We start from the raw sequence: 56146 nt of genomic DNA on the forward strand, positions 1-56146 counted from the left end.
TTCGTGGGGTTGGTCGGGTTCGTGGGATCCGTGGGGTTGGTCGGATTGGTCGGGTTCGTAGGATTGGTCGGGTTCGTGGGATCCGTGGGATTGGTCGGATTGGTGGGGTTCGTAGGATTGGTGGGGTTCGTAGGGTTGGTCGGGTTCGTCGGATCCGTGGGATTGGTCGGATTCGTAGGATTCGTCGGATTGGTGGGATCCGTCGGATTGGTCGGGTTGGTCGGGTTCGTGGGATTGGTCGGATTCGTGGGATCCGTGGGGTTGGTCGGATTCGTGGGATCGGTCGGCACCGGGGGGGCTGGGTCGTCGTCGTCGTTGCTGGCTGCGGCGATCAGGCCCACGCCGCCCGCGCCGATCAGGCCGGCCAGCAGGAAGTCGCTGAGCACGGAGCCGCCGGCTGCGGCTGCGGCGCTTTCCTTGGTCACGATCAGGCCCACGGCGTCACCGTCACTGGCGGGCGCCACCTGGACGTTGCCAGATGCCAGGTCCAGCACCATGGCGCCTGCGCCATCACCCTCGCGCTGGGCCAGCGTGGCCTGGGTGCCGCCCTCGAAGGTGCCGACCAGGGTCTGGCCGTCCTTGCCCTGGAACAGCGCCTTGGCGCTGCCATCGGCGGGCACGATGATCTTGTCGCCGACCTGCAGGGCACTGCCCGGCTGGGCCATCAGGGTTTCCCCATTGCGCACGATCTGCACGCCCGGGCTGACCTGGGACAGCGTGGCGGGAGGCGTGCCCCGGGGCATGACCGCTGCGGCTGCGCCGGGCTGCATGTTCGACGTATTGAGCTGCGCAAGCACAACGCTGGAGGGCTGCGGGTCACCGAACTGCACGGGGCTGACGGTGGTGTTGCCGGTGGGCTGCATCGATTGGGCGGTCATTTACTCTCTCCAGACAAGGGTTGAGACGACAAGGTCAGACGGTGGCTTGGAAGCCGTGAAAAATCTGTCGAGCCCTTTTGTGCAACATGCATGCCACGTGCACGCTGCAGGTCCGGATGGCCTAGGAATCATCCTAAGATATTGATTTGTATGGATTTATCTATTGATCACAATGTCTCATCAAGGGTCTGTTACGGCACACGTTACGTAACGCTGCCGGGTCTGCTCCGTTACTCGGACGCCGGTGCCGCGCCATGTTTCATGGCCCTTGACTCGCGGGCCCATGCAGCGGGGCAACATGGCTTTCGCCTATAAAATCGCTGGCTTTTGGCTGCAGGCGTGTATCGGCGCATGCAGTAAGCCCAAAAGCGAACAGGCCCGTCTTCCAACTTTCATTGCGTAGAGAGCGCCCATATGCTGATTTCGTCCAGAGTTCCGTCGCGAGTGCCGGGTCGTACCTATTTGCGGATAGCCCGGCCCGTGGCCATTGCCGCCTTCAGTCTGGGGGCGGCTTTGTGCGGGGCGTTTGCCCATGCATCGCAGGAGGCGGTGGACGAGGTCTCACGGCTGCTGGAGCAGGGCAAGGCGCCCCAGGCCGCCAAGCAGGCCGAGGCCTACCTCAAGCAAAACCCGGCCGATGTGCAGATGCGCTTTCTGCAGGGCGTGATCGCCGCGGAGCAGCGCCAGAACGCCCAGGCCATCAAGATCTTCACGGCGTTGACCCGTGACTACCCCAGCCTGCCCGAGCCCTACAACAACCTGGCCGTGCTGTACGCCGCCGAAGGCCAGGAACGCAAGGCCTCGGAAGTGCTGGAGCAGGCCATTCGCACCAACCCCAGCTACGCCACGGCGCATGAGAACCTGGGCGACCTGTATGCGCGCATGGCCAGCGATGCCTATGCCAAGGCCTTGCAGCTGGACGGATCGCGCCAGGCCATCCAGCCCAAGCTGGCCCTGATCACGCAGATCTTCCCCAAGCAAGGTGGCGCCCAGGGCAAGACGGTCCAGGCTGCAGCTGCCTCGACCAAGGTCGCCGATGCCAAGGCGGCCGATGCCAAGGCCCGCGAATCCGACGCCAAGCTGGCCGAGGCCCGCGCCGCCGAGACCAAGGCGGCAGAGGCCAAGGCCGCCGAATTCAAGGCCGCTGAAGTGAAGGCCGCCGATGCCAAGGCAGCGCAGGCCAAGGCCGCAGAAGCCAAGGCCGCAGAAGCCAAGGCAGCAGAGGCCAAGGCCGCAGAGGCCAAGGCAGCGGAGGCCAAGCTGGCCCAGGCCAAGGCAGCGGAAGCCAAGGCCGCCGAGACCAGGCTGGCCCAGGAGAAGGCTGCCCAGGCCGCACAGGACAAGGCGCGCGCTGCCGAGGAAGCCAGGCAGGCTGCGGCCAAGGCCGCCGCCGTGACCACCGCTGCGGCCCCTGCCGCCGCCGCTGTGGCCGCCGCCGAGCCCGCCAAGGCAGCGCCTGCCGTCGACGAGAAGAAGGCGGCCCAGTCGGCCGCAGCGCAGGAAGTGGAGGCCGCCGTCAAGGCCTGGTCCACCGCCTGGGCCGGACAGGACATGGACCGCTACCTGGACGCCTACAGCGACCACTTCTCCCCGGCCGATGGCAGCAGCCTGGCCAAGTGGAAGGAACAGCGCCGCCAGCGCATTGTCGGACGCACCACCATCGTCGTCACCGTGCGCGACCTCAAGGTGACGGTGGACGGCGACAAGGCCACGGCCCAGTTCCGCCAGTACTACGCATCGGGCGCGCTCAAGACCACGACCCGCAAGACCCTGCGCATGCAGCGCGAAAAGGGACAATGGCGCATCACCCACGAAGGAACCGGTTCCTGATGCCTGAAAGAGCGCGCCCCCTGGCACGGTCATCCGCCGGCTTGCTGCGCCTGCATGCGCGGGCCGCTGGCGTGGCCGTGCTGCTGGCCGCTCTGTCCACGATGCCGTTTGGCACGGCGGCCTACGCCAAGCCGGCCAAGGCCTCCAAGACGGCATCCGCCAAGCCTGCAACGGGCAAGACCAGCAAGACCGGCAAGGCCGGCGCAGCCAGGCTGCGCTCGGCGTCGGGCAAGACGGCCGTGGCCGCCGCTGCGGTGGCGGCTACGGCAGGCGGCGTCGCTGCCACGGCAGGCCATGCCAAGGCGGCGGCCGGCTCGCAAAGCCAGGCGGAGGCCCGCCTGCTGGCCATCATCCGCCAGGTGGAGCAGCGGGATCTGGATGGCGCCCTGAAGGCGGCCGCCGATCTCACCGCCGAAGTCCCCAATTTCCGCGCAGCCCAACTGGTGTATGCAGACCTGCTGCGCTTCAAGACCGGCCGTGCCGGCGAGGTGCTGGCGGGCACGCCCGTGGCTGCGTCCGCCGCTCCCAGCCATCCGGGCCAGGGCGTGCTGGTGCGGCACAACCTGTCCGTGGGCAGCGTCACACGGCTGGAGGGTCCGGCCAGTCCCGCGCAGGCGCAGCTGCAGGATCTGCAAAACGAACTCAAGCGCCGCCTGCAGGCGGACAGCGGCGCGCCGCCTGCGGGTTCCGTTCCCGGCGAGTTTTTGATGCTGGGCGCATCCGTGCGGCATGCCATTGCCATCGACGCCAGCAAGTCGCGGCTGTACCTGTTCGCCCATGAGGCAGGCGGTCTGCGGCTGCTGGGGGACTTCTATGTCTCCGTGGGCAAGCTGGGCACCGACAAATGGCAGGAAGGCGACCAGCGCACGCCGCTGGGCATCTACTTCGTGGGCCGCCACATTCCCGGGCCCCGTCTGCCGGAGTTCTATGGCAAGGGTGCGCTCACGGTGAACTTTCCCAATGACTGGGACAAGGCCGTGGGCCGCTCGGGCAGCGGCATCTGGCTGCATGGCTCGCCGCCCGACCAGTTCTCGCGGGCGCCCGAGGCCAGCGATGGCTGCCTGGTGCTGGCCAACCCCGATCTCACCTTGCTCATGCAGACCGTGGACCGGCAGACGCCGGTGCTGATCCGCGAAAAGCTGCAATGGGTGGCCCCCAAGGCCCAGGCCCAGCAGAAGGCGGCAGACGCCTTCGTGCGCGTCATCGACGACTGGAAGAGCGCCTGGAACGGTGCGGACCCGCGCAAGCTGGCCGCCCTCTACGCGCCTGACCTGCTGCAGTCGCCGGCCTCGCGCACATCACAGGAGCGGCTGGCCGCCTACCTCAACCGCCCCGGCGTGACGCTGCAGGACCTGTCCATCTATTCCTGGAAGGACGCCAAGGGCGAGATCCGCGTGGTCAACCTGCGCGCCAGCAGCAAGTCCTTTGCCGAGGGCCTGCCGCTGCGCCAGTACTGGCGCAAGACGGGCGGGCGCTGGCAGCTTTTCTCCGAGGACGTGATGGGCTGAGCCCGGCGCAGCTCAGGTGTTCTCGTTGTGGCGGTTGCTGTCGAAGCGGCGCTCCGCATCGAACAGATGCTGTATCAGCACATGCGAGGTCATGTTCACGCCAATGCCGCCAATCATGGCCGGCAGCAGGTACAGCGCCGTGGACAGCTCGGAGACGAAGAGGGTGTTGTCGGACAGCGAAGGCGTCTCCTTGGCCGCCGAGGCCAGGCTTTGAAGCAGGTAGACATCCACCCCCGCCATGGCCACCAGGGCCAGCCCGAACAGCAGCACCGTGGTGCGCGAGATGCTGCGCTTGGCCAGCAGGGCGGCGTAGATGGCGCAGGGAAGAACGACCGAGAAAACCACCAGGCTCCAGAATCTGGCTTCGGTGAAGACGGTGGTGCTGATGCGCAGGGCATTCATCGGTGCGGTCTTTCGGTGCGGTCCTTCGGTACCTGTGGGTTCCTGCGGTTCCCTGTCGGCCGCCCAATATGCCGCGCTTGCGTAAACGCCCGGTGAACCCGGCGCAAACCGGTGGTTGCACATGCAACCAGGCGCACCGGTCGCAGTCTTGTCCGCTTCGGCCCTGCCTGGCCCGATGCGTCCCTCAGGGGGTCACGACTGCCGCACAAGATAGGCCGGCAGCTGCGCCTCGGGCAGCACGGACAGGACCTTGAGCTGCAGCTGGGCGCGCTTGCGTGCCTGGGCCAGGTAGTCCTGCAGCGCCTGCGCGGCCCGCTCGTACTCACCATCCCACAGGGCGTCGATGACCTGGCGGCAGTTCTCGAGCAGGGGCGGGTTGGGCGACTGCGGGAACATGCGGTCAAAGGTGCTGTGGATCAGCCACGGCATCTGGCACTGCTGCAGCATGCCCACCAGCTTGTGGTTGGGATGCCGTGCCAGCAAGGCGCCGTGCAGGTGCTGCTCCAGCCGCAAAAGCTCCTGCGCTTGCGGTGCGGCGGGGGCGTGCAGGCGGCGGCGCAGGTCTGCGAGCATGTCCCTGTCCAGGCGCGGGCCGCTTTCGCGCAGCGCCGCGGGCGCCAGCAGCGCCAGCAGCTCGAAGTCCTGGTTCACCGCGCGTGCCGTCAACGCCGCCACGCGCCAGGAGGCATAGGTGCTCTTGTCCACCAGTCCCCGGTCCACGAGCCGGCTCAGCACCTCGCGCAGGGCCACGCGGTTCACGTTGAAGTGCTCCATGGCCGCGCTTTCGTCGATCTGGAAGCGCCCGAAAATCATGGCGATGGAGATGGTCTGCTCCAGCTCGTCGTGGATGCGCTCGCTTTCCGAGGGGATGTGGATGGTGGCGTTGCCCTCCTCCAGGCCCAGGGCCCGCGCGTCCAGCGGCAGGCGCTGGGGCTGCACGGCCTGCCCGGGCCGGGCCACCAGGTAGCCGCGTCCTTCGAAGGTGCACAGCAGCCCTTCGGCATGCAGCAGCTCGAAGGCCTTGCGCACGGGTATGCGGCTGGTGCCGAAGACCTTGGCCACCGGCCCCTCCAGCAGCACCAGGCCGGGCTCGATCCGCTGCTCGACGATGGCCCCGCGCAGGCGCTGGCGTATCAGTTCATAGCGCAGCCGGCGTTCGCCGGGATCGCCGGATTCACCGGATTCGCCGGGGCCTGCTTCCTCGTCGCGGGCAAGCTGCGTGGGTGCTGGGGTGGCTCTTGTCATTCCTGCTTCATCTGCATGTACCTGTGCACCGGCCGCCGCAAAGGGGGCCGGTATCCGGCAGGACTATAAGGGGCGGGCGCGGCGCAGCAGCGTGGCCCATTGGCGCACCAGGTAGTTGTGCTCGTCCATGACGGTGTTCCAGACGGCGATGTGGCCCAGGCGCTGCTCGTAGGAGCCGCCGTCGCGCACGCTGCCGCGCGGGATCACGACCTGGCCGTCGGTGCCCCGCAGGTCCTCGGCGGCAGGCAGGCCGGCGTACCAGTAGTCCCATTCGCTGGCGCGCAGGTGCCCGCGGCTGCGCAGCGGGTTGGAGATGTAGTAGCCCTGCCGTGCCATCGCCGCACCAGGCCAGCCGGACTGCCACCAGTTCAGGTAGCGGTAGGCGGCATCCAGCGTTTCGCCCCTGGCCTGGCTGGAGATGCCCAGGCCGCCGTACCAGGCCCGGTAGCCTTCGCGCGGGCAGGCCAGCCGGTAGTCCAGCCCCGCCGCGCGGTAGTGGGCGATGGCCGGCGACCAGTGGCTTTGTATGGCGACGCCGGCATCGATCATCAGCCGCGCCGCATCGGCGTAGTTGCCCCAGAAGCCCCGGAACTGCTCCGACTCCTGCCGCTGCAGCAGCAGGGCCGTCATCTGGTCGATCTCCTCCAGTCCCAGGTTGCTGATGTCGCCAAAACGCATGTCGCCGCCGGCCTGCAGGGCCAGGGCCGCATCCAGCGCGCCGATGGCCGCATCCGCCTGCAGGGCCGCACGGCCACGGCAGGCGGGAGACAGCAGCCAGGACCAGCTCTCTTCGGTCTGCGCGAACAGATCTGGCACGGCGGCGGGCAGGTAGACGAAGCTGTCGGCGTTGTGCGTCAGCGGCAGCATGCTGATGCGCGATGCGGGCGTTCCGCCCAGGGTGCCATCGGCCTGCACGTACAGGCGCATGGCCGGGTTGCAGCCCGCGCCCAGGGCCGCCTGCGGCGTGATGCGCCCGGTCTTGGGCAGGGCGTTGACCTCGTCCCAATGCGCCAGCCTGCCGATGTCTATGGGTTGCAGCGCCCCTGTCGGCCACAGGCAGTCCAGGCTGTGGAACCACTGGTCGTAGAGATCGAAGCTGTCCTGGCGCATGACGGCCTGGCGCTGCGCGTCGAAGCCGTCGAGCACCTCGAAGCGGATGCGCAGGCCCAGGTCCTGCTCGGCGCGGCGGCGCATGGCCTCGGTCAGGGTCACCGAGGTGCCCAGTACCCGCAGTTCAGGCATCTTCTTGCGCATGGGGTGTTCCTTGTCAATGGAAGGCGGCCGGGCCGGGTGCGGCGCCGGGCTGCGCCCCATTGTCCTGCGCGAAGAAACGCTGGAACGACTGCCAGGAGTCGTCCACCTGCTGCCCGTTGAGCCCCGAGGCGATGAAGACCAGGCGCGAGCGGCCGTCGCCACCGGGCCATTCGGCCAGATGCTCGGGCGCATGCATCAGATGGCCCATGCCGTGCAGCACCGTCGGCTGCCCCTGCGGCCATCCTTCGGCGGCCACGGCCACGAGCCCCTTGAGCCGCAGCACCCGCTCGCCATGGCGGTGCAGCAGCCAGGTCAGCCACAGCGTCAGCGCACACCAGTCCACGGGGCCGTCGAGTTCCAGGCAGAAGGCCTGGATGCTGCCGTGCGGCTCCTGGCCCTTGCGGCTGCGAGGCGTGCCTGCAATGGCGCGTGCCAGCCAATTGCTCTCCTGCACGGGCTGCTCCTGCCAGGCCGGCAGCGCCTGGCGGCTGTTGCCGAGCACGGCCAGCGGATTGAGCCTGGCAAGCTGCGCGCGCAGCGCCTCGGCGTCCTGCGGCCGGGCCAGGTCGGTCTTGCTCAGGTACAGCCGGTCGGCGGCGGCGACCTGGGCCTGCCATTCGGGCCGCTGCGCATGCGTGGCCGCGTGCAGGGCATCGACCACGGTGGCGACATGGGCGGGCCTGAAGACCTGGCGCAATTGCGCATCCCCTATGAGGGTGGCGATCACCGGGCCGGGCGCGGCAAGGCCCGTGGTTTCGATCAGCACGCGCTGGAACGCAGGCAGCTCGCCGCGCTCGCGGCGCTGGTGCAGCCGCCACAGCGCCTCCTTGAGTTCGCCGCGGATGGCGCAGCAGATGCAGCCGTTGTCCAGCAGCACCGTGTCGGCGTCGATGCGGCCCACCAGCAGATGGTCCAGCCCCACGGCGCCGAATTCGTTGATCAGCACGGCGGTCTCGGCAGCGGGAGAGTCCTGCAGCCATTGCCTGAGCAGCGTGGTCTTGCCGCTGCCCAGAGAGCCCGTGAGCACACCCACGGGCAGGCGTGCATCGCCGGTCATGGCGCCTGCTCCGGTTGCGGCCAGGGCATGGCCAGCGGATCCAGCTCGCGGGCCAGCAGCCGCTCGGCCGCAGGCCACAACGCACCGAAGTCGGGCACCAGAACGCTGGCGCCCGTAGGCCCCTGCAGCAGGTAGGACTGGCCGTGGAAGTCGCTGAGCCGCAGCCGCCACAGCGCCAGCAGCCGGTTGGCGCGCGCAATCTGAATCAGCCGCTGGCGTCGCCCGGCCGATCCGGCCGGCGCCTGGCTCCAGTGGCCGGAGCCCTGCAGCAAACCGCACATTCCACACATGACTGAAAACCTTTCGGTTGCGAATGGAGCCGCCTGCGAAACTGGCACAGCCAAAGAGCAGAGACACCGAGGAAGGGCCTATGCCGGCCGCGCCGCCCCGCACCGAGGTTGTCGCCGGCTGCCCGTACGCCCCCCTCCGAAGAGAGGGGGAAGGCGCGAAGCGACTCAGGGGGGGGCTTCTTTTCACGGCATGACATCGCCGGAATTGGGCCCCAGCGTCTGCCCCACATACAGATTGCCGCCGGGGTCGGAGGCCAGCAGCACGGCCGTGGGAGCCACCTCGTCGGCGCGGCCGAAGCGGCCCAGCGGCAGGCTGGCCTCCTTGGCGCGCTTCCAGTCCGCGCTGATGCCGTCGACCAGCGGCGTGGCGATGGGGCCGGGGGCAATGGCGTTGACCAGGACATTGTCGGGTGCCACTTCCAGCGCCAGCGACTTGGTGAAGCCGATCACGCCGGCCTTGGCCGCCGCATAGTGGCTCAGCTCCACGCCGCCCTTGATGCCCAGCTGCGAGGCGATGCTGATGATGCGTCCCCAGCGCTGGGCCTGCATGTGCGACACTGCGCGCCGCGCGCACAGGAAGACGCTGCGCAGGTCCACGCGCAACATCTCGTCCCACATCGCGGTGGACATGTCGGCACAGCGCGACTGGGTGAGCATGCCGGCGTTGTTCACCAGGATGTCGATGCCGCCGAAGGCCTGCACGCAGCGGTCGATGATGCGGTGGGCCGTGGACTCGTCGCCCACGTCGCCGATGACGGTCTCGGCCTGCGTGCCCAGCGCGCGGCAGCGCCGGGCCACGTCCTCGGCCCGCGCGGCATCGATGTCGGCCAGCAGCAGCCGCGCGCCGGCCTGCGCATAGGCCAGGGCGATGGCCTCGCCGATGCCGCTGCCGGCGCCTGTCACGACGGCGCGGCGGCCGTCCAGGGGCTTGGAGGTGTTCATGTCGGATGTCCTCAACTGGGCCAGCGCACGGTCAGGCCGCCGTCGGCAATGATGGATTGGCCGGTGATGTAGGAGGCCTCGTCGCTGGTCAGGAAGCGGATCAGGGCGGCGATTTCTCGGGCCTGCCCGACACGCCCCAACGGAATGCTTTTTGCCGCCTGCGCCAGGCCCGCCGGGCCCAGCGAGTTGACCGGGTCCAGCGACTGCGGCGTCTCGATCAGGCCCGGAATCACGGCGTTGCAGCGTATGCCGCGCGGTGCCAGCTCCATGGCCACGGCGCGGCACAGCCCGGGCACGCCTGCCTTGGCGGCCGCATAGTGGGCATGCTGCTCCCAGCCGTAGACGCCGCCTGCAATGGAGGAGACGGCCACCATGGCCCCGCCCGCCGCCATGTGGCGCGCACTGGCCCGGAAGGTGCGCATGACGCCGCCCAGGTCGATGTTGATGACCTCCTGCCACTGCGCATCGCTCATCTCGGCCAGGGCCGCCTGGCGCAGCAAACCTGCATTGGCGACGGCAAAGTCCAGTCGGCCGAAGCGGTCCACGGCGACGCGGGCCAGGTGCTCGACCTGCTCGGCATCGCCCACATCGACCGCCTCCATCACGCACCGCCCGCCCGCGCGCTCGACAAGGTCCCGGGTCTGGCCGGAATCGTGCGGGTCCTGCGGGTAGTAGCTGCCGGCCACGGCAACGCCAGCCTGCGCGTAGGCCACGGCCAGCGCCTGGCCGATGCCGCTGGCAGCGCCGGTGATGAGGGCGACCTTGTTCCTGTCGATCTGCGGGTGCATGGCGGCCTCACTTCACGGTCTCGGGATCGACATGGGGTGCCAGGAACATCAGCAGTCCCGAGGCTGCGCAGGGAATGGCTCCCCAGTACAGCGCCGCCTGTGCCCAGTCCGCCCCCTGCGACAGCGTCCAGGTCACGCCGAAGCCTGCCGCGATGGCGCCCACCTGGCCCATGGCGTTGACGAAGGAGCTGGCCGTGGCGCGGATGTGGCTGGGAAAGCTCTCGCCGATCAGGAAGAGGGCCGCTGCATAGGGGCCGATCAGGAAGAACAGCCCCAGCGAGTACAGCGGCACGATGCGCCAGAAGTCGCCCGAGGGCGCGTTCAGCATGAGCGCGAAGGCCAGGCCACCCAGCATCCAGCCTATGGCCACGGCGTTGCGCCGGCCTATGCGGTCACCGAGCCAGCCATGGAAGACATAGCCCAGGAAGCCCGCGAGATTGGAGATGATGAGCACCTGCAGCGCGCTGGAGAAATCCACGCCCTTGCCCGGCGTGCCACCGGCGCCGCCCAGCACCGAGGTGCCCAGCACCGCGAAGATCACGATGGCGAACCAGTTCAGGAAAAAGCCCAGGGCCAGCGACAGCGTGGGCCGCAGCGAGGCGCCCCGGAACATGGCCGACAGGCCGGTGTGCTGCGCTTGCTGCGGGTGGGCGCCATGGGCCTGGGCCAGGCGTGCGGCCTCTGCCTCGCGTCCGGCACGGCGCAGATCGGCCACGCGCCGCGCGGTCAGGAACTGGGGCGTTTCCACCAGCCTGCGGCCCAGCACGGCAATCACCAGGGCGGGGAACATGGCGAACACGAAGGACAGCACCCAGCCGCCGCCCTGGCCGAACCAGCGCTCGCCCAGCGGATACAGCAGGGCCACCAGCACGGCCGTGAGCACCGCGCCCACGGGCCAGCCGCCTTGCACCAGCGAGTAGATGAAGCCGCGCCGGCGCAGGGAGGCCGGGTCCGTGTAGACCAGGGAGAACAGCTCGCTCAGGTAGGCGGCGTTGATGCTTTGCTCTGCATAGCCCAGGCCTGCCAGCGAGCGCACCACGATCAGCAGCACGAAGCCCAGTCCCGCCGACAGCCCGATCACCCAGCCGGCCAGCGCCGTCAGGCCCGAGCACAGCGCGGCGCCCGCCACGGCGATGATGATGCCCTTGCGCCGGCCCAGCCGGTCGGCGATGGGGCCGATGCCGAAGGCCACGATCACCGTGCCCAGCGTCACCCAGGTGTTCAGCCGCGCCTGCTGCTCGGCGCTCCACTGGAAGTGCTCGCCCAGTTGCGGCAGCAGGGTGCCGAAGAGGATGAAGTCGTAGACGGCAAAGACCCAGGCGAAAAAGCAGACCCAGGTGGCGTAGCTGACCTGCCTGCGCGTCACGGTGGGCGCGGTCCAGGGGGCATCGATCCCGGCCGGGGCCGGATGGCCGGCGCCTGGGGCGTCGGAGGCAATGGCGGAGGTATTCATGGTGTCCTCGCTGAGGTGGGATGCGGCATCAACGCGGCTGGCGGCGCAGGAAGTCGTCGGCGATCTGGTCGCACGTCATGAAGCGCACGCCGTCGTGCGACTGGAAATGCTCGATCAGGCGCTCCAGCATCAGCAGCACCTGGGGGCGGCCGGAGACATCGGGGTGGATGGTGATGGGGAAGACCGCGTAGTCGTGCTCGCGGTAGACCCAGTCGAACTGGTCGCGCCACATCTGCTCTATGTCGCGCGGGTTGACGAAGCCGTGGCTGTTGGGCGACTTCTTGATGAACATCATGGGCGGCAGGTCGTCCAGGTACCAGTTGGCGGGGATCTCGACCAGCCGCGTTTCCTTTCCGCGCACCAGGGGCTTCATCCAGGTGTCGGGATGCTTGCTGTAGTCGATGCGGGTCCACTGGTCGCCCACGCGCACGTAGTACGGGTGGAAGTCGTTGTGCATCAGGCTGTGGTCGTACTTGATGCCTTTCTTGAGCAGCAGCTCGTTGGTGACGGGGCTGAACTCCCACCAGGGCGCCACATAGCCCGTGGGTGCGCGGCCGGCCAGCCGCGTGATGACCTCGATGCTGCGGTCGAGCACCGCTTCCTCCTGCTCGGGCGTCATGGCAATCGGGTTCTCGTGGCTGTAGCCGTGGATGCCGATCTCATGGCCCGCGTCCACCACGGCCTTCATCTGCTCGGGAAAGGTCTCGGCAGAGTGGCCCGGGATGAACCAGGTGGTCTTGAGGCCGTATTTGTCGAACAGCCTGAGCAGCCGCAGCGAGCCGACTTCGCCCGCGAACATGCCGCGCGAGATGTCGTCGGGCGAGTCCTCCCCGCCATAGGAGCCGAGCCAGCCGCCGACGGCATCGACGTCCACGCCAAACGTGATCTGTATGTCCTTGCTCATTGCATGCACTCCTTTTTCACTGGGAACGGTTGAGGGAAGAAAGCGCCTGTTCGACGGCCAGGGCAATGCGCAGCAGCCGGTCGTCATCACCCTGCGGGCGCATCAGCTGCAGGCCGATGGGAAGCCGTTCGGTGCTTGCGCCAGGGCCTTGCAGGCACAGGGCGCCGCAGGGCAGGGCCACGGCCGGCGCATCCAGGAAGCTGCCGGGCATGGTCAGGCGCAGCGTGGCGAGATTGGTCTGGGCAAACAGCGCGTCGTCTTCCAGCAGGGGCTGCAGCAGCGGCGCCGGATGGCCCACCGTGGGCAGCACCAGGGTGGCGCCGCCCAGCTCCTGCGCAAACAGCGCCATCAATGGCTGGCGCCGTGCCAGCAGTTGCAGGTAGCCGCCATGGTCCAGATGCCTTGCGGCCGCCAGCCGGCTGCGCACGCGCGGGTCCATGCGCGCGGCCTGCTCCGGGGCATCCAGGCGCTCGCGGTGCGTGGCCAATGCCTCATGCGCGCCCAGCCAGCCATGGCGCTGCGTCAGCGTCTGCACCGTGTCCAGGCTTTGCAGCCGGCGCCGCTGCACGCGGGCGCCCTGCCGCTGCAGCAGGGCCAGGCCGGCTGCAATCGCGTCGCGCACCTGCGCCTGCACGCGGTCGTCGTCCAGCATGCCGGGGTCGATGACGAACACCTGTCCCTGCAGGCCTATGACAGGGCCTGGGACGGCAGGGCCTGCAGCGGCATCGCCGGCAGGCACGGTGCTGCGCAGCACCTGGTCCAGGGCCATGCAGTCGGCCACGCCCAGGGCCAGCGGCCCCAGCGTGTCCAGGGAAGGTGACAGCGCAAAGACCCCTTGCATGGGATAGCGCCCCCGGCTGGCACGAAAGCCCACCAGCCCGTTGAAGGCTGCGGGAATGCGCACCGATCCTGCCGTGTCCGTTCCCATGGCCAGCGGCCCGCAGCCCTGCACCACGGCCAGGGCCGCGCCGCTGGAGGAGCCGCCAGGCGCCCGTGCGCGCCCACCCAGGCGGGGATTGGCGGGGGTGCCGAAGCCGGGGTTCAGGCCCAGTCCCGAATAGGCGAACTCGCTGAGGTTGGTCTTGCCCAGGCAGACCATGCCGGCCGCCGCGGCCCGCGCCACCACGGGGGCATCGGCAGGGGCTGGCGGGGCAGAGCGAAGCAGGGCCGATGCCGCCGTGGTGGGCGTGCCACGCACATCGAACAGGTCCTTCCAGCTGATGGGCACGCCGTCCAGCGGCCCGAGCGGGCGGCCCGTACGCCAGCGCTGCGTGGATTGCCTGGCCTCTTCCAGCGCGCGCTCCGCCGTGATGCGCGTGAACACGGACGGGCTTTCACAGGCCGCTTGCAGGCAATGCTCGGTGGCTTGCGTGGGCGTCAGCGTGCCGGCCGCATAGGCTGCATGCAGTTTGCAAGCCGAGGCAGGCGCTGTCCGGAGGCCGCTGTTTTTCATTGAATTTGAATGTTGTTGTCAAAGTTCATTTTTGAATTCTAGTGAGCGCCTCCATCCCGTGTCCGGGTGATTACCCGGGGGATGAGGCGCTCTGTGTTGATCTGTGAAGGAGGCCGTTTTGTGCCGCTTGCGCCGCTCTAGCGGTCCTTGTGGTCCGCTTCGCCGCTACTTCCAGTAGCCCTTGGCGCTCAGCTGGCCGGGTGCGATGCCACGGTCCAGGAAATGCCGCTTCAGCGCACGCATGGCGCCGGACTCGCCCGCCATCCACAGATAGCCGTTGCCCGGCGGCAGCGGCCGGTACATCAGCCGCTGGCACAGCCTCTGCCCAGGCTGGCCCGGCGCGGCGGTGATCCACTCGGTGCGCAAGCGGGCAGCGCTGTCCATGGGCTGGCATTCGCCGTCATCGGTGATTTCCACGTAGGCCTTCACCCGGGCGGAGGACGGCAGGCTTGCCGCGATCGATTGCATGGCCGGCAGTGCCGAGCCATCGCCCGCCAGCATGAGCCAATCGGTGCCGGCCGGCGGGGCGAAGCCGCCGCTGCGCGGGCCGGCAATGGCCACCTGCTCGCCCACGCGGGCCTGGGCTGCCCAGAGGGAGGCGGGGCCGTCGCCGCCAGCGGAGGTGTTGTTCTCATGCTTGGCATTGAACGCATCGCCATGCAGTACCAGGTCAATGTCCAGCGTGCCGGCCTGGCGGTCCACGCTGCGCAGCGTGTACGCCCGGCCCTCGCCCGTGGGCAGGAACAGCTTGACCCAGGCGGCGGGCGCATCCACGGCAGGCGCCCGCGAGAAGGCGGCGATCTGCTCGCCACCCAGCGTGATGCGGCGCATGCGCGGCGTGACGGATTGCGCCTTCACCACGGTGCCCAGCGCGCGCTGCGTGCCGGCAGGCATGTGAATCGGCTCAGCCATGGGTGGCTCCCCGGGCTGCGTTCAAGCGCAGCAGCAAGGCCACGGCGATGGACAGCGCCACGCTCACGGCGGCGGCGAAATACACGTCTCCGACGCCCGTAACACTGGCCAGCAGCCCGGCGGCAGGGGCCGTCAGCCCCATCGACAGGTCGAAGAAGGCCACATAGGCGCCCATGGCCGCGCCGCGTGCCTGGGCAGGCGCCCGGCGGACGGCCTCCACGCCGAAGGCCGGGAAGGCCAGCGAGTAGCCGAAGCCGGTGAGCGCGGCGCCTGCATAGGCCCATGGCGCATCGCCCCCGCCCCAGATCAGCAGCAGGCCGGCGGCTTCCAGCGGAATGCTGGCCAGTGCCACCCGCACGCCGCCCAGCTTGTCCGGCAGATGGCCGAAGAGCAGGCGCGCGCCGATGAAGGCCAGGCCGAAGGCCGTGAAGGCCAGCGAGGCCGCTCCCCAGCCCCGCGATGCGAACAGCAGCGCTGCAAAGGTCGTGATCACGCCAAAGCCCACGCTGGACAGGGCCAGCCCCAGGCCGGGAAGCCATACCGTGCCCAGCACCTTGTAGAACGGCGTGCGGCGCTGGGCCGAAGCCGGCGTGGCGCGCAGGCCCCAGACCATGGCCAGGGCGGCCAGCGGCAGCACGATGGTGGCCACGGCAATGCCGGAGTAGCCCCAGGCCGCCTGCACCGCCACGCCGGCCGGCGCGCCCGCCGCATAGGCGCCGTACATGGCAATGCCCACCCAGGCCATGACCTTGCCGGCGTTTTGCGGACCGATCATGCCCACGCCCCAGCTCAAGGCCCCGGTGATGATCAGGCTCTCGGCGCAGCCCAGCAGCACGCGGCCGGCGGCCAGCACCCAGACTGCGGCCGGCCCTCCCTCGAAGGCGCGTGACATCAGGTAGGCCAGGCCCGAAACGGCCGCCAGCGCCATGCCCAGCACCACGGCCTGCCTGGCGCCGCGCGTGTCGGCCAGCGACCCGGCCCAGGCCCGCGACAGCAGGGCGGCCGCGAACTGGCAGCCCATCACCGTGCCCACCCCCAGCGTGCCCAGTCCCAGGGTCTGGCTCAGGTGCAGGGGCAGCACGGGCATGGGCATGCCCAGGCAGAGAAAGCTGACGAAGACCGCCAGCGTCAGCGGCAGCAGCCGCGCGAATGCATTCACCGGCGGCGACGCGGTCGCAGATGGCGAAATTCCGGAAGACATGTGCATTCCCTTTCAAATACGAGTAAAAACTCAGATCACATGTCCAGGAGAATATGAGCCATGGCTCGCATTGAAAACTCGCATTCGCAGGCGGCGCAGCGCCAGCCGCCCCAGCCCCGCAAGCAGCCACGGCAGGCGCGTTCCCTTGCCACGGTCGAGGCCATTCTGGAAGCTGCGGCTCGCGTTCTGGCCGAGCGCGGCTATGCCGCCACCAACACCAATCTGGTGGCCGAGCGCGCAGGCGTGAGCGTGGGTTCGCTCTACCAGTACTTTCCCAACAAGGACTCGCTGATCACGGCCTTGCACGAGCGCCACGCCGCGCAGATGTACGCGGCCATTGCCGCCGTGCTTGCGGCAGAGCGGCCGCAGGGCCTGCAAGGCCATGTGCAGGCCATGGTCCGGGCGCTGCTGGCGGCGCACCGGGTCGAGCCCGATCTGCACCGGGTGCTGGAAAAGGAATTCCCCTTCTTCGACGCGCCGCGCGAGCAAAGCGCGGCCGATGGCGGCATCTTCCGCCAGGTGCGCCAGCTCCTGGAGCTGCACCGCAGTCAGCTCGCCCACCGCGACCTGGACCTGGCCACCTGGATGCTGCTGCAGACCATGGAGTCCCTGGTGCATGCCGCCGTCATCGATCCACCGGCCATGTTCACCCCCCAGGCCCTGGAGGATGGCATCGTGCAGGTGCTGATGGGGTATCTGCGAGCGCCTGCCCTGGGTTGAGGATGCAAGGAGCGATTTGGCCGCCAGGTCCTCAGGGCGCGAAGACCTCCGGATCGAATGGGCCAAGCAGTCGGGCCACTTCGCCGGCGTCATAGGGCTGGCCCAGCATGTCCATGAGTTCTTCGCAAGGGGATTTCATGGGCACGGTGGAGATTCTCAGCACTGGAATCGTGCAATGCCGACAGGCGCGGCCGGCAAGCAGCGTATTCGTTCAGCTTTCGACGCAGTTGCCCGCATCCTCCTGCGGCGGGGTGACACGCCAGTAAAGGGAGGGAAAGCCTTCGCCCACCGGCTGGTGGCCGGGCGGCTGCGATGCCGCCAGCTGCAGATGCAGCACCCCGCAGGCATCCACCATGTGCTGGGAAATCCAGGGGCTGATGTCCATGCGGCCATCGATCAGCACCAGCGGCTTTTCGCGCAGCTTCAGGGCCAGGGCCTTGGCCTCGGCCGTGGGGCCTGAGATCACGCGGATGTCGCCTCCCAGTGCCTCGCGCGCGGGTTCGGCAAGCGCCTGGCTCAAGGCCTTTGAATCGAAGTTTCTCCAGTGCCGGCTGTTAAGCCGCAGTTCACTGCGCGCCGAGGTCATCTGGGCCACGAGCAGCAAGGCCAGTTGAAGCGCCACGAAGCACTTGATGGCGGTGGTGATCGATATGCGCGACGGCTGCAGCCTGGCACCGGCCAGCTCCATGGCGACGGGAACGGCCAGCAGCAGAAAGGGCGTGCCCCAGTGCAGCTGCAGCGACGAGCCCGCAAAGATGCCGATGGCGCAGGTCAGCACGATGGGCGTGAGGCCAAAGCACAGGATCAGCGCGCGCGATGCATCGGCTGTCCCGGGACGCTGCGGTGTGTCCTGCGGCGCAAGGCGGTTGCGGCGGTGCAATGCCATCACCAGTCCCAGCAGCACCCAGGCCAGCAATGCGCGGTTGAGCAGCTGGTCGACCAGCCAGTGCAGCGTATTGAGCAGTCTTGCGCCGCCGCCCAGGCTGGCGCCCAGCGAGGATTCGGTGGCATAGCGGATGGGGCCGAAGTCGTTCAGGAACAGCCAGTACAGGTGCGGCGAGATGATGGCCAGCGAAATGGCAGCGGCCAGTGCCAGGCCGATGACATGGACCCGCTCGCGCCAGGCGCCTGACGCCAGCCAGAACAGGAATACCGCCACGGCGGCCAGGATCATCTGGTACTTGGCCAGTGCGCCCAGGCCCAGGCAGCAGCCCAGGGCCGCCCACCAGTGCAGTTGCCTGCTGCCCACCGCACGCCACACCAGCAGGGCACTGGCCACGAAGAAGGGCATCAGCACCACTTCATGGTTGAAGAAGTGCAGCCGCTCGTTGTAGTAGGTGATGCACAGGGCCGCCAGCAGGGCCAGCGTGGCATGGCGGCTGCCGCGCAAGGTCTGCATCAGCTTCCAGAAGACAAACAGGCCGGCCAGCGTGAAAAGCGCGCCCGTCACATAGCTGGTGCGGGCAGACAGTCCGAACACATTGACCGGCACCGAGAACATCCAGGTCGGCAGCGGTGGATGCTTGTAGTAGCCCCACTCCAGGCTGTGCACCCAGGTCAGCTGCTCGAGGTTGTCCTTGGGTGCCGTGAGGCTGGAGCTGTCGATCTGCAGCAGCCAGACCACCGTAAAGAGAAGGAGGCCGATGAGGACCTTGATGTCCAGGGAAAGCGACGGTGCGGGCATGGCCAGCGGAGCGCTTCGCGTGATCGTGCTCGCTGCTTGTGAGGGGACGGGATGGGTCATAGGAAATGCCAGCGGCGATGACAAGTGCGCTGGCACAGGGGAAATTCCCAGGAAGGCGGTCGAACGGTAGCTTCAGCGTTGGCTACGGACTCTTGGCTTACGCGAGGCGCTATGAGTCCGGCAGAATATGTCTGCCTGGTCAATTCAATGTAAAGATTGTGTGAAGATATTGTGGAGACGCCGGCCGCGGCTCAGGCGCCGGCCGGCTCGCCGAAGTCGTGGACTGCCGCGCGCAGCAGCAGCATCGACAGGCGTTCCGCGGCGGGCGTCAGAGGCAGCGCAGCACGCGTGACCTGCACGATGTCGGGTGCCATCAGGCTCTCGCGCACGGCAATGGGCTCCAGTACACCGTTGAAGAGGGGCGTATCGGCCCACTGGCGCGGCAAGAAGGCGAGGGCGTCGCTGCTGGCCAACAGCGCCAGCAGGGCCATCAACGATTCGGCGACCGTCACCACGCGCGGGCTGCGCAGGCCGAGCGCGGAGAACTGCTCCTCGAATTCTTCCTCGCGGCGCTCGCGCAGGCCGGTGACGATCCAGTCCGCCTCCAGCAACGCCTGCAGGCTGCCGGCGGTGCGCAGCGGATGGCCGCGGCGGGCCAGCACGACACGCTCGTTGCGGTGAACCAGGGCCACCTGGTAGCTGGCGCTCAATTGCCTCTCGGGCCGGGGGCCCAGATAGAAGTCCAGCCGGCCGTCGCGCAGCGCCGGCTCGATGGCCGGGAACAGGCCTTCGACGAAACGCAGGTGCACATCCGGCCAGTCGCGCCGGAACTGGGCATAGGCGCGGGCCAGCAGCGACAGCACGGGGGCGCTGGACAGAGCGACGGCGACATGGCCCTGCATTTCGCCGCGCGCCTGGGCGGCCTCCTCGCTGCCGCGACGCAGTTCCTCGAGCGCGGCCTGCGCGCGCAGCAGGAATCGCTCGCCCGCCACGGTCAGCGATACCCCGCGCGCATGGCGCTGGAACAGCGCCACGCCGAGCTCGGCTTCCAGCTCGCGCACGCTGCGCGTCAGTGCCGGCTGGGTCAGGCCCAGGCTGCGGGCGGCGCTGCGCAGGCTGCGTGCCCGAGCAACGGCGACGAAATTGCGAAGGTGATGAAGTTTGGGCATCGGTCGGAGCGTGTTTATGCCCGTTTCCGAGCGCGCCAAGGCCAGGGGATTTCCCGCAGGGGCCGTGCACGCGGGCTCCGCCGCGCCTGAGCCGCTGCGGAACGCTCCAGTGATAACAGCCATGCATCGCTGAGGCGTTTCTGCCCTCTGCCGCAGCCGGCCTGCCAGACCTAGCATGCCCTCCATAACGTCGGCGCAGCCCGGCGACCCATAGGAGACAAGCAGCATGAGCATGAGGAAATGGGCCGGCGCCTGTGCGCTGGCAACCCTGGCGGCGGGCTCCGTCGCCGCGCAGACGGCCGCCGGCGGAACGGTGCGCATCACCAGCGCCTTTCCCGCGGGCAGCGGCCCCGACGTGGTGGCCCGGCTGGTCGCCGACAAGCTCTCGGCGCAATGGAGGCAGCCGGTCGTCGTCGACCCCAGGCCGGGTGGGGCCGGCGTGGTGGCCATCAATGCGATGAAGAACGCGCCGCCCACGGGCAACGACCTGGTGGTGGTGGACGTAGGCCACTTGTCCATCAATCCGCTGGTCTTGCGCAAGCTGGCCTATGACCCGCAAAGCGAACTGACGCCGGTGGCGCTGCTCTACAAGACCGCCTTCTTCGTCGTGGTCGGCGCGCAAAGCCCCTTCCACAGCCTGGCCGAACTGATGGCGGCGGCGCGGCGCAAGCCCGGCATGACCTATGGCTCCAATGCGGTGGGCGGGCCGCTGCATCTGGGCGCGGCCCGGGCCGCGACCGCCATGGGTGCCGAAATGATGCATGTCCCCTACAAGGAGACTTCGCAGCTGTACGCCGCCGTGTCGACGGGCGAGGTGGACTGGGCTTACGGCAGCATTGCGACGTCCGGCCCCCTGCAGCAGGCTGGCAAGCTGCGCTTTCTTGCCGTGGCGGACAGCCAGCGTTCCCCGGCGCTGCCCGATGTGCCGACCGTGCAGGAGGCCGGTGGCCCGGCCGGCATCGATGCGCTGACCTGGGTTGCGCTCATGGCGCCCAAGGGCACGCCGCCGGCCGTCGCCGAGCGCATCAACGAGGCGGTGAACCGGGCCCTGTCCGCGCCTGACGTCAGGGATCGCCTGGCCGGTTTCGGCTTCTTCACCAGCATCGGCCCCGCAAGGCAGGTTGCCGACCTCATGCAGGCCGACCGCGAGCGCTATGCCCAAGTGCTGCGCCGCGTCAAGGTGACCGTCGATTGAGCCCCGGGGAGACGCCATGAAGACCGAAGTTGCGATCATCGGAGGAGGGCCTGCGGGTCTGATGCTGGCCATCGAGCTGGGCTGCAGGGACATACCGTGCGTGCTGATCGAGGAGCGCAGCGGGCCGCCGACGCTGCCCAAGGCCAATGCCACCTCGTCCCGGACCATGGAGCATTACCGCCGCCGGGGCTTTGCCGACCAGGTGCGCAGGCTGGGCCTGCCGCCCTCGCACCCCCAGGACGTCGTCTATTGCACGCGGCTCACGGGGCCCGAGCTGGCGCGCTTTCGCATTCCCTCTGCCGAGGAGGCCGTCTCGGGCACGGCCTATGGCGACTACGGGGAACAGGCCTGGCCCACGCCCGAGCTGCCGCATCGGGCGCAGCAGATGTTCATCGAGCCCGTGCTCAGGGCGCAGGCCGAACGCCATGCCAGCGCCGTGCTGCGTTTTGGCCTGAGGGCCGAGGCGGTGCGGGACACCGGTTGCGCAGTCCAGATCGAATGCCGCGAGCCGGACACGGGCCGTACCGAGTTGCTGCAGGCCGCCTATGTGGTCGGCTGCGACGGGCCGCGCAGCCTGGTCCGCCAGGCCATGGGCGTCGTCTACGCAGGCCATGGCAGCGAGCGGCGGGACTTCCTGGGCGGCCCGATGATGTCCATCTACTTCCGCGCTCCCGGTCTGTACGGGCTGATCGGCAAGCCCAGGGCCTGGCAGTACTGGGCCGTCGGTCCCGGGCAGCGCGGCCTGCTGTGCGCCATCGACGGCGTGGACCGGTTCGTGCTGATCGTGCAGCTGCCCCAAGGCACCCAGCCTGCCGATTTCCATCCGCAGCAGGCGCTGCAGGCCGTCGTCGGCCGGCCTTTTGCGCACGAGCTGATCGCGCTGACCCCCTGGAACGCGGGCTATGCCCTGGTGGCCGAGCGCCTGCGGCACGGCAGGATGTTCATCGCCGGCGATGCGGCGCACCTGTTCACGCCCACGGGCGGCATGGGCTACAACACCAGCGTGGACGACGTCGTGAACCTGGGCTGGAAGCTGGCGGCGGCCATCCAGGGGGCGGCCGGCCCGGCGCTGCTGGACAGCTATGAGGCCGAGCGGCGGCCGATCGCCCAGCGCAACACCCGTTTTGCACGCAGCATGGCCGACAGCATCGGATGCCTGCCGGTCACGGCTGCAGTGGAGCAGGAGGGGCCCGCGGGCGACAGCGCCCGCCATGCGCTCGGGCAGGCACTTTCGGAGCATGTGGCGCGCGAGTTCAACATCCCGGGGCTGCAACTGGGCCTGCGCTATGCCGACAGCCCCGTCGTCGCCCGGGAGCTGGCCGAGCCCCCGCCGGACGAGCCCAACCGCTACCTGCCTGGCGGCTATCCCGGCACGCGCGCTCCGCATGTGGCAACGGGGCCGGACCGGTCCCTGCTCGATGACTTCGGACGCGATTTCACACTGCTCGCATTCGACCCGGACGGCCCGGACGGCCCGGACGGGCTGGAGCCCTGGAGGCAGGCTGCTGCGCAATACGGCATCGGGCTGGATGTGGTGAGGAGCGAAGACGGGCAGACGCGTGCGCTGTATGGCGCCGACCGCGTCCTGATCCGCCCGGACCACCACATCGCCTGGCGCGGCGACGGTGCGGCGCCGCCGACCGAGGTCCTGGCGCTGGCGCTGGGCCATCGCATCCCGCCGGTGGGGCCCGGCTAGCCCCGGCCCATCCGGCCGCCTGCCCCCGGGCCATCCGGCCTTTCGCGTTCCTGACCCTGGCCAGTCCGGCCGGGGGACGCCGGCCTGCGCCTGAGTCTGCGCTTTCGCCGTCCTTGCCGACATCCATCACTTTCAGGAGGCAACATGCCACACCCCTCCTTTCCTGTTCGCGCCGCGCTATCCGCGCTATGCCAGGCCGGTGCCGCTGCCGTGCCCTCGGCACCCGCCCTGGCCCAGGGCGTCACGCTCTATGGCCTGATCGATGCATCCGTCGAGCACCTGACCGATGTGGGCCAGGGAGGCGCTTCGCTGAACCGGATGCCGGGCCTCACCGGCAGCGTGCCGTCGCGCATCGGCCTGCGCGGCTCGGAAGACCTGGGCGGCGGCCTGCGTGCCCTGTTCACGATGGAGCAGGGCCTGGCGCTCGACGCGGGCGTGCTGAACCAGGGCGGGCGCGCCTGGGGGCGCCAGGCCTTCGTCGGCCTGTCCGGCGACTGGGGCAGCCTCACACTGGGGCGCCAGTACACCATGCTGTACTGGTCCCAGCTCGATGCGGACATCCTCGGCCCGAATGCCTACGGCGCGGCATCGCTGGACAGCTACCTGCCCAATGCGCGCGCGGACAACGCGCTTGCGTGGCGCGCCGGCCTTGGCGGCTTCACCGTCGGCGCAACCTACAGCCTGGGCCGTGATGCCGTCAATGCGGGCCCCGGTCCCGCGGGAACCAACTGCCCCGGCGAGCAGCAGGGCGACTCCAGCGCCTGCCGGCAATGGTCGGCAATGCTCAAGTACGAGGCCAAGGCCTGGGGCATCGCGCTGGCCGTCGATGAAATCCGTGGAGGCCCCGGCGCGTTCGCAGGCCTGACCAGCAGCGCGCGCAAGGACCGTCGCTCCACCGCCGCGGGATGGGTGCGCTGGGGGGCATGGAAGCTCGGTGCCGGGGTCATTGCCCGCCACAACGACGGCCGTCCCGACGCGCCACGCAGCGATCTCTGGTACCTGGGCGCCAGTGTCGCCGTCACACCGGCCCTGACCCTCGATGCGCAGGCCTTGGATCTGCGTTTCAGGCGAAGCGACGACGGGGCCCGGCTCTTTGCCCTGCGGGCCCGGTATTCGCTGTCCAAGCGCACCACGCTGTATGCGACCGCAGGGCATCTGTCCAACGAGGGAGCACTTGCGCTGTCGGTCAGCAATGCGGCGCCAGGCGCCGCGCCCGCCCCCGGGCGTTCGCAGAACGGCTTCGCTGCCGGCGTGCGGCATAGCTTCTGAGGCTCAACCCGCATGCAGGGCCCGCGTCCGCGTCCCGAGCCATTTCCTTCCCACTTTCCACTTCCCACTTCCCGTTCCAGGAGACAGACCATGAAACTGATACGCCACGGCGCCAGCGGCTGCGAGAAGCCCGGCGCCATCGATTCCCAAGGCCAGGCGCGCGACCTGTCGGACCTGGTGCCCGATTTCACGCCCGAGTGGATGGCGCCCGGCAGGCTGGCCGCGCTGGCCGCCGTCGATCTGCAGCGGTTGCCGCTGGTGGCGCATGGCAGCCGCCTGGGCGCCCCTGTCGCCGGCACGCGCCAGTTCGTTGCCATCGGGCTCAACTACCGGCGGCATGCCGAGGAGTCGGGTCTCGACATTCCGAAGGAGCCCGTGGTCTTTCACAAGGCGCTTTCATCGCTGGCCGGGCCGGACGACGAGGTGCGCCTGCCCGAAGCGTCGGTTGCCACCGACTGGGAGATCGAACTGGGCTTTGTGATCGGCACGCGCGCAAGCCGCATCCCCGTGGAAGGTGCGCTCGCGCATGTGGCCGGCTACCTGCTGGCCAACGACATCTCCGAGCGTGACTGGCAGATCAAGCGCAACGGCCAGTGGGGCAAGGGCAAGAGCTTCGATGGCTTCGGCCCGGTCGGGCCGTGGCTGGTCACGGCCGACGAGCTGCCCGACCCCCAGGCCATCGAACTGACGCTGTCCGTCAACGGCGAGGTCATGCAGCGCAGCAGCACGGCAGACATGATTTTTCCGGTGGCCTATCTCGTGTCCTATCTGAGCCAGTTCATGACGCTGCTGCCCGGCGACCTTGTCATCACCGGCACGCCCAAAGGTGTCGGCCTGGGCATGAAGCCGCCCCGTTTCCTGAAGTCCGGCGATGTCATGTCGCTGGACGGCGGGGTTCTTGGGCGGCAGCTCCAGCGGGTGCGGTGATGGCCTTGCCCGCCCACCGGCCGCGTGGCGGCGTCCGCCGGTCTTCGCACAGTGAACATGCAAAGGAGGGGACACCATGAGCGGCCTTCCCACGCCATCTGGAACGACACCTGGAACGCCGTCCGGCGCGGCCGGGCAGCCGGCCGTGCATTCGATCGATGAGTTCGTCTTCAGCGTGCCCGATCTCGAAGCGGCGCGGCATTTCTACGCCAGTTTCGGGCTCGAGGTGCGCGACATCGACGGCGCGCTGGCGCTGCACACCTACGGGCATCCCCACCGCTGGGCGCGGGTGCTGGAGGCCGCAACGCACAAGAGGCTGCAGTGGCTGAGCCTGGGCATCCATGCGGCCGATCTCGATGCCTTCTCGCACCGGATCGACGGCGCGGGGATCGCACGCATTCCTGCGCCGGCCGGTGCGCAGACCGACGGTATCTGGATCGCCAGCCCCGACGGGGTGCCCATCCAGCTGCGTGCAGCCGCCAAGAGCTCTCCGTCGGCGCCCGCACCGCACGTGCTGCCGCCGGCCTGCCGCAATGCCGGCCGCGCGCCGGCTCGCAGCCTCATGCCGCAGATCCGGCCGCTGCACCTGTCGCATGTGCTTTTGTTCTGCGCCGACGTGGATGCCGCGCTGGCGTTCTACACCGAGGTGCTGGGACTCAGGCTCTCGGACCGCTCGGGCTCGGTCATCGCCTTCCTTCACAGCCCGCACGGCAGCGACCACCACCTGCTGGCACTGGCCGCATCGCATGGACCCGGCCTGCACCACAGCAGCTGGTGCGTGCCTTCTGTCGACGCCGTGGGCAGCGGCGCCCGGCAGATGGCCGAGGCGGGCTATGCGCAGGGCTGGGGCGTGGGCAGGCATGTGCTGGGCTCCAACTTCTTTCGCTATGTGCGCGATCCCTGGGGCAGCTTCGCCGAGTACTCCTGCGACATCGACTTTGTCGAGGCGGGCGCGGTGTGGCCTGCGGCCGACCATCCTCCCGAGGATTCGCTCTACGTCTGGGGGCCGGACGTGCCCGCCGACTTCGTCACCAACCACGAGCCGCCACGCTGAGGCGCCCGCCAATGCCCCAGACGCAGGAACGCCCCGCTGCCTTGCGGCATCGGGGCGCTTTTTTATGTGGGCACTTCTGTGGGTATTGCTCTTTTGTGCCTTGTAACCTATTGATTTATATGGCTATCTGGCGGAGGCTGTGAGATTCGAACTCACGGACGGTTGCCCGTCGGCAGTTTTCAAGACTGCTGGTTTAAACCACTCACCCAAACCTCCGAAGCTGCGTATTCTAGCCGGGCTTAGGCCGCTCCTGCCGGGGCAGGGGGCGTAAAAAAGGCGCCCCTGTGAAGGGGCGCCTTTTTTGGGTGCGGCGCGGATCAGCCGCGGGCAGCGATGGCCTGGGCTGCGGCCAGGGCCGTCATGTTGACCACGCGGCGCACGGTGGCGGAGGGGGTCAGCACGTGGGCTGCCGCGGCGCCGCCCAGCAGGATGGGGCCGATGGTCGTGCCGTGGCCGCCCGTGGTCTTGAGCACGTTGAACAGGATGTTCGCGGCGTCCAGGTTGGGGCAGATCAGCACGTTGGCCTCGCCGTGCAGCGAGGACTCGAGCAGGGCGCGGTCGCGGATGGCTTCGGACAGGGCGGAGTCGCCGTGCATTTCGCCATCGCATTCCACGTCGGGGTTGGCGGCGGCGAACAGGTCGCGCGCGGCGCGCATCTTCAGCGCCGAGGGGCGGCTGGACGAGCCGTAGTTGCTGTGCGACAGGAAGGCCACCTTGGGCGGCAGGCCGAAGCGGGCCACTTCCTCGGCCGCCAGGCGGGCGATGTCGGCCAGCTCGGTGGCGTTGGGCGCCTCGTTGATGTAGGTGTCGGCGATGAACAGCGTGCCGCTGTCCAGCATCACGGCGTTGACGGTGGCGAACTCGCCAGCGCCTTGCTTGAGGCCGAGCACGTCGCGCACATGGGCCAGGTGGCTGTCGAACTTGCCGACCAGGCCGCAGAGCATGGCGTCGGCATCGCCCAGGTGGACCATGAGCGCGGCGATCAGCGTGTTGGAGCGGCGCACGGCGGCCTTGGCGGTCTCGGGCGTGACGCCGTTGCGGCCCATCAGGCGGTGGTAGGTTTCCCAGTACTGGCGGAAGCGCGGATCGTCCTCGGGGTTGCAGATCTCCACGTCCTTGCCCAGCACCAGGCGCAGGCCGGCCTTGGCGATGCGGGCCTCGATCACGGCGGGGCGGCCGATCAGGATGGGCTTGGCCAGGCCGTCATCGACGGCGACCTGGGCGGCGCGCAGCACGCGCTCGTCTTCGCCTTCGGCATAGGCCACGCGCTGCTGGTTGGCCTTGGCGGCGGCGAACACCGGACGCATGAACATGCTGGTCTGGTAGACGAAGCGGGTCAGGCTCTCGCGGTAGGCGTCGTAGTCGGCGATGGGGCGGGTGGCGACACCGGACTCTTCGGCAGCCTTGGCCACGGCCGGCGCGATGCGCAGGATCAGGCGGGTGTCGAAGGGCGTGGGGATCAGGTAGTCGGGGCCGAACTTCAGCTCCTTGCCCTGGTAGGCGGCGGCGACTTCATCGCTGACGTCCTGCTTGGCCAGTGCGGCGATTTCGCGCACGCAGGCCAGCTTCATGGCTTCGGTGATCTTGGTGGCGCCGCAGTCCAGCGCGCCACGGAAGATGTAGGGGAAGCACAGGACGTTGTTGACCTGGTTGGGGTAGTCCGAGCGGCCCGTGGCCATGATGCAGTCCGGGCGCACGGCCTTGGCCAGCTCGGGGCGGATCTCGGGTTCGGGGTTGGCCAGGGCCAGGATGATGGGCTTGTCGGCCATGGTCTTGACCATGTCGGCAGTGAGCACGCCGGGAGCCGAGCAGCCCAGGAAGACGTCGGCGTCCTTGACGGCATCGGCCAGGGTGCGGGCGTCCGTCTTTTGCGCGTACTGGGCCTTGGAGGCGTCCAGGCCACCGGGGCGGCCTTCGTAGATCACGCCCTTGGAGTCGCACATGAAGACGTTTTCGCGCTTGACGCCCAGGCCCACCATCACGTTCACGCAGGCGATGGCGGCGGCGCCGGCGCCGGAGACGGCGATCTTGACGTTGCCGATCTGCTTGTCCACCAGCTCCAGCCCGTTGAGCAGGGCGGCGCTGGAGATGATGGCCGTGCCGTGCTGGTCGTCATGGAACACGGGGATGTTCATGCGCTTGGACAGCTCCTGCTCGATGTAGAAGCACTCGGGCGCCTTGATGTCCTCGAGGTTGATGCCGCCCAGCGTGGGTTCGAGCGAGGCGATGATCTCGATCAGCTTGTCCGGATCGCGCTCGGCCAGTTCGATGTCGAACACGTCGACGCCGGCGAACTTCTTGAACAGGCAGCCCTTGCCTTCCATCACCGGCTTGCCGGCCAGCGGGCCGATGTCACCCAGGCCCAGCACGGCCGTGCCGTTGGTGATGACGCCGACCAGGTTGCCGCGCGCCGTGTATTCGGCGGCCAGCGAGGGGTCGGCCTGGATGTCCAGGCAGGGGTAGGCCACGCCGGGCGAATAGGCCAGCGACAGGTCGCGCTGGTTGGACAAGGGCTTGGTGGGCGTGACGGAGATCTTGCCCTTGTTGGGGCTGCGATGGTATTCGCGGGCTGCGTCGCGCAGGGCTTGTTCGGCGTTGGACAGGTTTTGGGTCATACAGGAATTCTCTGCAAATGCTCTCGGAGCTTACCGGATAGCTACAGCCTATGAGGGTCAGGACAGTTTTGCCTCAGGGATTTCGACAACAAGCCCCCTGGCGCCTATGGACGGCAGGGGGCGCACGGCCCGGCGGGTAGGCCGGGCGGTTGTTGGGCGTGCCCGCCAGGGCGGGCACTGTTTCATCAGTGGGCGTCTGCCTGGCGTGCGGCCCGGACGGCAGCAGAGGTGTCGCTGCTGGCTCCGTTGAAGAAAATGTTCAATGCCACCGCGGTAATCGAGGCCAGCAGGATACCGGATTCGATCAACGGATGAATGCCGTGGGGCATCCATTGGCGGAAATTCGGCGCCACCAGCGGAATCATGCCCACGCCGATGGACACGGCGACGATCATGGCGTTGTTGCGGTTGGTCTGGAAATCCACGTTGCTCAGGATGCGGATGCCGGTGGAGGCCACCATGCCGAACATCACCAGGCCCGCGCCGCCCAGCACCACGGTGGGCAGGGACTCGACCAGGGCGCCCATCTTGGGCAGCACGCCCAGCACGATCAGGATCACGCCGCCGGCCACGCAGACCCAGCGGCTCTTGACGCCGGTGACGGCGACCAGGCCCACGTTCTGCGAGAAGCTGGTGTAGGGGAAGGTGTTGAAGATGCCGCCGATCAGCGTGCCCAGGCCGTCGGTGCGCAGGCCGCGGGTCAGCTCGTCCTGGCTGATCTTGCGATCGGTCATGTCGCCCAGGGCCAGGAACATGCCGGTGGACTCGATCATCACCACCACCATCACCAGGCTCATGGTGAGGATGAGGATGGGGTCGAACACCGGCGTGGCGATTTCGAAGGGCAGCACCATCGTGAACCATTCGGCCTTGGCGACCTTGCTGAAGTCCATCAGGCCCATGGCCACGGACAGCACGCCGCCGATCAGGATGCCCATGAGCACCGAGACGTTGGCCAGGAAGCCCTTGGCAAAGCGCGCGATCAGCAGGATGGACAGCAGCACGATGGCCGAGATGCCCACGCCGGTCAGGTCGCCGTACTTGGGGTTGGGAATGGTGGGCACGACCGCGAAGCCCTTGGGCACGGGCGGCAGCGAGGAGCCTGGCGCGCCGGCCGTGGCCTGGGCGTCGGCCAGCCATTTCAGGTGCTCGGGGTTGGGCACGCTGGGCGCGGTGGGGCCGACGGGGTTGCCGAAGATCCAGTTCACGCCCACGCGCATCAGGCTGATGCCGATGACGGCAATGATGGTGCCGGTCACCACGGGCGGGAAAAAGCGCAGCATGCGGCTGATCAGCGGGGCGATGAGGATGGATACGATCCCCGCCCCGATCACCGAGCCGAAGATCAGCCCCGCCCCCGCCGAACCGCCCGTGGTCTGCGCCATGGACACCATGGGCGCCACGCTGGCGAAGGTCACGCCCATCATCACGGGCAGCTTGATGCCGAACCACTGGGTCGCGCCCATGGCCTGGATCAGCGTGATCAGGCCGCAGCAAAACAGGTCGGCCGAGATCAGGTGGGCCACCTGCTCGGGCGGCAGGTTGAGTGCGCGGCCGACGATCAGGGGCACGGCCACGGCGCCCGCATACATCACGAGAACGTGCTGCAGGCCCAGCGCCGTGAGCTTGCCTGCGGGCAGCATCTCATCGACGGGATGAACGGAAGATTGCATGGGGATTTGTCTCCTCGGGATTTATGGGAACGGACGCCGGCGTGACAGGGTTTGGCACCAACATCCATACAAAAAGTGTATACAGATCATGGGAAATTTCTGCTCCCGGTAAACCCTGTTGCGGCAGTCGCGCCAACCCGTTTTGGTGCGCATCGCCTGCCAGGGCGGGAGTGCCATGGTGCATTGCAAGATGGATGCCAGCCGCCAGGCAAGCGCCAAGCAAGCAACAGGCACCGTGCTGGTGCCTGGCGGCCGCTGTGGCGCGGCTCGGGCGTGGTTCGGGCGCGGCTCGGGTGCACGGCATGGGCTGCGGAGGTGCACGCGCCCCGATGCGGTGCCCGGACGCAAAAAAGCCCGGCGGCGCCGGGCTTGGGGGTCAGGCCTTGATGCGGGCCGTCAGGCGGTCAGGCCGTCAGGTCGCACAGCATGCGCGCGATGACCTTGGTGGCGCGGCGCAGGTCCTCCAGCACCAGGCGCTCGTCGGCGCGCTTGGCGTGGGATTCCAGCACGGTGCGCGGGCCGGCGCCGTAGATCACGCCGGGAATGCCGCGCTCCACGTACAGGCGCACGTCGGTGTACAGCGGCGTGCCCACGGCCGGGGGCTTTTCGCCGAAGACGGCTTCGCCATGGGCCTGGATGGCGTCCACCAGGGGCTTGTTGCCCGCCAGCGGCGTCATGGCATTGGCCAGCAGCAGGCGCTTGATGTCCACGCGCACGGCATCCTCGCCCGTGTAGCCGCCGTTGGCGTTGAAGTCGGCAATGGCCTGGGCAATGACGGCGCGGATGCTGGCCTCGACCTCGGCGGGGTTCTCCTCGGGGATCATGCGGCGGTCGATCTTGAGCACGACCTTGCCGGGCACCACGTTGGTGTTGGTGCCGCCTTCGATGCGGCCGATGTTCAGGTAGGGGTGCTTGATGCCCGGCACCTTGGAGGTCACCTGCTGGTACTTGGTGTTCTCGGCGTACAGCGCGTTCATCAGCACCACGGCGGCCTGCAGCGCGTCCACGCCCGTGTGGGGCACGGCGGCGTGCGCCATCTTGCCCTGCACGGTCACTTCCATCTGCAGGCAGCCGTTGTGGGCGGTGACGACTTCGTAGCTGAAGCCGGCCGCGACCATCAGGTCGGGTTGGGTGAGGTTGTTGGCCAGCAGCCAGCCGGGGCCCAGGATGCCGCCGAATTCCTCGTCATAGGTGAAGTGCAGTTCCACCGCGCCCTTGGAGGGCTTGGCCACGGCTTCGAGCGCACGCACGGCGTAGGTGAAGGTGGCGAAGTCGCTCTTGCTCACGGCGGCGGCGCGGCCGTAGAGCTTGCCGTCCTCGATGGCGGCGCCATAGGGGTCCTGGGTCCAGCCCTCGCCGGGCGGCACCACGTCGCCGTGGGCGTTCAGCGCAATGGTCAGGCCGCCGCCGGCGTCACCTGCGCTGCCGTAGGGGCGGCGCACGATCAGGTTGGTGATGGATTCCATGCCGTAGGCCTTGACCTCGGCCTCGGGCACGGTGTGCTTCTCGGCCTCGTAGCCGAAGGTCTTGAGCAGCTCGGCCGTGCGCTCGGCGTGGGGGGCGTTGTTGCCGGGCGGGGTGTCGGTCGGAACCTGGACCAGGGCCTGCAGGAATTGCACCTCTTCATCGAAATGCTGGTCGATCCAGGCGTCCAGGGCGGCGTAGGTGGCTTGCTTGTCTTGGTTCATGTTGGTCATTGCTGCTCTTGGGCCAGTTGGTTCAGTACGTGGGAGAAGGCATCGACGGACAGTTGCATGTCGTCGGCGGTGGAGCTTTCCAGCGGGTTGTGGCTGATGCCGGCGTTCAGGCCGCGTACGAACAGCATGGCCTGGGGCATGATTTCATGCAGCTTCATGGCGTCGTGGCCGGCGCCGCTGGGCATGCGGTACAGGGGCACGCCCAGGGCGTCCACGGCGGCTTCCCAGCGCTGCTGCCATTCGGGGGCGCTGGGGGCGGCGGCGGCCTTCATGGCCAGCTCGGTGCTGTAGCGCAGGCCACGGCGCTGGGCGATGGCCTCGATCTCGGCCAGGATGTCGGCCACCATGGCGTCGCGCTGCTCGTTGGTGGGCGCGCGCAGGTCCAGGCTGAACTGGCAGCGGCCGGGAACCACGTTGACCGAGCCGCTGGGCACATTGAGCTGGCCCATGGTGGCCACCGAGGTGCCGTCGCGCGCGGCGCGCTTTTCGATGTACAGCGCCAGCTCGGCCACGCCGCAGGCGGCATCGCGGCGGCGGTCCATGGGCGTGGTGCCGGCGTGGCTGGCCATGCCGATCATCTCGCAGATGTAGCGCGCGCTGCCGTTGATGGAGGTGACGATGCCCAGCGGGATGTCCAGCTCGTTGAGCACCGGGCCCTGTTCGATGTGCACCTCGATGAAGCCCAGGTAGCGGGCCGGATCGCGCTGCAGCTTCGGAATGTCGTCAATGCACAGGCCGGCATGCTGCATGGCCTCGCGCAGGGTGATGCCGTCGGCGTCCTTTTGCTCCAGCCATTCCTGCCTGAAGTCGCCGATCAATGCGCCCGAGCCCAGGAAGGTGGCCTTGTAGCGCTGGCCTTCCTCTTCCGCAAAACCCACGACCTCGATGTGGAACGGCAGGCGCCTGCCCTGGCGGTGCAGCTCGCGCACGCAGGCCATGGGAACGAAGATGCCCAGGCGGCCGTCGTACTTGCCGCCGTTGCGCACGGTGTCGTAGTGGCTGCCGGTCAGCAGGGTCTTGGCGTCCTCGGTGGCCGCCTTGTAGCGGCCCACGACGTTGCCCACGGCGTCGATCTCGACCTCGTCGAAGCCGCAGTCGCGCATCCAGTGGCTGATGCGCTGGGCGCAGGCGCGGTGGGCGTCGGTGAGGTAGGTGACGGTGAGCTGGCCCTTTTCGGCATAGCCGGGGTCGCTGTGCTGGGCCAGCTTTTCCTGCCAGTCCCAGACATCGTTGCCCAGCTCGGGCGTGTAGCCGAACTTGTCGTTCAGGCGGATCTCGGCAATGCGGTGGATGTTGCGCAGCGCCTCGCCCAGCTCGAAGTCGGGGTGGTTGTGCAGGCGGCGCTCGAAGGTCTCGATGATCTCGGCCTTGGCCAGGCCCGCGCCGCGCGGACCGCGCACGGCCAGGATGAAGGGAAAGCCGAAGCGCTTGCCGTACTCGGCGTTGAGCTTGCGGATGTGCTCCAGCTCCTCGGGCGTGCAGCGGGTCAGGCCGGCCTTGTTCTGCTCGTTGGTGGATTCGGCCGTGAGCGTGTTGGTCTCCATGGCCTTGCCGGCCAGCTCCGGGTGGGCGCGGATCAGGTCGAGCTTGGCCTGCACCGGCGCCTTGTCCAGCACCTGGGCCATGGCGTACTTGATCTGTGCCAGCGAGCGGAAGGGGCGCTGGGCCAGCGCGGCCTCGGCAATCCAGGGCGAGTGTTCGTACAGGCCGTCGAGCAGACCTGTGGCGGTGGCCAGGTCGGCGGCATTGAGTTGTTCCAGCGTCAGAGCCATGCTGCGTTATTCCTTGTCGGGATGGTGGTGCGCCCAGTGGCGCGCGAGGTCGATGCGGCGGCAGACCCAGACCTTGTCGTGCCGCTGGATGTGGTCCAGAAAGCGCTGCAGTGCCGTGATGCGGCCGGGGCGGCCCAGCAGGCGGCAGTGCATGCCAATGCTCATCATCTTGGGGGAGTCATCGCCGGCCGGATCGCCCTCGGCGTAGAGGGCGTCGAACGTGTCCTTCAGGTATTGGAAGAACGGGTCGGCGTGCGAGTAGCCCTGGGGCAGGGCGAAGCGCATGTCGTTGCAGTCCAGCGTGTAGGGCACGATGAGCTGGCTGCGGGTGCTGCCGTCGCTCTTGCCGACCTTCATCCAGAAGGGCAGGTCGTCGCCGTAGTAGTCGCTGTCATAGGCGAAGCGGCCGTCGTCGGCCACCAGGCGGTGGGTGTTGGGGCTGTCGCGGCCCGTGTACCAGCCCAGGCCGTGGTCGCCATCGTGACCATACAGCTCGCCGAAGATCTCCATGCACTGGCGCATGTGCTCGCGCTCGACCTCGGCGGGAATGTTCTGGTAGTGGATCCACTTGAGGCCGTGGCAGGCCACTTCATGGCCCAGCTCGTGGAAGGCCTGGGCCAGCTCGCGGTGCTTTTGCAGGGCCGTGGCCACACCGAACACGGTCAGCGGCAGGCCGCGCTTCTCGAACTCGCGCAGGATGCGCCAGACACCGGCGCGCGAGCCGTACTCGTAGATGCCTTCCATGCTCATGTGGCGTTCGGGGTAGGCGGCCGGATTGAACATTTCGGACAGGAACTGCTCGCTGGCGGCATCGCCATGCAGCACGCAGTTCTCGCCGCCCTCTTCGTAGTTGAGGACGAACTGCACGGCCACGCGGGCCTGGCCGGGCCAGCGGGCGTGCGGGGGCGTGCGACCGTAGCCGATCAGGTCGCGGGGATAGGGGGCAGTGGCGTCGTAGGTCATGCGGATACGGAGGAAAGGGCCATCGAAAGATCGCTGGTCGGCATGTCGCGGTCGAAGGTCAGGCCGGCTTCCACGTGGTCCAGGTGCTGCTGCATGAGCTGCACGGCGTGGTCGGCGTCGCCGCCGGCCAGGGCAGTGACGATTTCGGCATGCTCGTCATGGGAATGCTCGGCGGCCGTGCTGGACTGGTACATCAGCGTGATCAGCGCGCAGCGCGAGATCAGCTCGCCCAGCAGCTGGGCCAGCACCTCGTTGCCCATGAGTTCGGCCATGCGCACGTGGAAGTCGCCCAGCAGCTCGGTGCGCTGGCCGACGTCGTTGCCGTCCATGGCCTTTTTCTCGGCCGCCACGTGCTGCCGCAGCGCGCGGATCTTGGCCGGCGTGCTCTGGGCGATGAAGGCGCGCACCATCTCGGCCTCGAGCATGCGGCGCACGGCGAAGACCTGGCGCGCCTCGTCCACCGAGGGCGTGGCCACGAAGGCCCCGCGCGCGGGTTCGAGCCGGATCAGGCGGTTTTGCGACAGCTGGAACAGCGCCTGGCGCACCAGGGTGCGCGAGACGCCGAAATGGTCTGCCAATTTCTGCTCGGCCAGCTTGGTGCCGGGCAGAAGACGGTGTTCGACGATGGCCCGGGTCAGGCTCTCGACAATGAAACTGGTGGTGGAAGTCTCCATCCGGCCATCATAGCGGCTGGCCACAAGAGTTGTATACAGTTTCTGTCTACTGCTTATTGGCGTTTCCCCGCATACGGCATCCCTTTTCAGAAACCGGGCGCGGCCGTATCGAAGTGCCGCGCCAGGTGCTCGACAAAGCGCTGCACGCGCTGGGTTGCCGCATGCCGCTGCGGATAGACCACATGGATGTCGGCCGGTGCCGTGGCATGGTCGGCCAGCACCTGCACCAGGCGGCCGCTGCGCAGGTAGCGGGCGATATCCCATTCGGCCCGCATGACGATGCCCAGGCCGGCCAGGGCCCAGCCCACGGCGATCTCGCCATCGTTGGTGCTCAGGCTGTCGCGCAGGCGGATGGCTTCGGTCTTGCGGCCGGGGCCGTTGTGGGTGAAGCGCCAGACGCCGTGGGCGTCGTCGCCCTGGCGGATGTCGATGCAGTCATGCTGCATCAGCTCGCGCGGGGTGGCCGGCGTGCCGCGCCGCGCCAGGTAGGCGGCAGACGCGCACAGCAGCCGCCGGTTGGGCGCCAGGCGCCGCGCGATGACGCGCGCGTCCGGCGGCTCGCCAAAGCGTATGCACAGGTCGAAGCTGTCATCGACCAGGGGCGGCGGCGAGGCCGACAGCTGCAGCTGCACCTGGATCTGCGGGTGCCTGCGCACGAAGCTGGCGATCAGCGGCGCGATATGGCTGCGCCCGAATCCCAGCGTCGCATTGATGCGCAGCAGGCCCTGCGGCTGCCCGGGCATGCCGGCCACGGCCTGCTCCATGGCGGCAATGTCGTCCAGGATGCGCCGCGCATGGGCCAGGTAGGTCTGGCCCTCATCGGTCAGGCCCAGGCGCCGCGTCGTGCGGCTGACCAGTTGCACGCCCAGCCGCGTCTCCATCTGGGACAGGCGCTTGCTGGCCGCCGGCGTGGTGATGCCCAGCTCGCGGGCCGTGGCCGACAGGCTGGCGCTGCGGGCCAGCAGGCAGAAGAAAGCCATCTCCGATGGCGCCGAGACGGGTGTGCTCATTGTTGAATCAAAGTGAACGATGCCATCACTCTAGAGGCGCGCGCGGCGTTGTTCCATCGATAGATTCACGGACAAGGCCATGGATCCGCATGGCGCTTCATCCACCGCAATCCAAGGAGCCTTCATGACAAAGACATACCGCATCGCCTGCATTCCCGGCGATGGCATCGGCAAGGAAGTGGTGCCCGCAGGGCAGGAGGTGCTGCAGGCGCTGGCCGAAACCCAGCCCGGCCTGGGCTTTGCCTTCACCAGTTTCGGCTGGGGCGGCGACTGGTACCGCGCGCACGGCGAGATGATGCCGGCCGACGGGCTGGACGCGCTGCGCGGCCAGGACGCCATCCTGTTCGGCTCGGCCGGCGACCCGCACATTCCCGACCATGTCACGCTGTGGGGCCTGCGCCTGAAGATCTGCCAGGGGTTCGACCAGTACGCCAATGTGCGGCCCACGCGCATCCTGCCCGGCATCGATGCGCCGCTCAAGCGCTGCGCACGCGAGGACCTGGACTGGGTCATCGTGCGCGAGAACTCCGAAGGAGAATACGCGGGCGTGGGCGGCCGCGCCCACCAGGGCCATCCCATCGAGGTGGCCACCGACGTGAGCATGATGACCCGCGCGGGCGTGGAGCGCATCATGCGCTTTGCCTTCCGCCTGGCGCAGTCGCGGCCGCGCAAGCTGCTGACGGTGATCACCAAGTCCAACGCCCAGCGCCACGCCATGGTGATGTGGGACGAGATCGCGGTGCAGGTGGCCGCCGAGTTTCCCGACGTGCGCTGGGACAAGGAACTGGTGGACGCGGCCACGGCGCGCATGGTCAACCGCCCCGCCTCGCTGGACACCCTGGTTGCCACCAACCTGCATGCCGACATCCTCAGCGACCTGGCGGCCGCGCTGGCCGGCAGCCTGGGCATTGCGCCCACGGGCAACATCGATCCGGAGCGCCGCTACCCCAGCATGTTCGAGCCCATCCACGGATCGGCCTTCGACATCATGGGCCAGGGCCTGGCCAACCCCGTGGGCACCTTCTGGAGCTGCGTGATGCTGCTGGAGCACCTGGGCGAGCACCGTGCCGCGCAGCGGCTGATGCAGGCCGTGGAGCAGGTGACGGCCGATGCCTCGCTGCACACGCGTGACCTGGGCGGCAAGGCCACCACGCGGCAGGTCACCGACGCGGTCTGCGCACGGCTGCGCGCGCAGACCGCCGAGGCCCAGGCCGAGCCCGTGCCAGCCTGAGCGCGCGCTGCATGGTCCGATGACAAACAACAGAACAGACAGGAGACAAGCCATGAACCGCATCACCAGGGTTGCCGCAGCGTGCGCGCTGGCCGCCGCCGCCATTCCAGCCGCCATGTCTTCGGCCTGGGCCCAGGCCTGGCCGGCGCGCCCCGTCAACCTCATCGTGCCGTTTCCCGCAGGCGGCACCACCGATGTGCTGGCGCGCGCGCTGGGCCAGGAGCTGTCCAAGAGTCTGGGCCAGCCCGTGGTCGTGGAAAACCGCCCCGGCGCGGGCGCCACCCTGGGCGCCGACCATGTGGCCAAGGCGAAACCTGACGGCTACACCCTGCTCATGGGAGCCGTGCACCACACCATTGCCACCAGCGTCTACCGCAGGCTGGGCTATGACTTCCAGAAGGACCTGGCGCCCATCACCGTGGTGGCCGTGGTCCCCAATGTGCTGGTGGTCCATCCGCAGGTGCCCGCCAAAACCGTGCAGGAGCTGCTGGCCCAGGCCCGGGCCCAGCCCGGCAAGCTGGCCTATGGCTCCAACGGCGCGGGCACGGGCCAGCACCTGATCGGCGCGCAGTTCGAGTCCATGGGCGGCGTGCAGCTGCTGCACGTGCCCTACAAGGGCAGCGGGCCGCTGACCACGGATCTGCTGGGCGGGCAGATCGCCATGTCCTTCGATACCGTCACGCCTGTGCTGCCCCACATCAAGGCCGGCAAGCTGCGCGCGCTGGCCGTGACCACGGCCCGGCGCTCGGTGGCCCTGCCCGATGTGCCCACGCTGGACGAGGCCGGCCTCAAGGGCTTCGACATGGGCACCTGGTTCGGCGTGCTGGCACCGGCCGCCACGCCCAGGGAGGTACTGGCGCGGCTGGGCGCGGACATGAACCGCATCATCGAGTCCCCGCAATTCCGCAGGAAGATGGAGGAGATAGGCGCCGAGCCCATCGGCGGATCGCCGGAGCAGATGGCGCGCCAGATCCGCGACGACACCGACCGCTTCGCCAGGCTGGTCAAGGACGCCAAGGTGGCCCTGGATTGAGTTGAGTTGGCGCGAGGAACGAGGCCGGGCGAATCAGTTGTGACTTGACCGCATGCCACCGCCGGCGCAGGAAATTCCATAATGCCCGGCGGAGACAACACACCATGACCAGCACCACGGACCTGCACCTCACCGATCCCCAAGCCTTTCTGCTCGACCTCTACCGCGCTGCGGTCAAGGATGCGCAGCCCCTGTACAGCATGGCCCAATGCCTGCCAAAGCCTCCCAAGGGCCGCACCGTTGTGCTGGGCGCGGGCAAGGCCGGCGGCTCCATGGCCCAGGCGCTGGAGGCGCTGTGGCCAGCGGACGCGCCGCTGTCCGGCCTTGTGGTCACACGCTACGGCCACATCCCGCCGCGCCCCGAAGGGCTGGCGCAGCGCATCGAGGTGGTCGAGGCCGCCCACCCCGTGCCCGATGCGGCAGGCCTGGCCGCCGCCGAACGCATCCTCGCGCTGACCGAAGGGCTGACCGAGGACGACCTCGTGCTGTGCCTGATCTCGGGCGGCGGCTCGGCCCTGTTGACCCTGCCGGCCGAAGGCATCGACCTGGAGGAAAAGCAGCGCATCAACCGCGCCCTGCTGGAAAGCGGCGCCGCCATCGGCGAGATGAACTGCGTGCGCAAGCACCTGTCGTGCATCAAGGGCGGGCGCCTTGGCGCGGCCTGCGCGCCCGCGCGCGTGGTCACGCTGACCATCAGCGACGTGCCGGGCGACGACCCCTCCATCATCGCCAGCGGCCCCACCGTGCCCGATGCCAGCAGCTGCGCCGACGCGCTGGCCATCCTCGCGCGCTACCGCATCGACGTGCCTGAATCCGTGCGCCGCGCGCTGGAGGCGGGCGAGCTGGAAACCCCCAAGCCCGGCGACGCGCGCTTCGACGGCCACGAGGTCCACATGATCGCCACGCCCCAGCACTCGCTGGAGGCGGCCGCACGCGTGGCCGAGGCCGCAGGCCTGCGCGCCCATGTGCTGTCCGACGAGATCGAGGGCGAATCGCGCGAAGTCGCCAAGGTCCACGCCGCCCTGGCGCGCGCCGTGTCCCGCCACGGCCAGCCGTTTGCAAAGCCCTGCGTGATCCTGTCCGGCGGCGAGACTACGGTCACCATCCGGCAGCGCCCGGCCGGCACGCCCAAGGGGCGCGGCGGCCGCGCGGGCGAGTTCTGCATGGGCCTGGCCCAGGCCCTGCAGGGGCAGGACAAGGTCTGGGCGCTGGCGGCCGATACCGATGGCATCGATGGCGTGGAAGACAACGCGGGAGCGCGCGTGTCGCCGGATACGCTGGCGCGGGCCCAGGCCCAGGGCATGCGGATTGCCGAGTACCTGGACCGCAATGATGCGTATGGGTTCTTTGATGCGCTGGGGGATCTGGTGGTGACGGGGCCCACGCATACCAACGTGAATGACTTCCGGGCGATTCTGGTTCTTTAGGTTTTTGTCCCTGCCGGGTGGTTGTTTTTCGAGGCCGGGACGTGCGCCCGGCCACTTGTTTCAGGCTCGCTTGCTTCAGGCGCTCACGCCCCGCGCGGCAGCGTCTCCCACCATTCGGCATCGAACCGCCCCTGCAGGAAGGCGATGAAGGACTGCACCTTCTGCGGCACCAGGCGTGGCGAGGGGTAGACGGCGTGGATTTCCTGCTCGGGCAGGCGGCAGGTCTTGAGGACTTCGACCACGCGGCCGGCCTGCAGCGAGTCGTGGGCCACGTAGCGGGGCAGGGCGGCGATGCCCATGTGCGAGCGTGAGGCCGCCAGCAGGGCCGAGAGGTTGTTGGAGCGCAGGCGGCCGGTGACGGGCACGGACACGGGCTCGCCGCTGGCGTTGCGCAGGCGCCAGAGGTCGTTGCCCTGCACGCTGCTGTAGATCAGCGTGGCGTGTTCCTTGAGGTCGGAGGGGCGGCGCGGCGTGCCGCGCTTGCGCAGGTAGGCGGGCGAGGCCACCAGTACCCAGGGGTTCACGCCCAGGGTGCGTGCGCCCAGGCTGGAGTCGGCCAGCTTGCCCAGGCGCAGGGCCACGTCGATGCCGTTGGCCACCAGGTCGGTGTAGCGGTCCTCGAAGCTCAGGTCGATCTGCACCTGGGGGTTGTGCGTCATGAACTCCAGCGCCAGCGGGATCAGCACGCGCCGGCCGAAGGCCACCGAGCTGCCGATGCGTAGCTGGCCCTGCACCTGGGTCTGTCGCACCTGCACCACCTTGTCCGCCTCGGCCACGTCGTTGACGATGGTCTTGCATTTCTCGTAGTACAGCGCGCCCGCTTCGGTCAGGCTCACGCCACGCGTGTTGCGGTTGAGCAGGCGCACCTTCAGGCGCGTCTCCATGGCCGCGACCTGCTTGGTCACCGTGGGCTGGGTGGTGGCGAACTCGTGCGCGACCTTGGTGAAGCTGCCGGTCTCCACCACGCGCACGAACATGTGCATGGCATCGAGTCTGTCCATGGTGCTGTCTCCTTTTTCATTGATAGTTATTCCTGCACGGAATAAATTTTATGGTCTGTGCAGGCGTTCCGCCAACAGGCCCGTCTGCCTAGAGTTGTCTCCAGTTTGAAGGAGACCTCCATGGCGAAAATGAAAGCAATCGAAGCCGCAGTCCGCGTGCTGGAAAAAGAAGGCGTCACCGTCGCATTCGGCGTTCCCGGTGCCGCCATCAACCCGCTGTACGCAGCGCTCAAGGACCATGGCGGCATAGGCCATATCCTGGCGCGCCACGTCGAAGGCGCAAGCCACATGGCCGAGGGCTACACCCGCGCCGTGGCCGGCAACATCGGCGTGTGCATCGGCACCAGCGGCCCGGCCGGCACGGACATGATCACGGGCCTGTACTCGGCCAGCGCGGATTCGATTCCGATCCTGTGCATCACGGGCCAGGCGCCGCGCTCGCGTCTGCACAAGGAAGATTTCCAGGCCGTGGACATTGCCTCCATCGCCAAGACCGTGACCAAGTGGGCCACCACGGTGCTGGAGCCGGCCCAGGTGCCGCGCGCCTTCCAGCAGGCCTTCCACCTGATGCGCTCGGGCCGCCCCGGCCCCGTGCTGATCGACCTGCCCATCGACGTGCAGCTGGCCGAGATCGAGTTCGACATCGATACCTACGAGCCCCTGCCTGTCTACAAGCCTGCCGCCACGCGCAAGCAGGTGGAAAAGGCCATCGCCATGCTCAACGAGTCCGAGCGTCCGCTGCTGGTCTCGGGCGGCGGCGTGATCAATGCCGATGCGTCCGAGCTGCTGGTGGAGTTTGCCGAGCTGCTGGACGTGCCCGTGATTCCCACGCTGATGGGCTGGGGCACCATCCCTGACGACCACCGCCTGATGGCCGGCATGTGCGGCCTGCAGACCAGCCACCGCTACGGCAATGCCACCATGCTGGCCTCCGACTTCGTGCTGGGCATCGGCAACCGCTGGGCCAACCGCCACACGGGCTCGGTCGAGGTCTACACCAAGGGCCGCAAGTTCGTGCACGTGGACATCGAGCCCACGCAGATCGGCCGCGTGTTCGCGCCCGACTACGGCATCGTCTCGGATGCCGGCGCGGCGCTGCAGCTTTTCGTGGAGGTGGCGCGCGAGTGGAAGGCGGCTGGCCGCCTGAAGGACCGCAGCGGCTGGGTGGCCGAATGCCAGGCCCGCAAGAACAATGTGGAGTACCTGCGCAAGACCAATTTCGACAACGTGCCCATGAAGCCGCAGCGTGTCTACCAGTGCATGAACCGCAGCCTGGACAAGGACACCTGCTACGTCTCCACCATCGGCCTGTCGCAGATTGCCGGCGCGCAGTTCCTGCATGTCTACAAGCCGCGCAACTGGATCAACTGCGGCCAGGCCGGCCCGCTGGGCTGGACCGTTCCGGCCGCCCTGGGCGTGCGCGTGGCCGACCCGGCCCGCAAGATCGTGGCGCTGTCGGGCGACTATGACTTCCAGTTCATGATCGAGGAGCTGGCCGTGGGCGCGCAGTTCAAGCTGCCCTACATCCATGTGCTGGTCAACAACAGCTACCTGGGCCTGATCCGCCAGGCGCAGCGCGCCTTCTCCATCGACTACTGCGTGCAACTGGCCTTCGACAACATCAATGTCGACGACAAGGAAGAGTCCAAGGGCTATGGCGTGGACCACGTCAAGGTGGTCGAGGGCCTGGGCTGCAAGGCCATCCGCGTGCACCGTCCCGAGGACTTCGCGCCCGCCATGCAGCAGGCCGAGGCCTGGATGGCCGAGCACCGCACGCCGGTCGTCGTCGAGGTCATCCTGGAGCGCGTGACCAACATCTCCATGGGCGCCGAGATCGACAACGTGATCGAGTTCGAGGATCTGGCCGCAGCGCCTGCCGACGTGCCCAGCGCCCTGGCCCTGTTGGACTGAAGCAAGGCACCCCCTGAGCGGCTGCGCCGCTTCCCCCTCTCTTCGGAGGGGGACGATGCCATCGCTGCGGGGCGGCCCTTGCCTGGCATCCCCGGCTGGTGCTGCGCCAATGCCTGCATTGCGGGCGGTGCAGGCAATCGGGGGTTCCGATTTCCATTGCCCCTTGGGCATTTTTACCGGCGGGCGCCTTGCGTGCCCTGCCGCTCCCAACCCACCAAACGACTACCGGAGACTTCTGACATGCCCCGTTTTGCTGCCAACCTCAGCATGCTGTTCACCGAGGTGCCCTTCCTCGACCGCTTCGAGCGCGCGGCGCGCGCCGGCTTCGAGGCCGTGGAATTCCTGTTTCCCTACGCCCACACGGTCCAGGAGATCAAGGAGCGCGTCGACGCCCACGGCCTGCAGATCGTGCTGCACAACCTGCCGGCCGGCGACTGGGATGCGGGCGAGCGCGGCATTGCCTGCCTCCCCGACCGTGTGGACGAGTTCCGCGCCGGCGTGGCCAAGGCCGTGACCTATGGCCATGCGCTGGGCGTGCCCCAGCTCAACTGCCTGGCCGGCAAGGCGCCTGCCGGTGCCGATGCCGCGCTGCTGCGCCGCACCTTCGTGGACAACCTGCGCTTTGCCGCATCGGCGCTGAGCGCGGCCAATCTGCGCCTGCTGATCGAGCCCATCAACCCCTTCGACATTCCCGGCTTCTACCTGAACCGCACGGACGAGGCCCTGTCCATCCTCGACGAGGTGGGCGCGCCCAATGCCTTCGTGCAGTACGACATCTACCACGCGCAGCGCACCGAGGGCGAACTGGCGGCCACGCTGCAAAAGCATCTGGCGCGCATTGGCCACGTGCAGCTGGCCGACAACCCGGGCCGCAACGAGCCGGGCACGGGCGAGATCAACTACCCCTTCCTCTTCGCGCACCTGGACCGCATCGGCTACCAGGGCTGGGTGGGCTGCGAGTACAAGCCTGCGCGCGATACCGAATCGGGCCTGGGCTGGCTGGACGCCCACACCAGCGTGCGCACGGCAGTCGCCGCCTGAGCGCCGCCAAAGTTTTCTCAGCTTTTCAAAAACGACAAGGAGTACACAGCATGAATGCATCCTCTCTCAAGCTCGGTTTCGTGGGCCTGGGCATCATGGGCGCGCCCATGGCAGGCCACCTTCTGGCGGCTGGCCACCAGCTCTTCGTGAACACCCTGGGCAAGATCCCGGCGCAGATCGCCGAGAGCAGCGCCACCCAGTGCACCACGGCGCGCGGCGTGGCCGAGCGGGCCGACATCATCTTCCTGATGCTGCCCGACACGCCCGATGTCGAGAAGGTGCTGTTCGGCGAGGACGGCGTGGCCGCCGGCCTCAAGGGCAGCAGCGGCAAGGTGGTGGTGGACATGAGCTCCATCTCGCCCGTGGCCACCAAGGACTTCGCTCGCCGCATCGAGGCCATCGGCGCCCAGTACCTGGATGCGCCGGTCTCCGGCGGCGAGGTGGGCGCCAAGAACGCCACCCTGTCCATCATGGTCGGCGGCCCCGAGGACGTGTTCGCGCGCGTCAAGCCGCTGTTCGAGCGCATGGGCAAGAACATCACCCTGGTGGGCGGCAATGGCGACGGCCAGACCGCCAAGGTGGCCAACCAGATCATCGTGGCGCTGAACATCGAGGCGGTGGCAGAGGCCCTGCTGTTCGCATCGCGCGCCGGCGCCGACCCGGCCCGCGTGCGCGAGGCGCTGCTGGGCGGCTTTGCCTCGTCCAAGATCCTGGAGGTGCATGCCGAGCGCATGATCAAGCGCACGTTCGATCCGGGCTTCCGCATCTCGCTGCACCAGAAGGACCTGAACCTGGCCCTGAGCAGCGCGCGCCAGCTCGGCGTGTCCCTGCCCAACACCGCCCAGGCCCAGGAGCTGTTCAACAGCTGCGTGGCCCACGGCGGCGCGAACTGGGACCACTCGGGCATGGTGCGTGCGCTGGAGATCCAGGCCAACTTCGAGGTCGGCCAGAAGGTCACGGCCTGATGCCGCGCAACTGACAACGCGATTGGTGGGAGGGCGGCCTTGCGCCGCCCTGTTGTGAAAAGCCGCGCTCGGCAACGGGCGCGGCTTTTTCTTGCTTCAATAGCCCAGTGTCTGCCCGTCGGGGTTGCGCGGGTCGGAGGCGCCGTAGAGCATGCCGTCGCGCAGCTGGATGGTCTGCGTGCGGCCCATGGATGCCTTCACGGCAACGTTGTGGCCGCGCGACTTGAGCAGGGCCACGGTGTCGGGGCTGATGCCCTTTTCCACGCGCAGCTCGTCGGGCGTCCACTGGTGGTGAAAGCGCGGCGTGGCGGCAGCCTCGGCCGGGTTCATGCCGAAGTCGATGGTATTGACCACGGTCTGCAGCACGGTGGTGATGATGCGCGCGCCGCCGGGGCTGCCGGTGACCAGCACGGGCTTGCCGTCCTTGAGCACCATGGTGGGCGTCATGGACGACAGCGGGCGTTTGCCTGCGGCCACCGCATTGGCATCGCCGCCGACCAGGCCGTAGGCGTTGGCCACGCCGGGCTTGGCAGAGAAGTCGTCCATCTCGTTGTTGAGCAGGATGCCCGTGCCCTTGGCCACGATGCCGCTGCCGAAGTTGGTGTTCAGCGTATAGGTCACGGCCACGGCGTTGCCCATCCTGTCCACCACGGAGTAGTGCGTGGTCTGGTCGCTCTCATAGGGCTGGGGCTTGCCGGGCTTGATGTCCTTGCCGGCGCGCGCCTGGTAGGGGTCGATGCCGGCGGCCAGCGCCTCGGCGTAGCGCTTGGACGTCAGGCCCTTGAGCGGCACGGTCACGAAGTCCGGGTCGCCCAGGTATTCGGCCCGGTCGGCATAGGCCAGCTTCATGCCTTCGGCCATGTAGTGGATGCTCTGTGCGCTGTTGGCGCCCCACTGGTTCATGGGCCAGCGTTCCATCATGTTGAGGATCTGGATCAGGTGGGCGCCGCCGGAGGACGGAGGCGGCATGGTCACGATCTCGTAGCCGCGATAGGTGCCGCGCACGGGCTCGCGCTCGACCACCTTGTAGTTCTTGAGATCCTGCAGCGACAGGGCGCCCGCATGCGGCGCCATCTCGGCCGCGAGCTTGCGGGCAATGGCGCCTTCGTAGAACACCTTGGAGCCCTGCTGCCCGATCAGGCGCAGCGACTGCGCCAGGTCCTTCTGCACCAGGCGGTCGCCGCGCTTGAGGGGCTCGCCGTTGCGCCAGAAGATGGCCTGGGTGGCGGGCCACTGGCCCATGTTCTTCTTTTCCTGCTCCAGGATCTTGGCCAGGGTCTCGCTGACCGTAAAGCCCTTGTCGGCCAGCTTCACGGATGGCGCAATCACCGTGGACAGCGGCAGAGAGCCCCATTTCTTCAATGCATGCTCCATGCCGGCCACGGTGCCGGGCACGCCCACGGCGTAGTGGGTGTACAGCGACTTGCCGTCGATGACCTTGCCGTCCGCGCCCACGTACATGTCCCGCGTGGCCTTGGAGGGTGCGACCTCGCGGAAGTCCAGCGCAATGTTCTTGCCGCTCTTGGCGTCGTGCACGATCATGAAACCGCCGCCGCCGATGTTGCCGGCATTGGGCAGGGCCACCGCCAGCGCAAAGCCCATGGCCACGGCGGCATCCACCGCATTGCCGCCCGACTTCAGGATCTGCAGGCCGATGCGCGAGGCCAGCTCCTGCTCGCTGGACACCATGCCGTTCCTGGCCACGACGGGATGGAATACATCCATGTCGAAGTCATAGGCCGCACTGGCCGCCTGGGCCGCATTGCTTTGCGTGATGGGCGCTGCCGCCGGTGCAGGTGCTGCGGCCACCGGCGCTGGCGGCGCCGAGGCCGCGGGTGGCTGTGTGCTGCTGCAGGCGGCCAGGCTGGCAATGGCCAGCGCCAGGCTGGTTGCCAGCAAGGGGGAGCGAAATGGCATCGGTATCTCCTTGGCAGATGAAACAGTGGAACCGTTGAAATGAGCGAAAGTCCTTTGCCGCCCGGTATGCGATGGCCGCAGGGCCTGCAGCAGGGGCGGCGGCGGACCACAGTGTAGAAGCATGGCGTTGCAGGCCTGCCCACGGGCCGCTACCGACGCCGAAAGTGCGGGTATCTGCCTAGGCTCAAGCTGCATGGCGCACTTCAAGGGCGTACAAAAACTGTATACACTTTGCGAATGCACGAGGGGGCCGCGAGTGCTGTCGCGCGCCGCGCTTCGTGCATCGACCAACCAATGACAACCGGGCGGGCCAGCTCCCGCCGCACAGGAGATTTCCATGGGCCTGAGCACCCACGTCCTCGACACCATGAATGGCTGCCCCGCAGCCGGCATGGCTGTCGCGCTGTATTCCACCGATGGCGACCAGGCCACGCTGATCAAGAGCCTGGTGCTCAACCACGACGGCCGCACCGATGCGCCGCTGTTCGACAACAACAGCCTCAGGACCGGCACCTACCGGCTGACCTTCGACGTGGCGGCCTACTTCAAGGCCCGTGGCGTGCAACTGCCCGAGCCCAACTTCCTCAACAAGGTGAGCCTGGACTTCGGCGTGGCCCATGCCGACCAGCATTACCATGTGCCCCTGCTGGTCAGCCCCTGGAGCTATTCGACGTACCGGGGCTCCTGAGCCCTGGACTGCAGGCGCAGGCTGTCGGGGGATGGCCTGGAGTGAAACCTGAAATGACGAACGGCCCGCATTGCGGGCCGTTGCTTTTGGGGCTCCAGCAAGCGTGCGGGCTACTTGCCCTTGGAATGCCCCATGGCCACGACCAGGGCCGAGATGAAGAAGAAGGCCTGCAGCTCCAGCGCCCAGCCTCCCGAGCTGTGCAGCTGCATCACCTGGCCCGTGTGCACCAGCGCGAAGGCCACGATCATGTTGACCGCAATCACCAGCGCCGCGGGCACCACCCACAGGCCCACCAGCAGCAGCAGCGGCGCCACCACCTCACCCAGATACACCGCATAGGCCAGCCAGCCCGGCGCGCCCGCGGACTCCACCATGCGCTCGATGCTGCCTATGCCGTAGCGGATCTTGGCCCAGCCATGAAAAAGCAGCAGGACCGCAAGCGTGACGCGCAACAGCACCATGGCTGCCTGGGGATGGTGAAAGTGGCTCCAGAACTTCATGAACTCCCTCGATGTGGATGGGCCCGGTGGGCCGGGTATTGCTGTGGGTGCATTCTGGCATCAGCGGGCTTTCGGTGTCGGCTGTGGCGGCCCGGAACGGGATTTTCAGACATTTCCTGCGGGCCTGTAGTCCTATGGCGCAACTTGTGACATGTCTCATCACAAGTACCGCAAAGCGGCCTAGCATCGTCCCCAGCCTGTCTCCGAAGCGGTTTGCGAGCACTGGTAGGGGTGCCCGGGACCGGGAGGCAAGGTGATCAATCCAATGAACCGATGGGGTCTCCCCAAAACGTCCAATCAAGAAAGGCAGGTTTTCCCATGCGTCAGTTTTCTTTGCGTACCGTCGTGATGGCCACTGCACTGGCGGCCGGCAGCGTGGCCATGGTCGGCTGCACCACCACCAAGCCGGAAACCCAGTCCGCGCCGCGTGCTGATTCCACCACCGTCAATGCGCGCGCCAACGCTGCGCTGGAGCGGCTGTACCAGACGGCGCCGGGCTCCAAGGAAATGGTGGCCCGCTCCAAGGGCGTGCTGATCTTCCCCTCGGTGATCGGCGGCAGTTTCGTCATCGGTGTGGAGCATGGCCGCGGCGTGCTGCGCGTCGGCGGCCAGAACAAGGGCTTCTACAGCACCACGGGCGCCTCGGTGGGCTGGCAGGCAGGCGGCCAGTCCAAGGCTGTGATCTATGTGTTCAACACCCAGGAAGCGCTGGACAAGTTCCTGGCCAGCGACGGCTGGTCCGTGGGCGCGGATGCCACGGTGGCCGCAGGCAAGGTGGGCGCCAATGGCAGCGTGGACACCACGACCGCCCAGGGCCCCGTCACCAGCTACGTGCTGACCAACGCGGGCCTGGAAGCCGGCGTGTCGCTGCAGGGCTCGAAGATCACCAAGGTGGTCGAATGATCCCGGCCCTGAGGGGCCTTTGAACGAAACCGGCCTGCGGGCCGGTTTTCTTTTGTGCGGGCGGATCAGGCGCTGCCTGTTGCGCCGTCTTCACTGGCGGATTGCGGCGCAGCGGGCGCGAGCACGGCCTGCTCTATGCGTTCCAGGCGCTTTTCGATGCGCTCCACGGCTTCGGCGCTCATCTTGATGTCGTAGATGCTCACGGGCTCTTCGCATTCCAGCGAAGGGTCCGTCGAGGCCGACAGGCGGCCCAGCAGGGGGGCCTCGAACGTGGTCTGCAGCCGGGCCACGACTTCGGCGTTCATGGAACGGCCGGTGCGCTTGGCTGCCTCCTCGACGAGGTCCTTGAGTTCCTGCGGCAGGCGCAGCTTGTACTGAGGATCGGTCTGTTTCATCGCCGGCAATCATGGACCGGAAAGGTATTGACTGCAAGGGACCTGATAGGTATTGTTGCTTCGGGACCAGCACGGTCCCGCGCAAGGGATGCCATGAAGACAGTGAAGCAATCGGGCCACAGCCATCAGGACCCCTCACCGCAGCACCAGGAGGTGCTGGCGGTGGATGCGTTGTGCCATATGGGAGCGGCCCTGGGCGTGCTGGAGCTGCATGCCGAACGCGCCGGCTCGGCCATGGTGTTTGCCGCGCGTGATTTGCTGCGTGGCTACCACGCCAGCGCTGACCAGGCGGTGGCCGGCCTGCAGGCCGGCGGCCGCTCGGCAGGCGTGCTGCCGCAGCTGTCGCAGGACCTGGGCTATGCCATCGAGGTCATCGATCGCGTGAACGATGACGCACCGGACGACCTGGTGCTCTATGCCGTGACCTGCCTGCTCAGAAGCGCCCGAAGCTTTGCCGACGGCCAGCCGTGCGCAGCGGCCTGAGGCTCAGAGCTGGCCCTCGGTCAGCGTGTCGAGCTGGAAGCGGCCGGACTTGTCCCAGAGCCAGGTATCGGTATAGGTGATGCGGGCGGCGCCGGCAGGAGCGGGGAAGGGAGCTGCGGCGCGCACCAGGCGCTCGATCTCGCTCACCACCTCGGGGGCATGGCCGGGCGCGCGCATCCAGTGCAGGCGCTGGACCTGGCCGTTGCGGTCGATCTGGACCTGGAGCACGCCGATCGCGTAGAGCATGGGCGGCAACTGGCCCTTGTAGATGCGATCGGCATTGCGCGCGTACAGATGGTTGGCGGCCACCTTGCGGTACTGCAGCTGTGCGCTGGAGCTGACGTCGTCGGGGCGCGGGCCGGGGCCGGGCGGGGACTTGCAGGCCGTGACCAGGGAGGCAATGGCGGCCATCAGGCCGGCCCACAGCCAGGGGCGGCCGGAACGTGGCTTTTGCACGGAACTGTGCTGCGTGGAATCAGGGGAATCGGGCATGATTGCGAGCGTATCCTGAAACACTGCGGCACCGGCAGTCGGAGCGCAAAACTCAAGTGCCGCAGCGGACAATCCCGCAACAAATTCCAACGAAGCCCGCAGGCGCCACGACGGGCTGTCAGGTGCGCCCATGTGGAGTGACACGTTCAACAAAGTCGAGCAGGGCCTTGCGCAGGGGCCGCTGTGCTGGGTCGAAGTGATGGACTCGCGAGGCTCCGTGCCGCGCGAGCGCGGCGCCTGGATGGCGGTGTTCGCCGACCGCGTGGCCGGCACCATCGGCGGCGGGCACCTGGAGTTCGATGCCATCGACAGGGCTCGCAGCCTGCTGCGCGGCTGGGCAACGCCTGGCGAGCAGGGTAGCCAGGGCGGCCAGGTCGCCACCGAGCACCAGCACCGCTATCCGCTGGGCCCCAGCCTGGGCCAGTGCTGCGGCGGCGTGGTGATGCTGAGGTTCGTGCTGGTGCCCCAGGGCCGCATGGACATGCTGCGCGAGCGGCTGCAGCCGCCGCGCGACTGCGTGGCCCTGTTCGGCGCAGGCCACGTCGGCCATGCGCTGGTGCGCCTGCTGTGCAATCTTCCCTACCGCGTGATGTGGGTGGACAGCCGCGATTCGGTCTTCCCCGAGGAGGAGCACGAGCTCGTGCAGTGCGAGTATTCAGACCCCGTGCAATCGGCCGTGGCCGATCTGCCAGCAGGCTCCCAGGTGCTGATCATGAGCTTCAGTCATGCCGAGGACCTGGAGGTGGTCGCCCAATGCCTGGGCCGCCAGCGCCAGCACGGCGATCTGCCCTATGTGGGCCTGATCGGCAGCGCCACCAAATGGGCCACCTTCCGGCGCAGGCTGCGCGAGCGCGGCTTCAGCGATGCCGAGCTGGACCATGTGACCTGCCCCATCGGCGTGCCCGGCATCAAGGGCAAGGAGCCCGAGGTGATCGCGGTGGCCGTGGCGGCGCAGCTTCTGCAGCGGCGCAGCGCGGTGTCCGCGCGGAATCAGGGAAATCTCTAGTGAATTGATGCTGCGCAAGCCGATGGGCTGGCGAAAAATTGCATACACTTTGTGTCTACGAAATGGTCGCAGCGGTGCACCGGCGGTATATCTACCGGGTGCGCGGCCTTTTTCTTCTGCTCAGAGCGCCCGCAGTGGTGAGCAGGTTGAACACCGGCGGCCCCCACGCTGCCAAGGTTGAGAGCTATGGAAAGCTACATTCTCGACTGGGCCAACCTGCTGTTGCGGTGGCTCCACGTCATTACGGCCATCGCCTGGGTCGGTTCCTCCTTCTATTTCGTCTTCCTCGACAGCAGCCTGACGCCGCCCGTCGATGACGATCTCAAGAAGCAGGGCGTCAGCGGCGAACTCTGGGCCGTGCACGGCGGTGGGTTCTACCACCCCGTCAAGTTCAATGTCTCCCCGCCCAAGCTGCCGGACCACCTGCACTGGTTCTACTGGGAAAGCTACACCACCTGGCTCAGCGGCTTTGCGCTGCTGACGGTGTCGTACCTGTGGAACGCCAAGATCTACCTCGTCAATCCGGCCGATCCCAATGCCATGGGCTCGGCTGCGGCCATTGCCTCGGCCCTGGCCTTCCTGGTCGTGTTCTGGCTGCTGTACGACGGCATCTGCCGCGTCTTCGGCCAGAAGAAGAACGGCGACGCCACGGTGGGCGCCATGGTGCTGGTGCTGGTGTGCATCGCGGCCTTCCTGGCCTGCCATATCTTCCCGGGCCAGGCCGCCTTCCTGCTGATGGGCGCCATGCTGGCGACCTCGATGAGCGCCAACGTGTTCTTCTGGATCATCCCCGGCCAGCGCACGGTGGTGAAGGCCCTGAAGGAAGGCCAGCCCGTGGATCCCATCCACGGCAAGCGCGGCAAGCAGCGCAGCGTGCACAACACGTACTTCACGCTGCCGGTGCTGTTCGCCATGCTGTCCAACCACTACGGCTGGCTGTACAGCCATGAGCTGAACTGGCTGGTGCTGATCCTGATGATGTTCGCAGGCGCCGCCATCCGCCAGTTCTTCGTGATGCGCCACGGCTTCAAGCTGGGCCGCAATGCCCATCCCTGGCCCTACGCCCTGGTTGGCGTGCTGGTGCTGATCGGCACGACCGTCTGGCTCAAGCCCGCGCCGGCTCCCGCCGCAGCGCCTGCGCCGGCTCCCGCCGCCGTGCAGTCGCCTGCCGCAACGACCGAGCCCGCAGCAGCGGCTCCCGGTGGTGACACGGCAGCGCCGGCTGCGCCTGCAGCCCCTGCGTCCCCGGCTGCCGCCGCTCCTGCCGACGGCGCCGTCGGCTATGCCCAGCTCGCGCCCTTCTTGCAGCAGCATTGCGTGGTCTGCCACGGTGCCGCCCTGCAGCAAAAGAATGTGCGCCTGGACTCGCCCGAGCAGGTCAAGGCCCATGCCCAGCAGATCTACCAGCAGGTGGTGCAGCTGCGCAAGATGCCCTTCGGCAATCCGGGCGCCCTGAGCGATGACGAGCGCGGCATGGTCAAGCGCTGGTACGAATCGGGTGCATCGGTGAACTGATCATCCTGCCGCGCCCATGCGCTGCCAACCACCCGCCCGCAGTCTCGCAAGAGCCTGCGGGCTTCTTGTTTCAGGCAGGCCAGGCCGCTGCGGTACCGTGCAGGGCCGGATGCCGCGCTTCATCGTGCGGCGTGTGCAGCGCGATGGCGCCGCGCCCCGGCAGGCTTTGCGCCTTGGCCTGCTGCTTGGCCAGGGCCGCGAGGTTGGCGATGTCCTCGGGTGCCAGCAGGCTGCCCGGCGCGACGCGCACCACGCCGATGGACAGCGTGGTGCAGGCAAAGAATCGCCGGATGCCGTGGCGGTCCTCGGCCCAGATGCCGCCGGCCTCGCGCGCCTGGTCGTCGAACAGCTGGCGTGCCTCGCCAGCGAAGGCGCCGACGATGTCCTCGCAGCGCCGCTGCCAGTCCTCGCTTTGCAGCAGCAGCATGAAGTCGTCCCCGCCCACATGGCCCACGAAGTCGCGCCGCGCATCGCAGTGCGCCACGGCCAGCCGCGCCACCAGGCGGATCATCTGGTCGCCGCGCCAGTAGCCGTAGTGGTCGTTGAAGGGCTTGAAGTGGTTGAGGTCGGCATAGCAGGCCACGAAGCCGGCGCCGCTGTCCAGCAGGCGCTGCATGTGCAGGCTGATGGGGATGTTGCCGGGCAGGAAGGTCAGCGGGTTGGCGTGGCGCGCGGCCTCGATGCGGGCCTCGGTCACGCGGCGCACCAGCTGCTCGCCCGTGCCCAGGCCCACATAGCGGCCGTTGTCGGTGACGATGAAGCCGTCGCTCAGGTAGCGCTGGTCCTGCGAGGTCAGGATGCCGACGAGCTGGTCCACATCGCAGTCCAGCTCCACGATGCGCGGCTGCACGTTGGCAAAGGCCAGGCAGGGCTTGCGTCCGTGGACTTCACGGAAGTACAGCGTGGCGTAGTGGTTCATGAACTGCTGGCGGTTGATGAGGGCCAGCGGCCGGCCGGCCTCCACGACGGCAATGGCGTGCAGCTGCTGCCCGGCCTGGAACAGCTCGGCCACCTCGTCGTTGCTGGCCGCCGGTGCCACGCAGGGCGCCTGCATCACCATCAGGTTGCGCAGCACGCCCGGGCGGGCGCTGTGGCCCTGGTGGGGCAGCACGGCCACGCGCGGGTCCTGCGCCACGCTCAGCGCCTGCGGGCTGATCTGCGGCTGGGCGGCTTCGGCGGGCCGGCCCAGCAGCCATCCCTGGCCGTACGCAATGCCCAGGTCGCGCAGGGTGCGCAGCTCGTCCTCGGTCTCTATGCCTTCGGCGATCAGCGTGGTTCCGAAGACCTCGGCAATGCCCTTGATGGCCTGCAGCAGCTGCAGCGTGGCCGGGCGCTGCTCGATCTGGTGGATGAAGTACTTGTCGATCTTGACGAAGTCCGGCTTGGCCTCGGACCACAGGCGCAGGCTGGAGCGGCCATCGCCAAAGTCGTCGAGCGCCAGGCGCGCGCCCGTGGCGTGCACGGCCTTGACGGCGGCGCAGACGGCGGGCATGTCGGTCACATGGTCGTGCTCGGTGATCTCCACCACCAGGGACCGCGCCTGCACGCCGAAGCCGCGCACCGTGTCCCCGACCATGCCGGGGCCGCAGACGCCCACGGCCTGCACCAGCGCCTGGGCGCTGAGGTTGACGAACAGCCGGCCCGGCGCGCCCTGCCGGCCCCAGTCCTGCAGCGCCACGCAGACCGCCAGCAGCTCGAATTCCCGAAGAATGCCCTCGGCCGCAGCGCCCTTGAGCAAGGCGTCGGGCGTGTGCAACGGCATGCCCCGGGGGCCGCGGATCAGCGCCTCATGCGCATAGATGCTGCCGCTGCGCAAGTCGGCCAGCGGCTGGAAGACACAGTACAGGCCGCCCGCGCGCATGAGCTGTGCCACGGGGCCTGCACCGGACCGCACTGCGGCCGACAGCACGGCCGCCGCAGCGGGCAGGCTGGCGAGCATCTGGGGATCGATCATGGGCTCAACTTTTCAGTTGGATACATTACGTTTCATTGGTGACATACTTGTGACAAGTATGCCGCCTGTCGGCGTGCGTGCTGGCGGCCGATTGACGTGGCTCAAAACGCGGCGGCTGCAAAGCCGGCAAAGTTGCGTGCATGTTCGCCCTGTCTTCCTTGCAAGCTTTCGCCTTCGCGCCGGGTTCCGCCCAGGTGTTGGCCGCGGGTACCTGGCTCAGGCTGCGTCGGCAGTCGCCGGATACGGTGATGTATCTGGAACGCGGTCGCGTGCTCCTGGGCATCGGCCAGGGTGGGCAGATGCGCCACCAGCTGGGTGTGGTGGAGGGGCCGGCCTGGCTGGATGCGGCCTTTGTGCTGCAGCGGCGCGGCAGCAGCCTGGACATGCTGGCCGACAGCGATGTCCGCGTGCAGCAGTTGCCCCAGGCCGACTTCCTGCAGGCCGTCTCGCAACTGCCTTCTCCCGCCCAGCAACTGCTGCAGGACATGGCCCAGGCCTACTGCGCCCAGACCGAGCTGGCCGTGAGCCGCCTGTCCAAGGATGCCGAGGCACGCTGTGCACAGTGGCTGCTGCGCCATGCCATGCCGCACGAGGCGGGCGGCCTGCGCGTGACGCTGCACCTGCGCAAGCGGCTGATTGCCGCCCAGCTCGGCATTGCGCCCGAGACCTTCTCGCGCGTGCTGCGCCAGTTGCGTGAACATGGACTCATCGCGGGCCGGGGCAATGTCATCGATCTGCCCAAGCCTGCGGCGCTCGAGGTGCTGGCGGTAGGCTGATTCCCACGCCGCTGACGGGTGCCGGCCTGCAAGCGCCGGGACTTGCGGGGCGGGGTATCCACTGGTTCGCGGGTTCCACCCAGTGGGACGGCTTTCGGGTCTGCATATATTGAGGGCGTCATGTCACTGGACGCCCGTCGATCCCCCTTTTTCCAGGCGCTGCTGGCATCCCAGGATGCTCCGCAGGTGCCGGACTCGCCCTCGTGGCCGCGCGCGTCCACAGGCTGGGGCGCCATGCGCTGCACGGTGCTGGCGCTGGCCGCGGCGGCCGTGCTTGTGGTGGGCCTGGGCAGTGCCTGGTGGGTATCGCACAGCATGCGCCAGCAGACGCTGGAGCGCGCCATGGCCCGGCAGGCCGACGAGGTCGATACCGTGGCGCGCATGCTGGCCTCGCGGCTGGAGCAGCAGCAGCGCCTGCTCTGGGTGCTGGCCCAGGGCATGGCCGACCAGGGAGGCGACCCCAGCCGCCTGATGGGCGAGATGCTGCGCGGAGACGCATCCGTGCGGCTGTTCGACACATTGCAGCTGGCCGATGCGCGTGGGCAACTGCAATTGAGCCTGCGCGGCGGCCGCTCTGAGCCCCTGGTCGATCTGGACGAAGGCGTGCGCGACGTGATGCGGCGCAGCCTGGCCGATGGCAAGCCCGTGGTCTCCACCATGGTCCGCAAGGGGG

General features: G+C 68.2%; 48 protein-coding genes, 1 tRNA gene and 1 pseudogene (1 of these 50 cut by a window edge). 21 read left to right on the top strand and 29 right to left on the bottom strand.

Annotation, left to right across the window (positions count from 1 at the left end; translation table 11 throughout):
* Window positions 1-878, bottom strand: a pseudogene (locus tag ACF8ME_RS26745) (hypothetical protein); the annotation flags it as partial.
* A gap of 480 nt (window positions 879-1358) precedes the next feature.
* Between ACF8ME_RS26745 and ACF8ME_RS26750 the strand changes: the two are divergent.
* The gene (locus tag ACF8ME_RS26750; RefSeq protein WP_252652427.1) at window positions 1359-2708 is read left to right on the top strand and encodes a tetratricopeptide repeat protein; all 1350 of its coding nucleotides are present in this window, start codon (window positions 1359-1361) and stop codon (window positions 2706-2708) included.
* Window positions 2708-4216: a murein L,D-transpeptidase family protein gene (locus ACF8ME_RS26755; protein ID WP_374005918.1), complete on the top strand. Its 1509-nt coding sequence runs from the start codon at window positions 2708-2710 to the stop codon at window positions 4214-4216. The genes ACF8ME_RS26750 and ACF8ME_RS26755 overlap by 1 nt, the downstream gene beginning before the upstream one ends.
* A gap of 12 nt (window positions 4217-4228) precedes the next feature.
* On the opposite strand, the gene ACF8ME_RS26760 is transcribed toward ACF8ME_RS26755, so the two are convergent.
* From ACF8ME_RS26760 to ACF8ME_RS26815, 12 genes are all read right to left on the bottom strand, one after another.
* The gene (locus ACF8ME_RS26760; RefSeq protein WP_392418992.1) at window positions 4229-4618 is read right to left on the bottom strand and encodes a hypothetical protein; all 390 of its coding nucleotides are present in this window, start codon (window positions 4616-4618) and stop codon (window positions 4229-4231) included.
* 192 nt (window positions 4619-4810) lie between these two features.
* The gene (locus ACF8ME_RS26765; RefSeq protein WP_392418994.1) at window positions 4811-5863 is read right to left on the bottom strand and encodes a GntR family transcriptional regulator; all 1053 of its coding nucleotides are present in this window, start codon (window positions 5861-5863) and stop codon (window positions 4811-4813) included.
* Window positions 5864-5926: 63 nt separating this feature from the next.
* On the bottom strand, window positions 5927-7117 hold the full coding sequence (locus ACF8ME_RS26770) for a PotD/PotF family extracellular solute-binding protein (RefSeq protein ID WP_392418996.1): 1191 nt from the start codon (window positions 7115-7117) through the stop codon (window positions 5927-5929).
* Between the two features lie 13 nt (window positions 7118-7130).
* On the bottom strand, window positions 7131-8174 hold the full coding sequence (locus ACF8ME_RS26775; protein ID WP_016449807.1) for a GTP-binding protein: 1044 nt from the start codon (window positions 8172-8174) through the stop codon (window positions 7131-7133).
* On the bottom strand, window positions 8171-8464 hold the full coding sequence (locus ACF8ME_RS26780; protein WP_016449806.1) for a hypothetical protein: 294 nt from the start codon (window positions 8462-8464) through the stop codon (window positions 8171-8173). Before ACF8ME_RS26780 ends, ACF8ME_RS26775 begins: the two co-directional genes overlap by 4 nt.
* A 183-nt stretch (window positions 8465-8647) precedes the next feature.
* Window positions 8648-9406 (bottom strand): SDR family NAD(P)-dependent oxidoreductase, encoded by a 759-nt coding sequence (locus tag ACF8ME_RS26785; RefSeq protein ID WP_392418998.1) that lies wholly within the window; start codon window positions 9404-9406, stop codon window positions 8648-8650.
* An 11-nt stretch (window positions 9407-9417) separates the two neighbouring features.
* Window positions 9418-10194 (bottom strand): SDR family NAD(P)-dependent oxidoreductase, encoded by a 777-nt coding sequence (locus ACF8ME_RS26790; protein WP_392419000.1) that lies wholly within the window; start codon window positions 10192-10194, stop codon window positions 9418-9420.
* Window positions 10195-10201: 7 nt separating this feature from the next.
* The gene (locus ACF8ME_RS26795) at window positions 10202-11647 is read right to left on the bottom strand and encodes an MFS transporter (protein ID WP_392419002.1); all 1446 of its coding nucleotides are present in this window, start codon (window positions 11645-11647) and stop codon (window positions 10202-10204) included.
* 28 nt (window positions 11648-11675) lie between these two features.
* Window positions 11676-12551 (bottom strand): polysaccharide deacetylase, encoded by an 876-nt coding sequence (locus tag ACF8ME_RS26800; RefSeq protein WP_016449802.1) that lies wholly within the window; start codon window positions 12549-12551, stop codon window positions 11676-11678.
* Between the two features lie 16 nt (window positions 12552-12567).
* The gene (locus ACF8ME_RS26805; protein WP_392419004.1) at window positions 12568-14004 is read right to left on the bottom strand and encodes an amidase; all 1437 of its coding nucleotides are present in this window, start codon (window positions 14002-14004) and stop codon (window positions 12568-12570) included.
* 165 nt (window positions 14005-14169) lie between these two features.
* On the bottom strand, window positions 14170-14916 hold the full coding sequence (locus tag ACF8ME_RS26810; protein ID WP_392419006.1) for a siderophore-interacting protein: 747 nt from the start codon (window positions 14914-14916) through the stop codon (window positions 14170-14172).
* Entirely contained in the window at window positions 14909-16117 is a 1209-nt protein-coding gene (locus ACF8ME_RS26815) for an arabinose transporter (RefSeq protein ID WP_392419008.1), read from the bottom strand. The genes ACF8ME_RS26810 and ACF8ME_RS26815 overlap by 8 nt, the downstream gene beginning before the upstream one ends.
* Window positions 16118-16177: 60 nt before the next feature.
* On the opposite strand from ACF8ME_RS26815, the gene ACF8ME_RS26820 reads away from it, so the two are divergent.
* Complete coding sequence (locus tag ACF8ME_RS26820; protein ID WP_013803729.1) at window positions 16178-16837, top strand: TetR/AcrR family transcriptional regulator; 660 nt, start codon at window positions 16178-16180, stop codon at window positions 16835-16837.
* Window positions 16838-17048: 211 nt separating this feature from the next.
* On the opposite strand, the gene ACF8ME_RS26825 is transcribed toward ACF8ME_RS26820, so the two are convergent.
* A complete protein-coding gene (locus tag ACF8ME_RS26825; RefSeq protein WP_392419010.1) occupies window positions 17049-18581 on the bottom strand; it encodes an ArnT family glycosyltransferase in 1533 nt (510 codons plus the stop codon).
* Between the two features lie 191 nt (window positions 18582-18772).
* Entirely contained in the window at window positions 18773-19690 is a 918-nt protein-coding gene (locus ACF8ME_RS26830) for a LysR substrate-binding domain-containing protein (RefSeq protein ID WP_392419012.1), read from the bottom strand.
* Between the two features lie 226 nt (window positions 19691-19916).
* On the opposite strand from ACF8ME_RS26830, the gene ACF8ME_RS26835 reads away from it, so the two are divergent.
* The 5 genes from ACF8ME_RS26835 (at window position 19917) to ACF8ME_RS26855 (ending at window position 25831) form a co-directional block, all read left to right on the top strand.
* Window positions 19917-20885, top strand: coding sequence for a Bug family tripartite tricarboxylate transporter substrate binding protein (locus tag ACF8ME_RS26835; protein ID WP_392419014.1), 969 nt, complete (start codon window positions 19917-19919; stop codon window positions 20883-20885).
* A 16-nt stretch (window positions 20886-20901) separates the two neighbouring features.
* The gene (locus ACF8ME_RS26840) at window positions 20902-22581 is read left to right on the top strand and encodes an FAD-dependent monooxygenase (RefSeq protein WP_392419015.1); all 1680 of its coding nucleotides are present in this window, start codon (window positions 20902-20904) and stop codon (window positions 22579-22581) included.
* A gap of 144 nt (window positions 22582-22725) precedes the next feature.
* Window positions 22726-23850, top strand: coding sequence for a porin (locus tag ACF8ME_RS26845; protein WP_392419018.1), 1125 nt, complete (start codon window positions 22726-22728; stop codon window positions 23848-23850).
* Between the two features lie 90 nt (window positions 23851-23940).
* A complete protein-coding gene (locus ACF8ME_RS26850; RefSeq protein ID WP_392419020.1) occupies window positions 23941-24777 on the top strand; it encodes a fumarylacetoacetate hydrolase family protein in 837 nt (278 codons plus the stop codon).
* A gap of 76 nt (window positions 24778-24853) precedes the next feature.
* Entirely contained in the window at window positions 24854-25831 is a 978-nt protein-coding gene (locus ACF8ME_RS26855; RefSeq protein WP_133073690.1) for a VOC family protein, read from the top strand.
* A 128-nt stretch (window positions 25832-25959) separates the two neighbouring features.
* Here the strand turns inward: ACF8ME_RS26855 and ACF8ME_RS26860 are convergent.
* The 8 genes from ACF8ME_RS26860 to ACF8ME_RS26895 form a co-directional block, all read right to left on the bottom strand.
* Window positions 25960-26047 (bottom strand) — tRNA-Ser (locus ACF8ME_RS26860).
* Window positions 26048-26148: 101 nt separating this feature from the next.
* The gene (locus tag ACF8ME_RS26865; protein ID WP_012204029.1) at window positions 26149-28446 is read right to left on the bottom strand and encodes an NADP-dependent malic enzyme; all 2298 of its coding nucleotides are present in this window, start codon (window positions 28444-28446) and stop codon (window positions 26149-26151) included.
* A 185-nt stretch (window positions 28447-28631) separates the two neighbouring features.
* Complete coding sequence (locus ACF8ME_RS26870; protein ID WP_016449790.1) at window positions 28632-30119, bottom strand: nucleobase:cation symporter-2 family protein; 1488 nt, start codon at window positions 30117-30119, stop codon at window positions 28632-28634.
* Between the two features lie 404 nt (window positions 30120-30523).
* Entirely contained in the window at window positions 30524-31816 is a 1293-nt protein-coding gene (locus tag ACF8ME_RS26875; protein WP_313283507.1) for a M20/M25/M40 family metallo-hydrolase, read from the bottom strand.
* Window positions 31813-33588 carry a 2-oxo-4-hydroxy-4-carboxy-5-ureidoimidazoline decarboxylase gene (gene uraD / locus ACF8ME_RS26880; RefSeq protein ID WP_043790720.1) on the bottom strand — a complete coding sequence of 592 codons (1776 nt, stop codon included), beginning with the start codon at window positions 33586-33588 and terminating at the stop codon, window positions 31813-31815. Before uraD ends, ACF8ME_RS26875 begins: the two co-directional genes overlap by 4 nt.
* Window positions 33589-33594: 6 nt before the next feature.
* Entirely contained in the window at window positions 33595-34551 is a 957-nt protein-coding gene (gene puuE / locus ACF8ME_RS26885) for an allantoinase PuuE (RefSeq protein ID WP_392419023.1), read from the bottom strand.
* The gene (locus ACF8ME_RS26890; RefSeq protein WP_012204034.1) at window positions 34548-35225 is read right to left on the bottom strand and encodes a GntR family transcriptional regulator; all 678 of its coding nucleotides are present in this window, start codon (window positions 35223-35225) and stop codon (window positions 34548-34550) included. The genes puuE and ACF8ME_RS26890 overlap by 4 nt, the downstream gene beginning before the upstream one ends.
* A gap of 86 nt (window positions 35226-35311) precedes the next feature.
* A complete protein-coding gene (locus ACF8ME_RS26895) occupies window positions 35312-36235 on the bottom strand; it encodes a LysR family transcriptional regulator (RefSeq protein ID WP_126312412.1) in 924 nt (307 codons plus the stop codon).
* Between the two features lie 124 nt (window positions 36236-36359).
* Here ACF8ME_RS26895 and ACF8ME_RS26900 point away from each other — a divergent pair, with 124 nt between their 5' ends.
* From ACF8ME_RS26900 to ACF8ME_RS26910, 3 genes are all read left to right on the top strand, one after another.
* Window positions 36360-37466 carry a tartrate dehydrogenase gene (locus tag ACF8ME_RS26900; protein WP_016449786.1) on the top strand — a complete coding sequence of 369 codons (1107 nt, stop codon included), beginning with the start codon at window positions 36360-36362 and terminating at the stop codon, window positions 37464-37466.
* Between the two features lie 52 nt (window positions 37467-37518).
* A complete protein-coding gene (locus ACF8ME_RS26905) occupies window positions 37519-38499 on the top strand; it encodes a tripartite tricarboxylate transporter substrate binding protein (RefSeq protein WP_016452626.1) in 981 nt (326 codons plus the stop codon).
* A 104-nt stretch (window positions 38500-38603) separates the two neighbouring features.
* Window positions 38604-39926 (top strand): glycerate kinase, encoded by a 1323-nt coding sequence (locus tag ACF8ME_RS26910; RefSeq protein WP_392419025.1) that lies wholly within the window; start codon window positions 38604-38606, stop codon window positions 39924-39926.
* 83 nt (window positions 39927-40009) lie between these two features.
* On the opposite strand, the gene ACF8ME_RS26915 is transcribed toward ACF8ME_RS26910, so the two are convergent.
* Window positions 40010-40927: a LysR family transcriptional regulator gene (locus ACF8ME_RS26915; RefSeq protein WP_016449783.1), complete on the bottom strand. Its 918-nt coding sequence runs from the start codon at window positions 40925-40927 to the stop codon at window positions 40010-40012.
* A 120-nt stretch (window positions 40928-41047) separates the two neighbouring features.
* On the opposite strand from ACF8ME_RS26915, the gene gcl reads away from it, so the two are divergent.
* From gcl to glxR, 3 genes are all read left to right on the top strand, one after another.
* Window positions 41048-42838: a glyoxylate carboligase gene (gene gcl / locus ACF8ME_RS26920; RefSeq protein ID WP_016449782.1), complete on the top strand. Its 1791-nt coding sequence runs from the start codon at window positions 41048-41050 to the stop codon at window positions 42836-42838.
* A gap of 240 nt (window positions 42839-43078) precedes the next feature.
* Window positions 43079-43879 carry a hydroxypyruvate isomerase gene (gene hyi, locus ACF8ME_RS26925; RefSeq protein ID WP_392419026.1) on the top strand — a complete coding sequence of 267 codons (801 nt, stop codon included), beginning with the start codon at window positions 43079-43081 and terminating at the stop codon, window positions 43877-43879.
* 50 nt (window positions 43880-43929) lie between these two features.
* The gene (glxR, locus tag ACF8ME_RS26930; RefSeq protein WP_126312416.1) at window positions 43930-44844 is read left to right on the top strand and encodes a 2-hydroxy-3-oxopropionate reductase; all 915 of its coding nucleotides are present in this window, start codon (window positions 43930-43932) and stop codon (window positions 44842-44844) included.
* Between the two features lie 96 nt (window positions 44845-44940).
* On the opposite strand, the gene ggt is transcribed toward glxR, so the two are convergent.
* Window positions 44941-46761, bottom strand: coding sequence for a gamma-glutamyltransferase (gene ggt / locus ACF8ME_RS26935; protein WP_016449779.1), 1821 nt, complete (start codon window positions 46759-46761; stop codon window positions 44941-44943).
* A 337-nt stretch (window positions 46762-47098) separates the two neighbouring features.
* Here ggt and uraH point away from each other — a divergent pair, with 337 nt between their 5' ends.
* Window positions 47099-47449 (top strand): hydroxyisourate hydrolase, encoded by a 351-nt coding sequence (gene uraH / locus ACF8ME_RS26940; RefSeq protein ID WP_012204044.1) that lies wholly within the window; start codon window positions 47099-47101, stop codon window positions 47447-47449.
* Window positions 47450-47559: 110 nt separating this feature from the next.
* Here the strand turns inward: uraH and ACF8ME_RS26945 are convergent, their stop codons facing one another.
* Window positions 47560-47949, bottom strand: coding sequence for a DoxX family protein (locus ACF8ME_RS26945; RefSeq protein ID WP_016449777.1), 390 nt, complete (start codon window positions 47947-47949; stop codon window positions 47560-47562).
* 318 nt (window positions 47950-48267) lie between these two features.
* On the opposite strand from ACF8ME_RS26945, the gene ACF8ME_RS26950 reads away from it, so the two are divergent.
* Complete coding sequence (locus ACF8ME_RS26950; RefSeq protein WP_016449776.1) at window positions 48268-48852, top strand: YSC84-related protein; 585 nt, start codon at window positions 48268-48270, stop codon at window positions 48850-48852.
* Window positions 48853-48917: 65 nt separating this feature from the next.
* On the opposite strand, the gene ACF8ME_RS26955 is transcribed toward ACF8ME_RS26950, so the two are convergent.
* The gene (locus tag ACF8ME_RS26955) at window positions 48918-49247 is read right to left on the bottom strand and encodes an Arc family DNA-binding protein (RefSeq protein WP_047217817.1); all 330 of its coding nucleotides are present in this window, start codon (window positions 49245-49247) and stop codon (window positions 48918-48920) included.
* A gap of 93 nt (window positions 49248-49340) precedes the next feature.
* On the opposite strand from ACF8ME_RS26955, the gene ACF8ME_RS26960 reads away from it, so the two are divergent.
* Entirely contained in the window at window positions 49341-49730 is a 390-nt protein-coding gene (locus ACF8ME_RS26960; protein ID WP_392419027.1) for a hypothetical protein, read from the top strand.
* A gap of 3 nt (window positions 49731-49733) precedes the next feature.
* Here ACF8ME_RS26960 and ACF8ME_RS26965 read toward each other — a convergent pair whose 3' ends face one another.
* Window positions 49734-50222 (bottom strand): hypothetical protein, encoded by a 489-nt coding sequence (locus ACF8ME_RS26965; RefSeq protein ID WP_016449773.1) that lies wholly within the window; start codon window positions 50220-50222, stop codon window positions 49734-49736.
* Window positions 50223-50352: 130 nt separating this feature from the next.
* Between ACF8ME_RS26965 and xdhC the strand changes: the two genes are divergently transcribed.
* Both xdhC and ACF8ME_RS26975 read left to right on the top strand, forming a co-directional pair.
* Entirely contained in the window at window positions 50353-51228 is an 876-nt protein-coding gene (xdhC, locus tag ACF8ME_RS26970) for a xanthine dehydrogenase accessory protein XdhC (protein ID WP_016449772.1), read from the top strand.
* Between the two features lie 186 nt (window positions 51229-51414).
* Window positions 51415-52743: a urate hydroxylase PuuD gene (locus tag ACF8ME_RS26975; RefSeq protein ID WP_392419029.1), complete on the top strand. Its 1329-nt coding sequence runs from the start codon at window positions 51415-51417 to the stop codon at window positions 52741-52743.
* A gap of 70 nt (window positions 52744-52813) precedes the next feature.
* Here ACF8ME_RS26975 and ACF8ME_RS26980 read toward each other — a convergent pair whose 3' ends face one another.
* Complete coding sequence (locus tag ACF8ME_RS26980) at window positions 52814-54697, bottom strand: phosphodiesterase (RefSeq protein ID WP_250438794.1); 1884 nt, start codon at window positions 54695-54697, stop codon at window positions 52814-52816.
* Between the two features lie 140 nt (window positions 54698-54837).
* Between ACF8ME_RS26980 and ACF8ME_RS26985 the strand changes: the two genes are divergently transcribed.
* Together ACF8ME_RS26985 and ACF8ME_RS26990 are read left to right on the top strand one after the other, a co-directional pair.
* Window positions 54838-55473 (top strand): Crp/Fnr family transcriptional regulator, encoded by a 636-nt coding sequence (locus tag ACF8ME_RS26985; protein WP_016449769.1) that lies wholly within the window; start codon window positions 54838-54840, stop codon window positions 55471-55473.
* 120 nt (window positions 55474-55593) lie between these two features.
* Window positions 55594-56146: the 5' portion of a diguanylate cyclase domain-containing protein gene (locus ACF8ME_RS26990; protein WP_016452621.1), read on the top strand. It continues 1709 nt past the right edge of the window; only the first 553 of its 2262 coding nucleotides appear in the window; the start codon lies at window positions 55594-55596; its stop codon lies off the right edge, out of view.

The organism is Delftia sp. WSY_7 (genome assembly GCF_043104845.1).
Classification (GTDB): Bacteria; Pseudomonadota; Gammaproteobacteria; order Burkholderiales; family Burkholderiaceae_C; genus Comamonas; species Comamonas tsuruhatensis.

Bases quoted from the DNA above. Each gene is read 5' to 3' on its own strand.
- ACF8ME_RS26865 (WP_012204029.1), bottom strand. From the start codon at position 28,446: ATGACCCAAAACCTGTCCAACGCCGAACAAGCCCTGCGCGACGCAGCC.
- ACF8ME_RS26775 (WP_016449807.1), bottom strand. From the start codon at position 8,174: ATGACCGGCGATGCACGCCTGCCCGTGGGTGTGCTCACGGGCTCTCTG.
- ACF8ME_RS26770 (WP_392418996.1), bottom strand. From the start codon at position 7,117: ATGCGCAAGAAGATGCCTGAACTGCGGGTACTGGGCACCTCGGTGACC.
- glxR (WP_126312416.1), top strand. From the start codon at position 43,930: ATGAATGCATCCTCTCTCAAGCTCGGTTTCGTGGGCCTGGGCATCATG.
- ACF8ME_RS26915 (WP_016449783.1), bottom strand. From the start codon at position 40,927: ATGGACAGACTCGATGCCATGCACATGTTCGTGCGCGTGGTGGAGACC.
- ACF8ME_RS26950 (WP_016449776.1), top strand. From the start codon at position 48,268: ATGCGTCAGTTTTCTTTGCGTACCGTCGTGATGGCCACTGCACTGGCG.
- ACF8ME_RS26795 (WP_392419002.1), bottom strand. From the start codon at position 11,647: ATGAATACCTCCGCCATTGCCTCCGACGCCCCAGGCGCCGGCCATCCG.
- ACF8ME_RS26890 (WP_012204034.1), bottom strand. From the start codon at position 35,225: ATGGAGACTTCCACCACCAGTTTCATTGTCGAGAGCCTGACCCGGGCC.
- ACF8ME_RS26755 (WP_374005918.1), top strand. From the start codon at position 2,708: ATGCCTGAAAGAGCGCGCCCCCTGGCACGGTCATCCGCCGGCTTGCTG.
- ACF8ME_RS26840 (WP_392419015.1), top strand. From the start codon at position 20,902: ATGAAGACCGAAGTTGCGATCATCGGAGGAGGGCCTGCGGGTCTGATG.
- ACF8ME_RS26850 (WP_392419020.1), top strand. From the start codon at position 23,941: ATGAAACTGATACGCCACGGCGCCAGCGGCTGCGAGAAGCCCGGCGCC.
- uraH (WP_012204044.1), top strand. From the start codon at position 47,099: ATGGGCCTGAGCACCCACGTCCTCGACACCATGAATGGCTGCCCCGCA.
- ACF8ME_RS26810 (WP_392419006.1), bottom strand. From the start codon at position 14,916: ATGGCTGAGCCGATTCACATGCCTGCCGGCACGCAGCGCGCGCTGGGC.
- ACF8ME_RS26790 (WP_392419000.1), bottom strand. From the start codon at position 10,194: ATGCACCCGCAGATCGACAGGAACAAGGTCGCCCTCATCACCGGCGCT.
- ACF8ME_RS26875 (WP_313283507.1), bottom strand. From the start codon at position 31,816: ATGACCAACATGAACCAAGACAAGCAAGCCACCTACGCCGCCCTGGAC.
- ACF8ME_RS26800 (WP_016449802.1), bottom strand. From the start codon at position 12,551: ATGAGCAAGGACATACAGATCACGTTTGGCGTGGACGTCGATGCCGTC.
- ACF8ME_RS26835 (WP_392419014.1), top strand. From the start codon at position 19,917: ATGAGCATGAGGAAATGGGCCGGCGCCTGTGCGCTGGCAACCCTGGCG.
- ACF8ME_RS26910 (WP_392419025.1), top strand. From the start codon at position 38,604: ATGACCAGCACCACGGACCTGCACCTCACCGATCCCCAAGCCTTTCTG.
- ACF8ME_RS26980 (WP_250438794.1), bottom strand. From the start codon at position 54,697: ATGATCGATCCCCAGATGCTCGCCAGCCTGCCCGCTGCGGCGGCCGTG.
- ACF8ME_RS26760 (WP_392418992.1), bottom strand. From the start codon at position 4,618: ATGAATGCCCTGCGCATCAGCACCACCGTCTTCACCGAAGCCAGATTC.
- gcl (WP_016449782.1), top strand. From the start codon at position 41,048: ATGGCGAAAATGAAAGCAATCGAAGCCGCAGTCCGCGTGCTGGAAAAA.
- ACF8ME_RS26830 (WP_392419012.1), bottom strand. From the start codon at position 19,690: ATGCCCAAACTTCATCACCTTCGCAATTTCGTCGCCGTTGCTCGGGCA.
- ACF8ME_RS26955 (WP_047217817.1), bottom strand. From the start codon at position 49,247: ATGAAACAGACCGATCCTCAGTACAAGCTGCGCCTGCCGCAGGAACTC.
- ACF8ME_RS26855 (WP_133073690.1), top strand. From the start codon at position 24,854: ATGAGCGGCCTTCCCACGCCATCTGGAACGACACCTGGAACGCCGTCC.
- ACF8ME_RS26945 (WP_016449777.1), bottom strand. From the start codon at position 47,949: ATGAAGTTCTGGAGCCACTTTCACCATCCCCAGGCAGCCATGGTGCTG.
- ACF8ME_RS26975 (WP_392419029.1), top strand. From the start codon at position 51,415: ATGGAAAGCTACATTCTCGACTGGGCCAACCTGCTGTTGCGGTGGCTC.
- puuE (WP_392419023.1), bottom strand. From the start codon at position 34,551: ATGACCTACGACGCCACTGCCCCCTATCCCCGCGACCTGATCGGCTAC.
- ACF8ME_RS26895 (WP_126312412.1), bottom strand. From the start codon at position 36,235: ATGAGCACACCCGTCTCGGCGCCATCGGAGATGGCTTTCTTCTGCCTG.
- ACF8ME_RS26805 (WP_392419004.1), bottom strand. From the start codon at position 14,004: ATGAAAAACAGCGGCCTCCGGACAGCGCCTGCCTCGGCTTGCAAACTG.
- ACF8ME_RS26815 (WP_392419008.1), bottom strand. From the start codon at position 16,117: ATGTCTTCCGGAATTTCGCCATCTGCGACCGCGTCGCCGCCGGTGAAT.
- ACF8ME_RS26870 (WP_016449790.1), bottom strand. From the start codon at position 30,119: ATGCAATCTTCCGTTCATCCCGTCGATGAGATGCTGCCCGCAGGCAAG.
- ACF8ME_RS26825 (WP_392419010.1), bottom strand. From the start codon at position 18,581: ATGACCCATCCCGTCCCCTCACAAGCAGCGAGCACGATCACGCGAAGC.
- ACF8ME_RS26960 (WP_392419027.1), top strand. From the start codon at position 49,341: ATGAAGACAGTGAAGCAATCGGGCCACAGCCATCAGGACCCCTCACCG.
- ACF8ME_RS26765 (WP_392418994.1), bottom strand. From the start codon at position 5,863: ATGACAAGAGCCACCCCAGCACCCACGCAGCTTGCCCGCGACGAGGAA.
- hyi (WP_392419026.1), top strand. From the start codon at position 43,079: ATGCCCCGTTTTGCTGCCAACCTCAGCATGCTGTTCACCGAGGTGCCC.
- ACF8ME_RS26965 (WP_016449773.1), bottom strand. From the start codon at position 50,222: ATGCCCGATTCCCCTGATTCCACGCAGCACAGTTCCGTGCAAAAGCCA.
- ACF8ME_RS26785 (WP_392418998.1), bottom strand. From the start codon at position 9,406: ATGAACACCTCCAAGCCCCTGGACGGCCGCCGCGCCGTCGTGACAGGC.
- ACF8ME_RS26985 (WP_016449769.1), top strand. From the start codon at position 54,838: ATGTTCGCCCTGTCTTCCTTGCAAGCTTTCGCCTTCGCGCCGGGTTCC.
- ACF8ME_RS26780 (WP_016449806.1), bottom strand. From the start codon at position 8,464: ATGTGTGGAATGTGCGGTTTGCTGCAGGGCTCCGGCCACTGGAGCCAG.
- ACF8ME_RS26905 (WP_016452626.1), top strand. From the start codon at position 37,519: ATGAACCGCATCACCAGGGTTGCCGCAGCGTGCGCGCTGGCCGCCGCC.
- ACF8ME_RS26820 (WP_013803729.1), top strand. From the start codon at position 16,178: ATGGCTCGCATTGAAAACTCGCATTCGCAGGCGGCGCAGCGCCAGCCG.
- uraD (WP_043790720.1), bottom strand. From the start codon at position 33,588: ATGGCTCTGACGCTGGAACAACTCAATGCCGCCGACCTGGCCACCGCC.
- ggt (WP_016449779.1), bottom strand. From the start codon at position 46,761: ATGCCATTTCGCTCCCCCTTGCTGGCAACCAGCCTGGCGCTGGCCATT.
- ACF8ME_RS26900 (WP_016449786.1), top strand. From the start codon at position 36,360: ATGACAAAGACATACCGCATCGCCTGCATTCCCGGCGATGGCATCGGC.
- ACF8ME_RS26845 (WP_392419018.1), top strand. From the start codon at position 22,726: ATGCCACACCCCTCCTTTCCTGTTCGCGCCGCGCTATCCGCGCTATGC.
- xdhC (WP_016449772.1), top strand. From the start codon at position 50,353: ATGTGGAGTGACACGTTCAACAAAGTCGAGCAGGGCCTTGCGCAGGGG.